Annotated in this window: 51 protein-coding genes, 5 tRNA genes and 1 pseudogene (1 of these 57 running past the window's edge); 36 read left to right on the top strand and 21 right to left on the bottom strand. The window is 61.0% G+C overall.

Annotation, left to right across the window (positions count from 1 at the left end; genetic code table 11):
• The 3 genes from AWB69_RS30685 to AWB69_RS30675 all read right to left on the bottom strand — a co-directional run.
• Positions 1–169: the 5' end (the start) of an undecaprenyl-diphosphate phosphatase gene (locus AWB69_RS30685; protein WP_062090573.1), read on the bottom strand. It extends 665 nt beyond the left edge of the window; only the first 169 of its 834 coding nucleotides appear in the window; its start codon is at positions 167–169; the stop codon falls past the left edge of the window.
• A gap of 79 nt (positions 170–248) precedes the next feature.
• Positions 249–836: a DUF1439 domain-containing protein gene (locus AWB69_RS30680; protein ID WP_062090572.1), complete on the bottom strand. Its 588-nt coding sequence runs from the start codon at positions 834–836 to the stop codon at positions 249–251.
• Between the two features lie 59 nt (positions 837–895).
• Entirely contained in the window at positions 896–1,189 is a 294-nt protein-coding gene (locus AWB69_RS30675) for a YkgJ family cysteine cluster protein (protein WP_062090588.1), read from the bottom strand.
• A 136-nt stretch (positions 1,190–1,325) separates the two neighbouring features.
• On the opposite strand from AWB69_RS30675, the gene hemN reads away from it, so the two are divergent.
• The 3 genes from hemN to AWB69_RS30660 all read left to right on the top strand — a co-directional run bounded on the left by hemN (position 1,326) and on the right by AWB69_RS30660 (position 7,278).
• A complete protein-coding gene (gene hemN / locus AWB69_RS30670) occupies positions 1,326–2,723 on the top strand; it encodes an oxygen-independent coproporphyrinogen III oxidase (RefSeq protein WP_062090571.1) in 1,398 nt (465 codons plus the stop codon).
• Positions 2,724–2,791: 68 nt separating this feature from the next.
• The gene (locus tag AWB69_RS30665) at positions 2,792–4,048 is read left to right on the top strand and encodes an efflux RND transporter periplasmic adaptor subunit (protein ID WP_062090570.1); all 1,257 of its coding nucleotides are present in this window, start codon (positions 2,792–2,794) and stop codon (positions 4,046–4,048) included.
• Positions 4,049–4,062: 14 nt separating this feature from the next.
• The gene (locus AWB69_RS30660) at positions 4,063–7,278 is read left to right on the top strand and encodes an efflux RND transporter permease subunit (protein ID WP_062090569.1); all 3,216 of its coding nucleotides are present in this window, start codon (positions 4,063–4,065) and stop codon (positions 7,276–7,278) included.
• Positions 7,279–7,324: 46 nt separating this feature from the next.
• Here the strand turns inward: AWB69_RS30660 and AWB69_RS30655 are convergent, their stop codons facing one another.
• Both AWB69_RS30655 and AWB69_RS30650 read right to left on the bottom strand, forming a co-directional pair.
• Positions 7,325–7,792, bottom strand: coding sequence for a DUF2442 domain-containing protein (locus AWB69_RS30655; RefSeq protein ID WP_063977946.1), 468 nt, complete (start codon positions 7,790–7,792; stop codon positions 7,325–7,327).
• Entirely contained in the window at positions 7,776–8,027 is a 252-nt protein-coding gene (locus AWB69_RS30650) for a DUF4160 domain-containing protein (protein WP_062090568.1), read from the bottom strand. The genes AWB69_RS30655 and AWB69_RS30650 overlap by 17 nt, the downstream gene beginning before the upstream one ends.
• A gap of 383 nt (positions 8,028–8,410) precedes the next feature.
• Here AWB69_RS30650 and AWB69_RS30645 point away from each other — a divergent pair, with 383 nt between their 5' ends.
• From AWB69_RS30645 to AWB69_RS30605, 9 genes are all read left to right on the top strand, one after another.
• Complete coding sequence (locus tag AWB69_RS30645) at positions 8,411–9,787, top strand: amidase (RefSeq protein WP_062090567.1); 1,377 nt, start codon at positions 8,411–8,413, stop codon at positions 9,785–9,787.
• Between the two features lie 132 nt (positions 9,788–9,919).
• Positions 9,920–10,432, top strand: a complete 513-nt coding sequence (locus AWB69_RS30640; protein ID WP_062090586.1) for a disulfide bond formation protein B — start codon at positions 9,920–9,922, stop codon at positions 10,430–10,432.
• A gap of 428 nt (positions 10,433–10,860) precedes the next feature.
• Complete coding sequence (gene xdhA / locus AWB69_RS30635) at positions 10,861–12,363, top strand: xanthine dehydrogenase small subunit (RefSeq protein WP_062090566.1); 1,503 nt, start codon at positions 10,861–10,863, stop codon at positions 12,361–12,363.
• Between the two features lie 61 nt (positions 12,364–12,424).
• On the top strand, positions 12,425–14,857 hold the full coding sequence (xdhB, locus tag AWB69_RS30630; protein ID WP_062090565.1) for a xanthine dehydrogenase molybdopterin binding subunit: 2,433 nt from the start codon (positions 12,425–12,427) through the stop codon (positions 14,855–14,857).
• Positions 14,858–14,876: 19 nt separating this feature from the next.
• Positions 14,877–15,902 (top strand): xanthine dehydrogenase accessory protein XdhC, encoded by a 1,026-nt coding sequence (xdhC, locus tag AWB69_RS30625; protein WP_062090564.1) that lies wholly within the window; start codon positions 14,877–14,879, stop codon positions 15,900–15,902.
• A gap of 28 nt (positions 15,903–15,930) precedes the next feature.
• A complete protein-coding gene (locus AWB69_RS30620) occupies positions 15,931–16,956 on the top strand; it encodes an adenosine deaminase (RefSeq protein WP_062090563.1) in 1,026 nt (341 codons plus the stop codon).
• Between the two features lie 11 nt (positions 16,957–16,967).
• A complete protein-coding gene (locus tag AWB69_RS30615; RefSeq protein ID WP_062090562.1) occupies positions 16,968–18,329 on the top strand; it encodes an NCS2 family permease in 1,362 nt (453 codons plus the stop codon).
• Between the two features lie 35 nt (positions 18,330–18,364).
• Positions 18,365–19,696, top strand: a complete 1,332-nt coding sequence (gene guaD / locus AWB69_RS30610) for a guanine deaminase (protein WP_062090561.1) — start codon at positions 18,365–18,367, stop codon at positions 19,694–19,696.
• Positions 19,697–20,152: 456 nt separating this feature from the next.
• A complete protein-coding gene (locus AWB69_RS30605; protein ID WP_062090560.1) occupies positions 20,153–20,593 on the top strand; it encodes a hypothetical protein in 441 nt (146 codons plus the stop codon).
• A 104-nt stretch (positions 20,594–20,697) separates the two neighbouring features.
• On the opposite strand, the gene aepY is transcribed toward AWB69_RS30605, so the two are convergent.
• The 7 genes from aepY to AWB69_RS30570 all read right to left on the bottom strand — a co-directional run bounded on the left by aepY (position 20,698) and on the right by AWB69_RS30570 (position 27,814).
• Entirely contained in the window at positions 20,698–21,873 is a 1,176-nt protein-coding gene (gene aepY, locus AWB69_RS30600) for a phosphonopyruvate decarboxylase (RefSeq protein WP_062090559.1), read from the bottom strand.
• A complete protein-coding gene (aepX, locus tag AWB69_RS30595) occupies positions 21,870–23,570 on the bottom strand; it encodes a phosphoenolpyruvate mutase (protein WP_062090558.1) in 1,701 nt (566 codons plus the stop codon). The genes aepY and aepX overlap by 4 nt, the downstream gene beginning before the upstream one ends.
• Positions 23,567–24,334 carry a phosphocholine cytidylyltransferase family protein gene (locus AWB69_RS30590; RefSeq protein WP_062090557.1) on the bottom strand — a complete coding sequence of 256 codons (768 nt, stop codon included), beginning with the start codon at positions 24,332–24,334 and terminating at the stop codon, positions 23,567–23,569. Before AWB69_RS30590 ends, aepX begins: the two co-directional genes overlap by 4 nt.
• Before the next feature lie 21 nt (positions 24,335–24,355).
• A complete protein-coding gene (locus tag AWB69_RS30585) occupies positions 24,356–25,363 on the bottom strand; it encodes a flippase-like domain-containing protein (RefSeq protein WP_062090556.1) in 1,008 nt (335 codons plus the stop codon).
• The gene (locus AWB69_RS30580) at positions 25,360–26,178 is read right to left on the bottom strand and encodes a HalD/BesD family halogenase (RefSeq protein WP_062890664.1); all 819 of its coding nucleotides are present in this window, start codon (positions 26,176–26,178) and stop codon (positions 25,360–25,362) included. The genes AWB69_RS30585 and AWB69_RS30580 overlap by 4 nt, the downstream gene beginning before the upstream one ends.
• Positions 26,175–26,873, bottom strand: a complete 699-nt coding sequence (locus AWB69_RS30575; protein ID WP_062090555.1) for a CDP-alcohol phosphatidyltransferase family protein — start codon at positions 26,871–26,873, stop codon at positions 26,175–26,177. The genes AWB69_RS30580 and AWB69_RS30575 overlap by 4 nt, the downstream gene beginning before the upstream one ends.
• A 194-nt stretch (positions 26,874–27,067) precedes the next feature.
• Positions 27,068–27,814 (bottom strand): DUF4136 domain-containing protein, encoded by a 747-nt coding sequence (locus tag AWB69_RS30570; RefSeq protein WP_082913653.1) that lies wholly within the window; start codon positions 27,812–27,814, stop codon positions 27,068–27,070.
• Between the two features lie 254 nt (positions 27,815–28,068).
• Here AWB69_RS30570 and pepN point away from each other — a divergent pair, with 254 nt between their 5' ends.
• From pepN to AWB69_RS30520, 12 genes and pseudogenes are all read left to right on the top strand, one after another.
• The gene (gene pepN, locus AWB69_RS30565) at positions 28,069–30,777 is read left to right on the top strand and encodes an aminopeptidase N (RefSeq protein ID WP_062090554.1); all 2,709 of its coding nucleotides are present in this window, start codon (positions 28,069–28,071) and stop codon (positions 30,775–30,777) included.
• 197 nt (positions 30,778–30,974) lie between these two features.
• Positions 30,975–32,000, top strand: a complete 1,026-nt coding sequence (locus AWB69_RS30560; RefSeq protein ID WP_062090553.1) for a class 1 fructose-bisphosphatase — start codon at positions 30,975–30,977, stop codon at positions 31,998–32,000.
• A 53-nt stretch (positions 32,001–32,053) separates the two neighbouring features.
• A tRNA-Thr gene (locus tag AWB69_RS30555) sits at positions 32,054–32,129 on the top strand.
• 321 nt (positions 32,130–32,450) lie between these two features.
• Positions 32,451–32,597 (top strand): hypothetical protein, encoded by a 147-nt coding sequence (locus tag AWB69_RS48080; RefSeq protein WP_156529013.1) that lies wholly within the window; start codon positions 32,451–32,453, stop codon positions 32,595–32,597.
• 150 nt (positions 32,598–32,747) lie between these two features.
• Positions 32,748–33,053: a hypothetical protein gene (locus AWB69_RS30550; RefSeq protein WP_156529012.1), complete on the top strand. Its 306-nt coding sequence runs from the start codon at positions 32,748–32,750 to the stop codon at positions 33,051–33,053.
• Positions 33,054–33,250: 197 nt separating this feature from the next.
• Entirely contained in the window at positions 33,251–33,508 is a 258-nt protein-coding gene (locus tag AWB69_RS30545) for a hypothetical protein (RefSeq protein ID WP_062090551.1), read from the top strand.
• 365 nt (positions 33,509–33,873) lie between these two features.
• A complete protein-coding gene (locus AWB69_RS30540; RefSeq protein WP_156529011.1) occupies positions 33,874–34,200 on the top strand; it encodes a hypothetical protein in 327 nt (108 codons plus the stop codon).
• Positions 34,197–35,240, top strand: a complete 1,044-nt coding sequence (gene mdtN, locus AWB69_RS30535) for a multidrug transporter subunit MdtN (RefSeq protein ID WP_062090582.1) — start codon at positions 34,197–34,199, stop codon at positions 35,238–35,240. The genes AWB69_RS30540 and mdtN overlap by 4 nt, the downstream gene beginning before the upstream one ends.
• Positions 35,221–37,233: an FUSC family protein gene (locus AWB69_RS30530; RefSeq protein ID WP_062090550.1), complete on the top strand. Its 2,013-nt coding sequence runs from the start codon at positions 35,221–35,223 to the stop codon at positions 37,231–37,233. The genes mdtN and AWB69_RS30530 overlap by 20 nt, the downstream gene beginning before the upstream one ends.
• Positions 37,220–38,784, top strand: a pseudogene (locus tag AWB69_RS30525) (TolC family protein). Before AWB69_RS30530 ends, AWB69_RS30525 begins: the two are co-directional and overlap by 14 nt.
• A gap of 638 nt (positions 38,785–39,422) precedes the next feature.
• Positions 39,423–39,569 (top strand): hypothetical protein, encoded by a 147-nt coding sequence (locus AWB69_RS48840; protein WP_165936517.1) that lies wholly within the window; start codon positions 39,423–39,425, stop codon positions 39,567–39,569.
• A 260-nt stretch (positions 39,570–39,829) separates the two neighbouring features.
• Positions 39,830–40,438 carry a chorismate mutase gene (locus tag AWB69_RS30520; protein ID WP_082913651.1) on the top strand — a complete coding sequence of 203 codons (609 nt, stop codon included), beginning with the start codon at positions 39,830–39,832 and terminating at the stop codon, positions 40,436–40,438.
• On the opposite strand, the gene AWB69_RS30515 is transcribed toward AWB69_RS30520, so the two are convergent.
• Positions 40,435–41,580 carry an exonuclease domain-containing protein gene (locus AWB69_RS30515; RefSeq protein WP_062090549.1) on the bottom strand — a complete coding sequence of 382 codons (1,146 nt, stop codon included), beginning with the start codon at positions 41,578–41,580 and terminating at the stop codon, positions 40,435–40,437. The genes AWB69_RS30520 and AWB69_RS30515 overlap by 4 nt on opposite strands.
• A gap of 398 nt (positions 41,581–41,978) precedes the next feature.
• On the opposite strand from AWB69_RS30515, the gene AWB69_RS30510 reads away from it, so the two are divergent.
• Both AWB69_RS30510 and AWB69_RS30505 read left to right on the top strand, forming a co-directional pair.
• Positions 41,979–42,236, top strand: coding sequence for a hypothetical protein (locus AWB69_RS30510; RefSeq protein WP_063977947.1), 258 nt, complete (start codon positions 41,979–41,981; stop codon positions 42,234–42,236).
• Between the two features lie 548 nt (positions 42,237–42,784).
• Positions 42,785–43,939 (top strand): porin, encoded by a 1,155-nt coding sequence (locus tag AWB69_RS30505; protein WP_062090548.1) that lies wholly within the window; start codon positions 42,785–42,787, stop codon positions 43,937–43,939.
• A gap of 97 nt (positions 43,940–44,036) precedes the next feature.
• On the opposite strand, the gene greB is transcribed toward AWB69_RS30505, so the two are convergent.
• Positions 44,037–44,597: a transcription elongation factor GreB gene (gene greB, locus AWB69_RS30500; protein ID WP_062090547.1), complete on the bottom strand. Its 561-nt coding sequence runs from the start codon at positions 44,595–44,597 to the stop codon at positions 44,037–44,039.
• A 139-nt stretch (positions 44,598–44,736) separates the two neighbouring features.
• Between greB and AWB69_RS30495 the strand changes: the two genes are divergently transcribed.
• The 3 genes from AWB69_RS30495 to AWB69_RS30485 all read left to right on the top strand — a co-directional run bounded on the left by AWB69_RS30495 (position 44,737) and on the right by AWB69_RS30485 (position 45,121).
• Positions 44,737–44,813, top strand: a tRNA-Arg gene (locus AWB69_RS30495).
• A 77-nt stretch (positions 44,814–44,890) separates the two neighbouring features.
• Positions 44,891–44,967, top strand: a tRNA-Arg gene (locus AWB69_RS30490).
• 77 nt (positions 44,968–45,044) lie between these two features.
• Positions 45,045–45,121, top strand: a tRNA-Arg gene (locus AWB69_RS30485).
• Between the two features lie 111 nt (positions 45,122–45,232).
• On the opposite strand, the gene AWB69_RS30480 is transcribed toward AWB69_RS30485, so the two are convergent.
• The 5 genes from AWB69_RS30480 to AWB69_RS30460 all read right to left on the bottom strand — a co-directional run bounded on the left by AWB69_RS30480 (position 45,233) and on the right by AWB69_RS30460 (position 50,208).
• Entirely contained in the window at positions 45,233–45,724 is a 492-nt protein-coding gene (locus AWB69_RS30480; RefSeq protein WP_062090546.1) for a phage protein NinX family protein, read from the bottom strand.
• A gap of 122 nt (positions 45,725–45,846) precedes the next feature.
• Positions 45,847–48,279 (bottom strand): RelA/SpoT family protein, encoded by a 2,433-nt coding sequence (locus AWB69_RS30475; protein WP_231937288.1) that lies wholly within the window; start codon positions 48,277–48,279, stop codon positions 45,847–45,849.
• 62 nt (positions 48,280–48,341) lie between these two features.
• On the bottom strand, positions 48,342–48,545 hold the full coding sequence (gene rpoZ / locus AWB69_RS30470; protein WP_031359151.1) for a DNA-directed RNA polymerase subunit omega: 204 nt from the start codon (positions 48,543–48,545) through the stop codon (positions 48,342–48,344).
• A gap of 57 nt (positions 48,546–48,602) precedes the next feature.
• Positions 48,603–49,268, bottom strand: a complete 666-nt coding sequence (gene gmk, locus AWB69_RS30465) for a guanylate kinase (protein ID WP_062090545.1) — start codon at positions 49,266–49,268, stop codon at positions 48,603–48,605.
• Between the two features lie 7 nt (positions 49,269–49,275).
• The gene (locus AWB69_RS30460) at positions 49,276–50,208 is read right to left on the bottom strand and encodes a YicC/YloC family endoribonuclease (RefSeq protein ID WP_062090578.1); all 933 of its coding nucleotides are present in this window, start codon (positions 50,206–50,208) and stop codon (positions 49,276–49,278) included.
• 367 nt (positions 50,209–50,575) lie between these two features.
• On the opposite strand from AWB69_RS30460, the gene rph reads away from it, so the two are divergent.
• The 7 genes from rph to AWB69_RS30425 all read left to right on the top strand — a co-directional run bounded on the left by rph (position 50,576) and on the right by AWB69_RS30425 (position 55,697).
• A complete protein-coding gene (rph, locus tag AWB69_RS30455; protein WP_269447505.1) occupies positions 50,576–51,322 on the top strand; it encodes a ribonuclease PH in 747 nt (248 codons plus the stop codon).
• Positions 51,315–51,944: an RdgB/HAM1 family non-canonical purine NTP pyrophosphatase gene (gene rdgB / locus AWB69_RS30450; RefSeq protein WP_062090544.1), complete on the top strand. Its 630-nt coding sequence runs from the start codon at positions 51,315–51,317 to the stop codon at positions 51,942–51,944. Before rph ends, rdgB begins: the two co-directional genes overlap by 8 nt.
• Entirely contained in the window at positions 51,941–53,188 is a 1,248-nt protein-coding gene (hemW, locus tag AWB69_RS30445; RefSeq protein WP_062090543.1) for a radical SAM family heme chaperone HemW, read from the top strand. Before rdgB ends, hemW begins: the two co-directional genes overlap by 4 nt.
• Positions 53,189–53,228: 40 nt before the next feature.
• Entirely contained in the window at positions 53,229–54,419 is a 1,191-nt protein-coding gene (locus tag AWB69_RS30440) for an MFS transporter (RefSeq protein WP_062090542.1), read from the top strand.
• Between the two features lie 111 nt (positions 54,420–54,530).
• Positions 54,531–54,620 (top strand) — tRNA-Ser (locus AWB69_RS30435).
• An 88-nt stretch (positions 54,621–54,708) separates the two neighbouring features.
• Positions 54,709–55,140: a hypothetical protein gene (locus AWB69_RS30430; RefSeq protein WP_062090541.1), complete on the top strand. Its 432-nt coding sequence runs from the start codon at positions 54,709–54,711 to the stop codon at positions 55,138–55,140.
• A gap of 113 nt (positions 55,141–55,253) precedes the next feature.
• The gene (locus AWB69_RS30425; protein WP_062090540.1) at positions 55,254–55,697 is read left to right on the top strand and encodes a hypothetical protein; all 444 of its coding nucleotides are present in this window, start codon (positions 55,254–55,256) and stop codon (positions 55,695–55,697) included.
• 100 nt (positions 55,698–55,797) lie between these two features.
• Here AWB69_RS30425 and AWB69_RS48075 read toward each other — a convergent pair whose 3' ends face one another.
• Both AWB69_RS48075 and AWB69_RS30415 read right to left on the bottom strand, forming a co-directional pair.
• Positions 55,798–56,310, bottom strand: coding sequence for a HEPN domain-containing protein (locus AWB69_RS48075; RefSeq protein WP_156529010.1), 513 nt, complete (start codon positions 56,308–56,310; stop codon positions 55,798–55,800).
• 92 nt (positions 56,311–56,402) lie between these two features.
• Positions 56,403–57,434 (bottom strand): hypothetical protein, encoded by a 1,032-nt coding sequence (locus tag AWB69_RS30415; RefSeq protein ID WP_062090538.1) that lies wholly within the window; start codon positions 57,432–57,434, stop codon positions 56,403–56,405.
• Positions 57,435–57,671 lie beyond the last annotated feature (237 nt).

Here is a 57,671-nt window from a genome sequence, read left to right as displayed (position 1 = left end):
GAATCGCGCCAAATTGAATCACGACGTCAAAGGTCTTTGCCTGGGCATTCGTGAAATTCAGCAGACTGCCTGCAACAATCAGGTGTCCCGTGCTCGATACCGGCAAAAACTCAGTCAAACCCTCTACCACACCCAGAATCAGCGCTTTGCAAAACAGAATCCAGTCCATCGCTCCGTCCTTTTGGCACAGTCTGGCCGTCGCCAGCCAGTCGTTCAGGCACGCGCGTACTGGACTTAATCGAGAAAAATTACTTCTCGACGATCTGCACGCGTATGCCGTTTGTAAGGACGGTGATTGTACCGGGTTCGTAGTTGACGCCGGCAAACTGTAATTGTTCTGGCTTGAATGTGTAGATGGGGTAACGGTCCAGGAACTGCGTCGCCATGACCGCGCCGACCGCGTTGATCTGCTCGTTGTATTGCGCAGCCTGGCCGGAGACCTGGGCATCGTCGACAGTCGGCGACATCAGAACGACCGAGTGGCTGGGCGCATCGTAAGTAAGTTGACTGGAAAGCGTAAATATTCCGGTGACCGGATTCGGCATGAATGGCGTGGCAAGCCGCGCGTCCAGCCGCACGGTGATCCGGTTGCGGTCGGGCGCGAGGCCAACCAGCGGATTGCTCAGCGTGACATCGAAAATCTGTGAGGCCCGACGCTCCAGCGGAAACTTACGCTGCACGGCGTCCTGGACTTGCGCCTGGCTGAACGTGTAGTGATCGGGGATGAACGGAAATATCGAAGCGGCGCATCCCTGGGTTCCCAGGGCCACCGCGCCCGCGCCGCCAACGGCAGCGAGCAGGAACCGGCGCCGCTTCGGCGCAACGGCTTGAGTCATGCGAAATTCTCCAGTGACTTGAACCTGAATTTGAAACTGAGCGGTGAGCATTCGACCGGCTAGACGCGCTCAGGTTGCGTATCGATTTCGAGTTGCGCGAGCCAGGCCAGCGCGTAAGTCCGCGTGTCGCCGCACATGGACTCCGATGGCTGCAGGCCCGAACAGCAGGCCGGCCTGCGCGGATCGCCGAAAATCGCACAGCGCAGATCCGCCCCTAGCTGAACACAACGCACGCCGGCCGGCTTGCCATCGGGCATGCCGGGAATCGCGCTCGAAATGGACGGCGCGATACAGCATGCGCCGCAGCTTTCGCGGCACGCGTGGACAGAGTTCGGATCGTGGGCAGTGGACATCGGTTCGGGCTGTTCGGGCACATTTGACGCGAGAGGCAACCCGCCATTGTGCCACTGCGCGGCTGCGGCGTTATCACGCAAGAACCGGGGAAACGTGTCGGCTAGACTCGGAGCACCCTCTTCAAGTCTGTCCACCATGTCCCTCTTCCGCCCCGATCTGCTCGCTAAATACGACGCGGCAGGTCCGCGCTACACGTCGTACCCAACCGCCGTTCAATTCACGGACACCTTCGATCCGGCCCATTACCATCGGGCGGCGGCGGACCCGGGTGCGGCATCGGCGGATCTTTCGCTCTACTTCCATATCCCATTCTGCGACACCGTCTGTTTCTATTGCGGCTGTAGCAAGATCGCTACGAAAAACCGTGCGCACGCACGTCCGTATCTTGATCGGCTGAAACGGGAGATCATCCTGCAAGCGGCTTGTTTCGATACCGCCCGGCCCGTCTCGCAATTGCATTGGGGCGGCGGTACACCCACGTTTTTGTCGCACGATGAAATGGCCGAGTTGATGGCCGCGACCGCCGAATCGTTTCGTTTGCTGCCTGACGCGCAGGCCGAATATTCGATCGAAGTCGATCCGCGTGAGGCATCGGTGGAAACCATCGGCGTATTGCGCGAGCTGGGTTTCAACCGGCTGAGCTTCGGCGTGCAGGACTTTGATCTGCGCGTGCAGCAAGCGGTCAATCGCGTGCAACCGCTCGAGATGACCCAAACGGTAATGTCCGCGGCACGCACCGAAGGATTCAAATCGGTCAGCGTCGACCTGATCTATGGCTTGCCGCATCAGAGCGTGGAGAGTTTCAGCCGAACGCTCGACACAATGATCACTCTCGCGCCCGACCGGCTTTCGGTGTTCGGCTATGCGCATATGCCGAGCGTTTTCAAGATGCAGCGGCAGATCGACGAAACCGCGTTGCCCTCGCCTGGCGCGCGTCTGGCGATCCTCGAACGGGTTATCGAGAAACTGACCGAGGCGGGTTACGTGTACATCGGGATGGATCATTTCGCTCTGCCTCACGATGAACTCGCGGTTGCGCAGCGGGCCGGGACGCTTCATCGCAACTTTCAGGGGTACAGCACGCAGGCGGATTGCAATCTGATCGGGTTGGGGGTTTCTGCGATCGGCAAAGTCGGCGATGTCTACGCGCAGAACGCCAAGGACATGGCCGGTTATGCCGCTGCGGTCGATCGTGGCGAGCTGGCTATTGCGCGTGGGGTCCGCCTGAGCGCCGACGATCGGCTGCGGCGCGACATCATCACCGCAATCATGTGTCAGTTTTCACTGCGCTTCGACGCTATGGAAGCGGCTTATGGGATTCGTTTCGACGAGGCTTTCGCGGATGAGCTGGAGCGGTTGAAACCGCTTGAATCTGATGGGCTGGTTAACGTGACACACGATGAGTTCGAGGTGCTTCCCGCCGGGCGCCTGCTCGTGCGCAACGTGGCGATGATCTTCGATCAGTATCTGGCCGGCAACCTTGCCGGTAACCTCGCCGGTAACACCCCGCAGCGGTTCTCACGGACGATTTAATCGCAGGCGTCAAGCTTGGGGCGGGCCTCTATACGACCTCCCGCAACTTTGACGCCCGCCAGCCGTAAATGCGCTATCGTGCGGCGTGCTTCCAGATCCAGATCCGCTCACTCGCAATGCATTCATCAAGAAAACGAAACATCGTCATCGCGGTAATCATTGTGGTCATCGTGCTGGCGCTCGGCATCGCGCACACGCTCAGGAAACGGGCAAGCGCCACCGTTCCGGCGTCAGCGTCAGCATCGGCTCCGTCCTCAACGGACGAGTCCGTCATTGAATTCACGCCCGGCGACCTTTCCATACTCACGCGCCACACACTGTCTGAAACGCTGCCGCTCACTGGGTCACTTCGCGCCGTCACACAGGCCGCTGTCAAAGCGAAAGTAGCCGGCTCGGCGCTCGACGTGCGGGCGCGTGAAGGCGATACCGTCAAAGCCGGACAAATACTCGCGACCATCGACGCCCGCGACTACACCGCGCGCGCCGAGCAATCACGCGGACAAATGGCCGCGATGGCTGGCCAGTTGAATATCGCGAAACAGACGCTCGAGAACAACCGGGTACTGGTCGAAAAAGGCTTCATCTCGAAAAATGCCTTCGATACCGCCCAAAGCCAGTACGCCATCGCCGCCGCGAATCTCGCCGCGGCGCGAGCGGCGCTGGCGTCGTCGAATCTGTCGGTGGCGGACACCGTCGTGCGTGCACCGTTCGGCGGACAGATCGCATCGCGCAGCATTGAACCTGGCGAACGGGTGGCCGTCGACAGCAAATTGTTCGACGTCGTCGACCTGACCCAGCTCGAACTCGAAGCGCCGGTGCCGGTCGGGGAAACCGGCCGCGTACGGATCGGCCAGACCGTTTCCATTCGCTTCGACGGCATCGATGCGCCCATCACGGCCGCGGTCACGCGCATCAATCCGGCAGCGCAACCAGGCTCGCGCTCGATCATGATTTATATCCGGGTGCCTAATCCAGCCGTGACACTGCGGGTCGGCATGTTTGGCACAGGCAGCCTGACGGTAGGCAGTACGCCGAATGCGCTGGTGGTGCCGGCATCGTCAGTGCGCACGGACGGCCCAAGCCACAGCGTCTACGCAATCTCCGGCGGCAAGCTCGTCGAGGTACCTGTCACCACGGCCGCAACGGGCGAAGCGGATGGCGCGAGATGGACCCAGCTCGTCGATCCACCGCTCAAGGAAGGCCAGCAGGTCGTAAAAAATAACCTCGGTGCGTTGCGTGTAGGCAGCGCCGTGCGCATGGCGGGACAAGCCGCCGCGGTGCCGGCGGCCGGGTCTGCGGCGACGGCCGCGGCCACTGCTCAATAGCGGAGCCGCAAGCCATGTGGTTCACGCGCGTCAGCATCAATAACCCCGTCTTCGCCGCCATGATGATGGCGGCGTTTCTCGTGATCGGACTGTTCTCGTACGAGCGCCTGAAGGTCGATCAATTTCCGGATATCGCCTTTCCCGTGGTCGTTGTCCAGACGGCGTATCCGGGGGCATCGCCGGAATCGGTCGAATCCGACGTCACCCGCAAGATCGAGGAAGCCGTCAACACGATCAGCGGTATCGACGAAATTTCATCGCACTCCTACGACGCGTTGTCGGTCGTGATCGTCCAGTTCGATCTCTCGACGAACGTCATGCAGGCCGCGCAGGACGTCCGCGACAAGGTGGCGCTGATCCGGCCCGATCTGCGCGACGGCGTGAAGGAACCGCGCGTGCTGCGTTATGACCCGGCCGACATGCCGATCGTCACGGTTGCCGTGTCCAACGCGCGGGGCTCCGCCCTGAGCACGCGCGACCTCACGACTGCCGCCGACCAGATCGTGCGCAAGCGCCTGGAAACGGTACGCGGCGTGGGCTCGGTGAGCATTGTGGGCGGCGTGAAACGGCAGGTTCGGATCGATGTCAGCCCGGACAAGCTGCAGGCGCTTTCGGTTGGCGTGGATCAGGTGATCCGTGCCGTGCAGAACGAAAATCAGGAGATTCCGGCGGGGCCGTTGACGTCCGCGGGCATTGAACAGACTGTGCAGGTCAAGGGCCGTTTCCAGACACCCGATGACTTCAAACGCATCATTGTCGCGCGCCGCGGCACGTCGAATGCAGCGCATCCCGTCACGCTGGATCAAGTGGCGCAAGTGGTCGACGGGCAGGAAGAGCCCGACAGCATGGCACTACTGAACGGCAATCGTGCGCTGTTTTTATCGGTGGTCAAGGCACAGGGCGAAAACACGGTCGACGTGGCGCATGGCATCCGGGCGGAGGTCGAGGCGCTGCGAAAAGCGCTGCCGCCAGGCGTCAAGCTCGACATCACCGACGACTCGTCGCTCGATATCGAAAACAGCGTGAACGAAGTCAAGGGCACGCTGCTCGAGGGCGCGCTGCTGACCATCGCGATCGTGTTCCTGTTCCTCGGCTCGTGGCGCAGCACCGTGATCACCGGGCTCACGCTGCCGATCGCGTTGATCGGCACGTTTGCGTTCATGTACGCGGCCGGGTTCACGATCAACGTCATCACGCTGATGGCGTTGTCGCTGTGCGTGGGTTTGCTGATCGACGACGCGATCGTGGTGCGCGAAAACATCGTCCGGCATGTTCAGCTTGGTTCGGATCACCGCACTGCCGCGCTCGATGGCACGAAGGAAATCGCTCTGGCCGTGCTCGCCACGACGTTTTCGATCGTCGCCGTATTCCTACCGGTGGGGTTCATGAGCGGCATCATTGGCCGGTTCTTTCACCAGTTCGGCGTGACGGTCGCGGCCGCGGTGCTGATCTCGATGTTCGTGTCGTTCACGCTCGACCCCATGCTCTCGTCGATCTGGCCCGATCCCGCGCTGCACGTTCGCGGTACACGCCATCTCACGCGTTTGCTGGCCTTCTTCGAACGCGGCGTAGAGCGGCTCGCGCGGTTCTACCAGCGGCTGCTCGGCTGGTCGCTCAGGCATCGCGTCACTACCCTTTCGGTCGCCGTTGCAACCTTTGTCGGCAGCCTGTTCCTCGTGCCGCTGATCGGCACTGAATTCATACCGAATGCCGACTTCTCCACCACGCAAATTGGCTTGAACACGCCGGTTGGAACCTCGCTGGAAGCGACCGCCGACAAAGTCCGGCAGGTTGAAGCGGTCCTCGCACAATTTCCTGAAGTCCGCTACAGCTACGCAACGATCAACTCCGGCAACGCGCAAGGGAAAAACAAGGCGCAGATCACCGTGCGCCTGAAAGAACGCCGTGAACGCACGCGCGGCGTGCAGGAGCTGAATCAGGTATTCCGCGCGCGCCTGCAGAGCATTGCCGGGATCGTGGTGACCGAAATCGGCATGTCAGACGGGGCCGGGTCCAGCAAGGCCGTGCAGTTCAGCCTGCAAGGCGACAACCTGGGCGAACTCAGGCGTCTCTCCGAAGAGGCGCAGCAGCGCTTGCGGAAGATCCCCGGCCTGGTCGACCTGGACGCGAGCCTGAAGGACGACAAGCCCATTGTCGCCATCGACGTCCGGCGCGAACTCGCGTCAGACCTCGGTGTGGGCGTAGCCGAAGTCGGCCAGGCACTGCGCCCGCTGCTGTCAGGCGACGCCATCAGCACATGGCGTGCGCCCGACGATCAGGATTACGACGTGAGCGTGCGTTTGCCCTCGGAGCAGCGTCGCAACGTGGACGACCTGTCAAAGCTGATGATCACCACCAGCCGCACCGACGCGAACGGCGCGCCGCTGCTCGTGCCGCTGCGCCAGGTTGCCGCCATTACCGAAACCACCGGACCGGACGTGATCGGGCGACGGGATTTGTCGCGGGAAGTCGAGATTTCGGCGAACGTCACGGGCCGCTCGCCAGGCGAAGTGGCCGCCGACGTGAAGAAAACGCTCGACGAGATGCGCCTTCCCGCTGGCTACCGCTACAGTTTCGGCGGCTCGACCAAGAGCATGAACGAGTCGTTCATCTACGCGGTCGAGGCGCTCGCGCTCGCCGTGATCTTCATCTACATGATCCTCGCGTCGCAATTCGGCAGCTTCCTGCAGCCGCTCGCGATCATGACGGCCTTGCCGCTGACGCTGGTGGGCGTACTGCTCGCGTTGCTGCTGTTCGGCAGCACGGTCAATATGTTCTCGATCATCGGCTTCATCATGCTGATGGGCCTTGTCACGAAGAACGCGATCCTGCTGGTCGACTTCGCGAATCAAGCGCGGCGCGGCACCCTGCTCGACGCGTCGGGCAAAGGCCACCCGATGACGCGCACCGACGCGTTGCCGGAAGCAGCACGCGTCAGGCTGCGGCCGATCCTGATGACCACGCTCGCGATGATCTTCGGCATGCTGCCGCTTGCGCTGGGCCTGGGCGAAGGCGGCGAACAACGCGGCCCGCTGGGCCAGACGGTGATTGGCGGCGTGATCACCTCGTCTTTATTGACGCTGGTGGTCGTTCCGGTGGCGTACACGGTCCTGGATGATTTCGGCGCGTGGGTGACCAGGAAATGGCGGCGCGGTGCAAAGGAAAAGATGCCCATTGCGCCCCCCGAACGTTCTCGCAGCATTCGCGCCGAGGTGGACCGCGTGCCTTGATGCGATGACGGCGCCGGCCGCGCAAGCGCGCCTGACCGAACGCCCGCTATTTCTTCGCGAGCATGGCACCTTCGTCACGCTCCACGCTTTCCACGGCGACCTTGCGCGGCCGGCCGCCACGTGCGCCGTTCGCGCGCGCCGCGGCAGCTTTGGATTCGCTGCGGCTGGAGCCCCCCTCCTTGCCCAGTCGCCTGGCCATGAACGATCGCGACCCCAGCACGCCGGCGAGCAACGGCGCCACGAGAATGTCGACGTCGACGGCAGGAAAATACAGACCCATGCCCGACGCGGTGATTTCGATGGTTCCCAAGTCGGTGTCCGAAGCGTTTTCCAAACCCTGGATAATCCGCGCGGGAATCGCGAACAACGCGCCATTCGATAATTCGATAGCCACCCGGGCATCAGCCGGATTGAACAAAGCCGACACGGCGACCGGATTGCCGGCAAGGTGCTTGCTCATCCGCTCTTCGGCTTCGCGCATCTGGTGCTCGGTGATCTCAACAAAAGCAGTCATGAAGTGTTTTCCATTCAGTGCACAGCGAGCCGACTACGTTTTGCATGCGGCGGGCAAAGGTGTTTGCATCAACGTGTGAAAAGCCGTGATTCCTTTGCAGGGTCGGCGGTCCCGCCGGACAGTGCAGGTCGAATATGGCATGTTGCTTGCCATCAAGAACATGCACGTGGGCAAAATGATGGTCGTTCAAATAAATCACGACGCGGGCAGCGCCGATGCGGAAAATCGTTGGCATGTAGTCACTCTATCTGTTGGTAGCGCACAAGTAAACCTAAACGCTTGGGTTTTTATAAGGCTGTTGTTTTCCGCTGTAAAAGACGCCTGCAGGACCTGACCAAGCTTAGGGAGGAAGCCGCTGCCGCGCTATCAGCCGAATGGCCGAGGAGCCCGGTTTATCAAGCGCCGCGCGCGTCGCGTCGAGTATTTCCTACTCGACTGGCTTAGAATGACAGCCACTTTTGAGCAAGTTATCCCAAGCGTTTCATGGTGGGCGTCAGCGCAGCAAAGCCGCGGCGCCATGGCGCGAACGGATCACTTCCCGCGCGTCCCAGCCCGTTTTGCAACGTCGTTTTGTAGCTCTGTTTGTAGCCCGTCAAGCCACCTGTTTCTCTCGACATCATGCCCACCACTTCGCCTCAGTTCGCGCCTCTCGCACAACTCGCCGCCTCGCTACGCGACGGCAAAACCACCAGCCGCGAGCTGGTGGAGCAGGCGCTCGAGCGCATTGCAGACCCTTCGGGACAAGGAGCGGTCTCCTTCCTGCACGTCGATGCAGAGCGTGCCCGCGCTGCCGCCGACGCCCACGACGCACTGCGCCGTGCCGGCACGGTGCTTTCGCCGCTGGCAGGCATTCCCGTGTCGATCAAGGACCTCTTCGACATCGAAGGCCAGGTGACACGCGCCGGCTCGCGTGTACTGGCTGACGCGTTGCCGGCCAAAACCGACGCCATCGCCGTGGCGCGGCTGCGGCGTGCGGGCGGCGTGATCGTCGGGCGTACCAACATGAGCGAATTCGCGTTCTCCGGACTCGGGCTGAACCCGCATTACGGAACGCCGCGCTCGCCGTATCGAAGGGATGTGCCGGGTGACGAGCGGATTGCCGGCGGCTCGTCGTCCGGGGCTGCGGCGTCCGTGGCGGACGGTATGGCCGCCATCGCACTCGGGACCGACACCGGCGGTTCCATCCGCATCCCTGCCGCGCTTTGCGGACTCACCGGTTTCAAACCGACCGCTGCCCGCGTGCCCACGCAAGGCGGCATCCCGCTCTCCACCACGCTCGACTCGTTCGGACCGATCGGCTTGTCGGTCGCGTGCTGCGCACTCGTGGACCGTATCCTGGCCGGGCGCGACTCCGGTGTGCCCGCTACGCGGCCACTGGATGGCGTGCGTCTTGGCGTGCTAACCAACTACGTCATGGACGGCATCGACGAAACGGTCGCCAGCGCATACTCCGCTGCGATCGGACATCTTTCGGCAGCTGGCGCCCTGGTGGAAGACGTGCGTTTCGCACCGCTCGAGCGGCTCGCCGGGATCAACCGCTTCAGCTTCGCGTCGGTCGAGGCTTATGCATGGCACCGGCCGCTGCTGCAGGCGCATGCCGATCAATATGATCCGCGCGTGCACGTACGGATCATGAAAGGCCAGCCCGCCAGTGCGGCTGACTACATAGACTTGTTGCAAGCGCGCGCGGCGATGATCGAGCAGGCGCGCGCGCTGTGGCAGCGGTTCGACGCCATCGTGTGTCCGACCGTGCCGGTCGTGCCGCCGCGCGTGGCCGGTCTCGAACACGACGACGAAGCGTTTGCCACGACCAACGCGCTGATCCTGCGCAACCCTTCCGTGTTCAATTTCCTCGATAGTTGCGCGTTGTCGGTGCCGTGCCATCCTCGGGGCGAAGCGCCGGTCGGCCTCATGCTGGCCGGGGCGCCGTTCGGTGACGACGCCCTGCTCTCCATCGGCCGTGCCGTGGAAGCCGTACTCGAAACCACGCGTTGAGCGACGCTTGCCGCGGCTGAAACTGTCCGGCGACACCGATCGCGATAGAATTCCGTCGCCGGATGCGCTCTTTCAGGTGCTTTTTTCTCGAACAGTTCGGAAAATATGAATAGATCCTTGAATCATTTCACGATGCACCACGACGAGCGCGGGATTCGCCGTGAACGACGATTGCTGGTTTTACTCGCAGTGATTTGTCTGGGGCTCGTTGCAGGCGCACTGTATCTTCAGTTCGTCAAAGGCGAAGATCCCTGTCCGCTGTGCATTATTCAACGATACTTTTTCGTGCTGATCGCAGTCTTTGCCCTGCTCGGCGCTTCCTTCAAGGGATGGCGCGGGATCGCATTGCTCGAGACGCTGGTCGCGCTTTCCGCCCTCGGGGGCGTGGTCGCAGCCGGACGGCATGTCTACGTGCAGGCGCATCCTGGGTTCAGCTGCGGGTTCGACGCACTTCAACCCGTCGTGGACGCTCTTCCCCCGGCGCAATGGCTGCCTCAGGTATTCAAGGTCGCGGGACTTTGCGAAACGCCCTATCCGCCCATTCTCGGGCTCTCGCTTCCGCAATGGGGCCTTATCGCATTTGCGGTGATCTTCCTGGCTGTCGCCGGCAGTTTGTGGGGCAAGCGCAGATTGCGGGCGGGCTGAACACGATTCCCGGGCGGTTCGGATCCTCACCGAACCGTTCTTCCTGCTTGACGCAAAGCCTCGGGTCACCGTGCGCGGCAGGCTCTTGGCTCCCCGAGGCACCCCGTACCTTTCTTGCGCCGCCGCCCTCGCCGTCCGGGTGCGGCCGGTTTGAACACCGGCGGCCAAGCCCTCGCCCATTCGGCTCGCCGCAGTCCCTTTCGTCCCCTCAATATCCCTCTGTATAGGGTTTTGGCGCTTTTTTCGCCTACCCTCATTCGGCTGTTCGCATAGTCTTGATACGCTCACCGGAATCTATTTGAGATATTGCGGTGATATCGTTATTTCTGGATGGCGATCCACGTGCGCTCTTTCGGCCAGGTTTCTTTTGAATCCCGGCGCCGATTTCGCGTAACGCGCGCCTGATCCGCAATGTCTCGGACTTCTATATGACAACGCAAACCATCCGGTTCTTTCAGCACAACGCCATCCGCGAAGTGCGCGACGTACCCGCCTCCCGTACGGTGCTCCAGCATTTGCGCGAGCATGACCAATGCACCGGCACCAAAGAGGGCTGCGCCGAAGGCGACTGCGGCGCCTGTACAGTCGTTATTGGTGAACTCGATGCGGACGGCCAACCCGTCCTCAAAGCGGTGAACGCCTGCATCCAGTTCATGCCGACACTTGATGGCCGGGCACTCTTTACTGTGGAAGACCTGCGCGCCAAGGACGGCACGCTGCATCCGGTCCAGCAAGCCATGGTCGATTGCCACGGCTCGCAATGCGGCTTCTGTACGCCGGGTTTCGTGATGTCGATGTGGGCGCTGTATCAGAATCAGCCCGCCGACGCGGGCCTCCCCACCCGCGACGAAATCAACGCCGCCCTCTCCGGCAATCTCTGCCGCTGCACGGGCTATCGGCCGATCGTCGATGCGTCACAGAAGATGTTCGAGTACCCTCGCGCGCCCCTCGATCGCGACCATCTCAAACGCCAGCTCGAAAGCATCCAGCGCAAGGAAACGTTCGAATACGCCGCGCCCGACGCACGCGGCGCCGCATTCGGCCACCCGACGTTCTTCGCGCCCGTCTCGCTTGCCGAGTTCGCCCGCTTGCGCGCCGACCATCCGGATGCGCGCATCCTGGCCGGCAGCACCGACGTCGGCCTGTGGGTCACCAAGCAATTCCGCAATCTCGGCGACATCCTGTATATCGGCAATGTGACCGAGCTCAAGTCGATCACCCGCGACGGCCAGTGGCTGACCATAGGCGCTGCGGCCTCGCTGGAAGATTCGTATGGCGCACTCTCGTCGGTTTATCCGGAACTCGCGGAATTGTGGACGCGCTTCGCATCGAGGCCTATCCGCAACGCCGGCACGCTCGGCGGTAATGTGGCAAACGGTTCCCCCATCGGTGACTCCATGCCCGCGCTGATCGCGCTCGATGCGGAAATCGTGCTGCAGAAAGCCGCCAAAGTCCGCACCATGCCGCTCGACGCCTTTTATCTCGGCTATCAAAAATCCGCGCTGGAACCCGGCGAATTTGTTGCGGGGGTTCGGGTGCCGCTGCCATCGGCGAAATTGCGCTTCCGGACCTACAAGATATCCAAGCGCTACGACCAGGACATCTCGGCTGTGTGCGCCGCGTTCGCCGTGACGCTCGACGGCACCCGCGTAAGCGCCGCGCGTTTCGCGTTTGGCGGCATGGCCGCCACGCCCAAACGGGCATCGAATGCGGAAGCCGTGCTGGTGAACGAAGAGTGGAACGAGGCCAATGTGGAAGCGGCCATGCACGCGCTGGACGTCGACTTCCAGCCGCTCACCGACATGCGGGCGTCGAGCGCGTACCGCAGCAAGGTGGCGCGCAACGTGCTGTGGCGTTTTTTCCTCGAGACCCGTGAAGATTCGCCGCTCGCACTCCACGATGTCAACGCGTTCGCATTCGACGTGCAATGATCGGCCTGACGTCACATCAGTCACGCCGCGCCACGCCACACCAAGCTTTAAGGACCACGCGATGAACAAGCGTACCGATCCACACCACATCGACCGTGCTGCCGACAAAGCACTCGCACTGCAAGCCGGCGCGGCAAAACCGCAGCGCGCAGCGATCGGCGTCGGCTTGCCGCACGAATCGGCGAACCTGCATGTCAGCGGCGAAGCGACTTACGTTGATGACATCGGCGAAGTGCGCGGCACGCTGCACGCGGCGCTCGGCCTGTCGCGGCATGCGCATGCGCGCATTGTCTCGATCAATCTCGACCTCGTGCTGGCCGCGCCCGGCGTGATCGCCGTGTTCACCGCCGACGACATCCCCGGCGAGAACAATTGCGGCCCCGTGCTCCACGACGACCCGATCCTCGCGAAAGACGAAGTGCTGTACCTCGGACAGCCGGTGTTCGTGGTGATCGCGGAAACGCACGATCTCGCGCGCCGTGCGGCAGCGCTGGCGAAGAGCGAAGAAGTGGTCCGGTACGAACCGCTCGAAGCCATCCTGACGCCGCGTGACGCGAAAGCGAAACAGCAGTTCGTGCTGCCGCCGCTGCATCTCAAACGCGGGGATCCGGACGGAAAAATCGCGTCGGCGGCGCATCGGCTGCAAGGTGAATTCGAAGTCGGCGGGCAGGAGCAGTTCTATCTCGAAGGGCAGATTGCCTATGCCATTCCGAAGGAACTCGACGGCTTGCTCGTCTACAGTTCCACGCAGCATCCGAGCGAGATGCAGCATCTGGTCGCGCACATGCTCGACTGGCCGACGCATAACGTCATCTGCGAATGCCGCCGGATGGGCGGCGGTTTTGGCGGCAAGGAATCGCAGTCGGGGATCTTTGCGTGCATCGCTTCGCTGGCGGCGCATTTGCTGCATCGGCCCGTGAAATTGCGCGCGGATCGTGACGACGACTTCATGATCACCGGCAAACGCCACGACGCCACCTACACCTACGAAGCCGGTTTCGACGACGACGGCCGCCTGCAAGGCGCGCGCGTGGAAATCGCGTTGCGCGCGGGTTATTCGGCGGATTTGTCGGGCGCGGTGGCCACCCGCGCCGTCTGCCACTTCGACAACGCGTATTACCTGCAGGACGTCGATATCACCGCGCTCTGCTGCCGCACCAACACGCAGTCGAACACGGCGTTCCGTGGTTTCGGCGGTCCGCAAGGCGCGCTGGTGATGGAAATCATGATGGATGAAATCGCCCACCGGCTGAAGCGCGATCCCGTCGATGTCCGCCGCGTGAACTACTACGGCATCACCGAACGCAACATAACGCCGTACGGCCAGACCGTGGAAGACAACGTGATCGCGCCGCTGACCGACGAACTGGTGGCATCGAGTGCGTATCTGCAGCGGCGCAAGGCAATTGCCACGTTCAATAAAACGAGTCCCGTGCTCAAGCGCGGCATCGCTTTCACGCCGGTCAAGTTCGGCATCTCGTTTAACGTACCGTTCCTGAACCAGGCCGGTGCGCTCGTACATGTCTATAAAGACGGTTCCGCGCTCGTGAATCACGGCGGCACCGAGATGGGCCAGGGCCTGAACACGAAGGTCGCACAGGTCGTGGCGAACGCGCTGGGCGTGCCGTTGTCGCGCGTGCGCGTGACCGCCACCGATACCTCGAAGATCGCGAATACATCGGCCACCGCTGCGTCCACCGGCAGCGACCTGAACGGCAAGGCGGCCGAAGCCGCCGCGCTCACCATTCGCGGACGGCTCGCGGAACTCGCGGCGAAGCAGCTCGGCGGACGCGCGGAAGACGTGCGTTTTCACGACGGCGTGGTCGAGTCGAACGGCGGCCAGATGCCGTTCGACCAACTGGTCGGGGCGGCCTATCTGGCACGCGTGCAGTTGTGGTCGGATGGTTTTTATGCCACCCCCAAGGTCAACTGGGATTCGAAAACGCTGACCGGCCAGCCCTTCTACTACTTCGCGTATGGCGCGGCGATCTCGGAAGTGGTCGTGGATACGCTCACCGGCGAGTGGCGCCTGTTGCGCGCGGACATCCTCCACGACGCAGGGCAGTCGATCAATCCATCGCTCGATATCGGCCAGGTCGAAGGGGGTTTTGTCCAGGGCATGGGCTGGCTCACAACAGAAGAACTCTGGTGGAATCGCGACGGCCGCCTGATGACGCATGCGCCGTCCACCTACAAGATTCCGTCGGTGAGCGATATCCCGGCCGCAATGAACGTCGCGCTCTACGAGAACCAGAACGTCGAGCCGACCGTGTTCCGCTCGAAAGCCGTGGGCGAACCGCCGTTGCTGCTGGGCTTCTCGGTGTTGCTGGCCATCCGCGCCGCGGTGGCGTCGGTCGCGCCGGACTCGGTCGACGCACCCGCCCTGCGCGCGCCCGCCACGCCCGAGTCGATCCTGAATGCGCTTGACGCGCAGGCATCGAAAGCGCTCGCCGCGACGGCTCCGGACGTCGCCCAGCCCGCGCCGGTCAACTAACGAAACCGGAGCCTGTTCGATGCAAGCCTGGCTGCACGATCTGCAACACCTCCTTGCACACGGCGACGCCGTCGTGCTGGTGACGGTCGCGCGCGTGGAAGGCTCGGCGCCGCGCGAAGCGGGCACGAAGATGATCGTCACACGCGACGACGCGCGCCACACCATTGGCGGTGGTCATCTGGAGTGGAAGGCTATCGAAACGGCGCGGCAGGTCCTGAAAGACGGCGCGCGCAGTCTGCACATGCGCCGGCTCGAGCGTTTCGCGCTTGGCCCGAGCCTCGGCCAGTGCTGCGGCGGCGCGGTCGTGCTGGCGTTCGAACGGCTGGATATCAGCGATCTTGGCTGGGTCACATCGCTGAACAAACGCATGGCGCAAAGACTATCCACCGTCCGCAGCGTCGGCTTTGGCCCGACTCAGGACGGAGTGATGATCTCTGATCCGGAACCGGGCGTGAGCGGTCCGGACTGCTTGCTCTGGGACGGTGCCGGTTTCGACGAAAGCGGCGCATTGCTGACCGAAATCATTACGTTGCGCGAGTTTCCGGTCGTGCTGTTCGGTGCCGGCCACGTGGGCGCGGCGCTGGTCAGGGTGCTCGCGAATTTGCCGTGCCACGTAGTGTGGGTGGACGAGCGCGATGAAACCTTCCCGCCCATGGACCGGCTCCCCCAAAACGTCACGATGGACGCCAGCGGAATCCCGGAAGCCGCCGTGGACGAGGCGCCGGCCAATAGTTACTTTTTGGTGATGACGCACAACCACGCGCTCGATCTCGCGCTCGCCGAACGGATCCTCCGGCGCGGCGATTTCGCCTATTTCGGCATGATCGGTTCGCATACGAAGAAGGTGCAGTTCGAAAGGCGGCTGGCGGCGCGGGGCATCGATAACATGCGAATCGGGCGCATGACGTGTCCCATCGGCGTGCCCGGCATAGCCGACAAAGCGCCGGAGATGATTGCCGTATCAGTCGCAGCGCAGTTGCTGCAGAAGGTCGAGGAACGCGCCGCGCACAGCTACAATTCCGCGCAGCATCCGCAAATCGCGTGATCCAGACCTTTTAAAGCACAAAACAAGCATGAATCCCACTCTCGCTGACAAGATCGCCCGCGCGCCCAAGGCCGAACTCCATATTCACATTGAAGGTTCGCTCGAACCCGAACTGATCTTCGAACTCGCAAAACGCAATGGCGTGACGCTTGCGTACGACTCTATCGACGCATTGCGCGCGGCCTACGCGTTCACCGACCTGCAGTCGTTCCTCGATATCTACTACGCAGGCGCGAGCGTGCTGCTGCACGAGCGGGATTTCCATGACATGACGATGGCGTACGTCGAACGTGCGCTCGCCGATCATGTCACGCACACCGAAATTTTCTTCGACCCGCAGACGCACACCGAACGCGGTGTATCAATCGCTACGGCGGTCGCGGGTATCGAAAGCGCGCTGGCCGAAGGTGAGCGGCGCGGTTTGACGAGCAAACTGATCCTCTGTTTCCTGCGCCATTTGCCGGAAGAAGATGCGCTCAATACGTTCGATGAAGCGTTGCCCCTGTTCGACCAATACAGGCATCGGCTGATTGGTGTAGGGCTGGACTCCTCCGAACGCGGTCATCCGCCTTCGAAGTTCGAGCGCGTGTTTGCGAAGGCACGTGAGAAAGGCCTGAAACTCGTGGCCCACGCGGGCGAAGAAGGGCCGCCTGCGTATGTGTACGAAGCGCTCGATCTGTTGAAAGTAGATCGCGTGGATCACGGCGTGCGCAGCATGGAAGACCCGGCGCTGGTCAGCCGTCTGGCCAGTGCGCGCATTGCATTGACCGTCTGCCCGCTGTCCAACCTGAAACTGCGCGTGTTCGACGACATGACGAAACACACGCTCAAGGCGCTGCTGGACCAGGGCGTGGCCGTGATGATCAATTCCGACGACCCCGCGTATTTCGGCGGCTACGTGAACGCCAACTACTTCGCGATCGCTGAAGCATTGAAACTCACCGATGCCGAAGTTTACACGCTGCTGAAAAACAGCCTGGAAGCGTCGTTCGTGACGGATGCCGAACGCCTCGCAATGGTCGCGAAACTCGATGCCTACTGGTACGCGGCGTGAGCGAGAACGCCATGGCCACGATTACCAACGACACAACCACGCTCGAACGCTTCTTCGGCATCCGCGCGGCGGGTTCGCGCACGAAGACCGAGATTGTTGCGGGCATCACGACCTTTCTCACGGCGATGTACATCATCGTCGTCAACCCCGGGATCCTGTCTCAGGCCGGCGTGCCCTTTCCGGCAGCGCTCACAGCCACCGTGATCGTCAGTTTCCTCGGCAGTTGCGCGATGGGCCTCTACGCGCGCAACCCGGTGCTCGTCGCGCCCGGCATGGGCATGAACGCGCTGTTCGCGTTCGTGATGGTTCACGCCGGCAAGATGCCCTGGCAGACGGCGCTCGGCTGCGTGTTCTGGTCCGGGGTGATCTTCGCGGTGCTTGCGGCGTTCAACGCACGCAAGCTGGTTGTCGATGCGATTCCGGCGAATCTGCGTCATGCGGTGTCCTGTGGCATCGGATTGTTTATCAGCCTGATCGGGCTGGTTAACGCGAAGTTTGTTGTCAGCGATCCGGTGACGATCGTGCATTCGGCGTCGCTGAATCCGGTGGTGATCACGTTCCTCATCGGTCTCGCGGTGACTACCATCCTGGTCGCGCGGCGCGTGACCGGCGCACTGATGCTCGGCATCATTTTCACGACCGTGATAGCCATTCCCATCGGCCGCTTCTGGGGCGACGGCACCGCTTACTGGCCAGCCGCCATTGCCACCAAAACGCTGGTGAACTGGAACGGTTTGTTCTCGGCGCCGGACTTTTCGGCGGTCGGCCAACTCGACCTGCTCGGCTCGCTGAAGCTGATCTACTGGCCGTTTATTTTCGTGATGCTGTTCACGTCTTTCTTCGACGCCCTCTCCACCTTCATGGCGATCTCGGAAGCCGGCAAGCTCTACGATAAAGACGGCAACCCGCGCAACATCCGCCAGTCGATGATGGTCGATTCGTTCGCCGCGCTGGTCTCCGCACCGCTCGGCACGAGCCCGGCGAATGCGTACATAGAATCGGCGGCGGGCATTTCCGCGGGCGGCCGCACAGGGCTGGTCGCGGTGGTCGCCGGCTTGTGTTTCCTGCCCTTCCTGTTCCTCTCGCCGCTGCTCTCGCTGGTGCCGGCCATTGCGACCGCGCCCGCGCTGGTGCTCGTCGGCGTGTTCATGATGGAGTCGATCACGCAGATCGAATGGAGCCGTTTCGACGAGGCCATTCCCGCCTTCCTCGCAATGATCCTGATCCCGCTGACGTATTCGATCACCGACGGCATTGCGTACGGTTTCCTCGCATTTGTCGTGATCAAGTCGTGCACTGGCCGCAGAAAAGAAATCAAGCCGGCGATGTGGATTGTCGCCGCGCTGTCGTTGCTGTTGTTGACACAGCTATAAGGGCGTTGACCCGCTTTACTGGAGACGTTTCACCCATGACTCAGACCGCTTACCGCGCACAGCTACTCACTTTCCGCGACGACCCCGCTTTTTCCGACGACAACGCGGTGTACGAAACCGACGGCCTGTTGCTGGTGGAAGATGACCGCGTGGTGGCGGCCGGCGCGTATGCGGCGTTGCGTGCCGCCATTGCGCCCGATGCAATCCTGAAGGACCTGCGGGACAAACTGATCGTGCCGGGTTTCATCGACTCGCACATTCACTATCCGCAGACCGACATGATCGCCTCTCCTGCGCCGGGTCTGTTGCCATGGCTGAACACGTACACGTTTCCGACCGAGCGCAAGTTCGAAGACCCGGCGTACGCACGTGAGACGGCGGGCTTTTTCATCGATGAACTGCTGGCTTGCGGCACAACCACAGCGCTTGTGTACTGCACGGTCCACAAGCAATCCGCCGATGCCTTCTTCAGCGAAAGCGAGTCGCGCAACCTGCGCATGATCGCGGGCAAGGTGCTGATGGATCGCAATTGCCCGGAGTATCTGCGTGACACAGCCCAATCGGGCTATGACGACAGCGCCGAACTTATCGCACGCTGGCATGGCCGTGGACGGCAGGAGTACGCGCTGACGCCGCGCTTTGCGCCAACCTCAACCGAAGCACAACTCGAAGCGTGCGCCGTGCTCGCACGCCAGCATCAGGATGTGTATATCCAGAGCCACGTTGCAGAAAACACCGATGAAATCAAATGGGTCGAAAGCCTGTTTCCGGGGCATCGCAGCTATCTGGATATCTACGATCACTACGACTTGCTGCGTGAGCGCGCGGTGTACGGCCATTGCATCTATCTCGACGATGCTGACCGTCAGCGCATGGCTGAAACCGGCGCGGTGGCGTCGCATTGCCCGACGTCGAACCTGTTCCTCGGCAGCGGTTTGTTCGACATAGAAAAGGCCGGCGCCGCGAAGATGCCGGTGGCGCTTGCAACCGACGTAGGCGGCGGCACGACGTTTTCGATGCTGCAAACCATGGGCGAAGCACACAAGATCGCGCGTCTGACGGGCCATCATCTGACCGCGGCGCGGATGTTCTGGCTCGCGACTACGGGCGCGGCTCAAGTGCTCGACATGTCGGACCGCGTCGGAACGTTGAAGCCCGGCAGCGAGGCTGATTTCGTCGTGCTGGACCCCGCCGGCACACCCCTGCTTGCGCGCCGGACGACGCGGGCGGAATCGCTGGAAGAACTGCTGTTCGCGTTCGCGATGCTCGGCGACGACCGCGCGGTGTTCGAGACGTATGCGGCGGGAAAATGTGTGCATCGGAGAGAGACGCGGCGCGGGACGGTGCCCGAGTTGGCCGCGGCTTGAGGGATTGCGGTTCGCTTGTCCTTCGCTATCCGGGTTGGTCGGAGCACGTTGGCTCCAGCCTGAGCGGACCGTGGCGCTACGGGCGTTCCATACGAACAATTCGAGCGCGCCGGGTAAATTCGGCGTGCTCGTTGCCTTCACCGCTGACGCCCGCTTGCGTGCCTTGATTTCGCTCGATTATCCTTGTTGACGGGGCGGGTTCAACTGCCTCTCACACTCGCTCCCACAGTTGATCTCAATTCCGCTGAAGATTATTCACCCGCTAATTTCACTGTGAACGGAGCGGAACGCACTTCCCGCAGCGCCCCGCCAGACGGGCTCTAAGCTCTTGTTTAAGCACACTTTCCAGCTTCCGGCTAAAGTTTAGGCTTTTGGCGACGCCGTGTGCGTGCTCACGTCGCGTCCTCCACGGACGCATGGATTGAAATAAATAAACAAACAAAGAAACAAAGAAACATGAAGTCACTCGTACAAGCCGTCCGCATCGGCTTATTCATATTTATTGGAGCATTGTCCACGCAGGCTTCGGCCTATGCACTGGACTCCCAGCTCGATTGCAAATCGACCGCGCATGCGTTCATCGCGCCGCTTCAGGAAAACCACACGATAGAAACCACGCCCATGCGCGTGGAATCGAATTCGATCAACGCTTTTAAACCAACCAACGGCAGTCATCTCACCGCGTTCGATTTCGGCGTGTTCGCGGTAGTTGGGTATCAGAAGAATGACGCGATTTTCAAGCAGGGCAGCGGCGAACCGATCGCAGATTCGGCTTATGGCGCCGTCGTGATAGGCGGGGAAGACTCGGTCAAGGAAAAAGTCCGCGCGGCCGGCAGCGACGCTGTTATTCGCCACGTCGCGCCCTTTATCACCGCGATTTTCTGCAACAACGACTGATCTGCGTCAGTTAGTTTGCGTCGCAAGGTCAAAGGCCGCGCCAATATCGGTTGGCGCGGCCTTTGGGTGATTCAGCAAACGCTTGAAGCAGGATCAGCGCGCGTCTAGCGTCCGATATGGGTTTGCAACCGGCGACGCACGTCTTCCGGCGTGATCGACGGGCGCGGCAGATCGTCCGGCGTGCCGGTATTGATCGACAGCCGCGCGAAACGTACCCCGTCGATGTCCTTCGCGTCGAACAGCTGGTCGATGATCGTAAGGTCATCGCCATCCAGCGCCAGCGCGTACCCGCACGCCGAAGCGATCCGCGCGAACTCGACACCTTGCGACACCGTCGCCTGACCGCCAGTCGACTCGTGCGCGCCGTTATCCAGCAGCAAGTGCGTGAGGTTGGCCGGGCCATAAGCGCCGAGCGTGGCGAACACGCCCATGCGCATCAGCGCGGCGCCGTCGCCGTCGAGCGCCACCACGTTCAGGTCAGGGCGCGACAACGCCAGGCCGAGCGCCATGGGCGTCACGCATCCCATTGATCCAACCAGGTACAGCTGGTTCTCGCGGTCATCGATAGCGTAAAGCTCCCGACCGCAAAATCCCGTCGATGCCAGCACGACCGTCGACTCTTTCGGTGTGTGCGCAATCACGCGCCGCAGCGCGTCGTGACGGGACACCCGTTCGCCCGTGCCTGCGAACGGCTGAACCTCGGCGCGCTCGTTCAATGCGCGTTGACGCACACCGCTCAAGCCCTTCTTGTTCAACTTGTACGGCGCGACACTGCCCTTCTGCATCACCAGCGCATACGGGCGCCCGGTGCTGTCCATATGCGCGGTTGCGCGATCGAGCGCGGGGCCGATTGCATCGGCTTCGGTCGGGAACAGCTCCCAGGCAATCTCCATGGTGTCGAGCATGGCCGGCGTGACCGGTCCCATCAGCGCGTGCTGAGGTTCATCGGCGACGCCCGGCTGACCGCGCCACGTGACGATCAGCAATTGCGGCAGCCTGAACGTCCACGTGAGCGAGGTCAGCGGGCTCACCGCGTTGCCGAGCCCGGAGTTCTGCATCATCGCAATACCGCGACGCGCCTTGAACGCACCCGATGCGCCAAGCGCCACGCCCGCGATCAACGCAACGGCGTCGCCCTCATTCGCCGCCGACACGTAATTCAGCGACTCGTCCTGCAGCACGTAGTTGATGAACGGCGTCAGGTACGAGCACGGCACGCCCGCGTACCAGTCGAAACCCCGCTCGCGCGCGGCTTCGACAAATTGTGCAGCTTCAATCACGCGCCAGCCTCCAAGGAGCCCGAGCCGTTCGATCCGTACGGCGCTTGTCCGTGGGCGAAATCGCCGGCCTGACGCAACTCGTCGAGGTCGTTCACGCCACGCCAGTGACCGTGCACGTACTGCACTTCGATCTTCTCGTCCGCGGCCACCAGCGCGTTGAGCAGCGCGGCCATGTCGAGCTTGTCGAAGTCATCGCGTTCCTGCAGTTTTTCGAGCATGGCGACAAGCCGTTCACGGCCCTCGCCGCGTACGTTGAGCAGGCCCATCCAGCGGCCCTGCGGTGTCTTCGAATTTGCCGGACCGGCCGAACTGGTTACGCTTTCCAGCCAGACCTTCTGTCCGAACAACGCGCGATCGTCAGCGGTCGAGCAGTACGCGAAGTCCGTCGACGCCCCGCCGGCTGCCGGCGTCTGCGACGAATCCACGACCACGCAGAAGTCGCTGTCCGACTCCACCAGATCGCGAAGAATGTAGCTGCGGAACAAGAGGTCGCCATAGGAGATCACGGTGTCGGCGGTAAACGACTTCGCCGCGCATGCCAGCGACGCCAGTTCGCCCGTTTGCTCGTGCTTCTCGTTCACCACCAGCCGGATCCCCGATGTATCGATGGCGTCAGCCCGATAACCGCCCACCACCGTAATGTCGTTGATACCTTCTTTCTTGAACGCTTCGACCAGACGGCGCAAGAGCGGCTTGCCCGCGATCGGCAGCATGACCTTGGGTTTATCGGCGGTAACGGCTTCCAGCCCGGCACCCCGGCTGGCCGCGAGCACGACGGCATTGCGCGATGCGCTCGCCGACGACAGATACACGCTCTCAGCGGCCGAATATTCCTCGGCGTCCTGGAGACGGAAGATTTCGTTCACCGTCGCCACGCGATCTTCCACGTTCACGAGCGTCTCGCTGCTGTGGATTTCCTTCGCGATCGCCTGCATGGTCGACGCCGCGCCGCGCAGTAAATGGTTCGCCCAGATCACCGTGCTGATGCCCGCCTTGCGGAACACATCGGTTGGCGTGCTGTAGTACTTGGTCGGCACGATCACGAGCGGGCCGCGGCCGGCCCATTCGCGCGCGAACGTGAGGATTTCGTCCGGCTTCGAGAGCTTGCTGTGAATCAGGATGGCGTCCGCACCGGCCTGGCGATAAGCCTCCGCGCGCTTCAACGCTTCTTCCATGCCCCAGCCCGCGATCAACGCTTCCACGCGCGCCACGATGGAGAAATTCGGATCGCTCTGCGAGTCCTTGCCCGCCTTGATCTTGCCGCAGAATTCGTCCATCTCGGCGAGCGGCTGACGCTCGCCGTTGAGAAAACTATTGGTCTTCGGAAACTGCTTGTCTTCAATGCAGACGCCGGCAATGCCGCGTTGCTCCAGCTTTTTCACCAGCCGGCGCACGTTGTTGAAGTTGCCGTAGCCGGTGTCGCCATCCAGCAGGATAGGCAGGTCGCTCGCGTCCGCCATGAACTCGAGCGTGTCGACCACCTGGGTCCAGCTCGCTTCGTTGTTATCACGTACGCCGAACTGCGCGGAGATCGTGAGACCCGATCCCCAAATTGCCTTGAAACCGGCTTCCTTCACAATGCGCGCGGACAAGCCGTTATGCGCTTCCATCAGGAATTCGAGCTGATTGCTCTGCAGCATCTCGCGCAGGCGAAGGCTGCGGGCATAGGCAGCGGGTAGTTGATACGGTGCGTTCATCGTAGAGCTCCTGCAAGCTGACGCAGTTGCGGCAAGACTTCGTCGGCCGCGCGTTTAACGTCGTTCTGAAAATCGATTTCTATCCACGGCGCGCCGGTTACGTCGGCCACCTCGAATACCTGGCTGCGTTCCAGCAGCAAATCACGCACGGCCTCCTCGTGCGGCAAGTTGGCACGGCCCGTCGCGACATAACCCGCGACGAGTTCGGCCAGACGCCGCGCCGCGGTTTCGTCGAAGCGGAAAAAGCCGACTGATTCGCCGATCACATCGAATTGCAGGTCCGCCAGCACTTGCTTGCGCAACTCCACCGGCACGCCGTTCGCGACACAAAGCTTCACCGGTTCATCGCCGGCTTCGAAGTCACGGTCGATCAACAACCGGTTCACCGGTCCCGCGCCCGCCACCAGCGGGTCGAGAATGCGTTCGTCGTAGAGCACGTCGGCGTCCATCAGCAGCACGTCGCCGCCGCGGGTCAGCGCTTCGGCCGCCGTATGCACGGACAGCACGCTGCCGAGCGAAAACTCGCGGTTCACGACCACTTCCGTATGCGGTTTCCAGTCGATCGCGGCGAGTTCCGCTTCCACCTGTTCATGCTTGAAGCCGAGCACAAAGACGATTTCATCAACGCCGGCCGTCTTCAGCAGTTGGAGATGGCGTTCGAGCAGCGACGACTCGCCGAAACGCAGCAGGCACTTCGGCTGTTGCTGCCCTTCCGGCTGAACGAGACGCAAACCCATCCCGGCGGCAAGAATAATTGCGCGCATGTTGATCCTGTCGGTGATGCTTTATTCGATTTCCGGCACGCGCGCGAGACGACGGCGCTGCCAGCCCTTTTCAGCGAAATGCAGATAAACGATACCCGGCAGGCCGAGCAGCAACTCCCGCGCGCGCTTGGCTAACGAAAGCGCGAGCGCGGCCTCCGGCGGCAAGCCGATCAGGCGCGCGAGCAGCAAATAGCCGCCCTCCTGGACGCCGAGCGAACCGGGAATGGCGAATGCCGCGCCCCGAATAGCCTGGCCGAGACTTTCCAGCATCAGCGCTTCGCCCCAGCCAACCGGCGAGCCCAGCAAATGCAGCGCAAGCCACACCTCGCCGGTACCCACGATCCAGCCCAGCAAACTCAATGCGAAACTGACCGCGACCGGTCCTGGCTTTTTGTAGAGATCGACCACGGCGGTATCCACCGCTTCGGCGCGCGACACCAGCGACGACCAGTCGCGCTTCTTTGAAAACCGGGCGGCAAATTGCGAAGCGAAACGCGTCGCGCGGGCGAACAAACCCTTGCGCTGCGCGAAAAAAAACCCGACCACCATCAGGGAGCACACCACGATCACGATCAGCACCGGCAGCAGCATGCCCACACCCGACGCGTAGCTGCTAAGCAACGCGAGGCCGATCATGGCGAAGATCATTTGCCCGACAGATTGCATCGTCGTGCTGACGGTGATGACCGCAGCAGCGTCGCGCGCCCGCATGCCGCGCTGTGACAGATAGCGCACCATCAGCATGGGCCCGCCGATCTGCCCCGCCGGCATCAGGCTGTTCACCGACTCACCGGTCCAGCGCGCGAGCAGCGCGTCGCGGAAGCTCACATCGCGTTCATGGCGGGGAAAGAGCGTTTCGATAGCCAGCGCGTCGATCACGACGGGCAGCAGGTGGAACGCCGCCACCGCGAGCAGGCCCCAGCCTGCAGCCGCGAGCGCGGTCGCGACGGAACCGAAGCCCTGCCAGCTCAGCAGCGCGATGAACAACACCACGCCGAGCGACAGGAGGACCGTTCCGGCGCGGCTCATGCGGCGCCGTTCTTCCCGCCTTTGCGGCGGAAAACCTGCCCGAAGCCGAAGTACGCGATCGAGTCCTTCATGTTCGAGATGAAACGCTGCCACGGCCGCATGTTCGGATTCGTGACGTACTCGAATGTCAGCGACACGCGGAATTCATTCGCGCGAGCCGGCGTGATGCGATGACGCAGCTTGTCGCCATCGAAGAAAACGAGGCCGCCCGGGGGGATTTGCACCGAACCCGGCTGGTCGGGAATCTCCGGCGTACGGGTATGCAGCTCGTACTCGAGACGGCACGACGAGTCGTCCATTACGCCCAGCAGCAGCGTGTAGCGGCGCCCTTCGTAGTACGACGTATCGTAGTGCCAGCCAATATGGTCACCCGCCTTTGTATAGAAATACAGCGCGTACGCGTGCGGATCGTCGGCGGGCGACTCCTGCAGCGTGTCGCCGCTGATTTTCTCCAGCCAGCTGAGCAGCGCCGGCGACCGGTACAACTCGGCAATGAACGGCGCGAGTTCGTCGATCGCGTGCCTGCTCACGCTGCCGCCCTGCTTGTGTCCCGGCAGGTAATTGCGGTTGATGGCGGGCGTGACGGCGTGGACGGCCGCGACCAGCTTCTCGGTGAATTCGCGCGGCAGAAAGTCGTCCAGGTACAGGAAGGCACCTTGGGTTTCGAACGTTTCGTGCAGCTTCGCGGTCTGGCGCTCAGGAGACAGGTGCTGGAGATGCGCGGCGAGGGTTTCGTCGGGAGCGTGAAGGCTCTTGCGCTCAGCGGACTTGCCGCCAACCGCACGGGGGGATAAGGAATCGACCGATGAATTCATTGAACAGCCTGCAAATCTTGACCGTCGGCGTCTTTGGCACGCGCCGTGGCCTGGGCGAAACACCGGAGCGCGCGCTGATAGTCCACGACAACCCACACGGCAAACAGCGGAGCGCCAATGGAGGCGGCCACCAGGAACGGTGTCATGCCGTTGAGCAGCGTCACCACCGGCAGCAGATACAAGACGTCTTCGGTCTCGAAACCCGCCATGGCGGCCTGCTTCGTGCCGCTCTTGCCCGCCATTGACTCAATCCGCATCCGCAGGAAGAAGATCAGCGCGACGGCGACGCCCGCAATCCCGCCAAGCCACTCAGCCGGCACGATCATGGACGGATGATGCACGCTCACATAGAACCCGAGACCGACGAACAGCAGCACAGTCACCACCGAATCGCACGCGAGGTCGTAAAAATGACCGATTTTGCTCGATTGCCCGCTGATTCGCGCGAGCTCGCCGTCGGTGTGGTCGACGAAATTGGAGAGCGCGATCAGCAAAGCACCCAAACTGCACAACCAGAAGCTGCCGCCCGACAGGTAATAAGCGCCGGCAATGCCAATCAGCAAGCGCAGCGTGGTCAGGTGATTCGGTGTAATCGGGGTGCTGACGAGCGGTGTAACGAGCCGCCGGGCGAGCCGCGCATCCCAGGTTGCGGGCTCGGGAAGCGTATGGGATTGGGCGTTGCGGGGTTTGTTCATCTTCGAAATATATCTCGTTTCGAATTTAATTGCATATCAGGGCACTGTGCCACACGCCTGTAAGAATGCTGTTTTTTGTCCGGAATCCGAGTGTTTTCGCAAACCGAAACGGAGGCAGCGACCGGATCAGTCTGCCGGCCTTCGTAACGGTAAATATTTCTTGACTTGGTGCGGAGGCCGAGTCAGCTCGCCGGCTACTGCACAGGTACCGGTGCCGGAACAGGCGCCGGGGCGGCGGCCTTCTCGTTCGTCCCTACTGCAACCGGGGCTTCATTCCCGGCACCGCCCGTCTTGTCGAGCGGAATCTTCACTGTGCGCACCGTGCCGTTGCCCAGCGGAAAGTCCGCGAGCGCGCTGCGGATCAGATAAGGCATGGCCCGGACCAGCGACGATTCGCCGCCTGAATTGCTCGCCGTCACTTTGTACACTTCGCGCCCGCTCTCACGTTCGGTCATGCGGATCCGCAGCGAGTGGACGAAGATCAGATAGCTTTGGTCGACATACCCCGTCGGCCCCATGTCCCACCCTCCCCACGGCCCCCACCCTTCATATCCGCCCCAGCCGTAAGGCCGGCCGTACCAGCCGCCGTACATGGGCCACGGATCGTAGTAGACGGGCTGCCGCACCGTGACCATGTCGCCGCGGATCGAATAGGACAATTCCACGCGATAGTTCGCGCTGGCGTCGGGAACCTGCTTGAACGAATGGGTGGCAAGCTCGTTCGCGGCGAGCACTTCGTACGTCTTCTGTTCAATGCTGTTTTGCTGCTGCGCCGAGCGCACGAACGCGTAGGTCCGCGTGGCGTCGGTCCCGGACCAGTCAGAGAACGCCGCGACCTGCGTCTGAACGTAGGTGGTACACCCTCCGAGCAACGCGAAACCCGCTATCAGCGTCACGCGCACCGCACCCTTCCACTCCCCGCGCAACCGTCCCAACGTCATGGCCGACCTCATTTGTCTTGTTGATTTTCTTTGCGATGTTGTTTGTGAAACAGCAACCATGAAGTGTTGCATGCACTGCACGAAAACTGCCTGATTCCACTTGTTTAGAGACCGTCGCAGTCCATTGAAGTTCGGGAAACAGGCCATTCGGCCGACCCCGAATCGAGCACACGATCCCGCGAGCCTTTGTACAATGATCCGACACCAGGCCGCCTGGAAAGCAAAGGCACCCGCTCAACTCAATCAGAACCGCCATGTCCAACTCGACTGCACCTGCCGTAATCCGCCGCGCCGACTACACGCCGCCCGCATTCCTGATTGACACCGTCGCGCTCGAATTCGACCTCGTCCCCGAACGCACGGTGGTTCGCAACACCATGCGGCTGCGCCGCAATCCGGACGCCGCGCCTGCGGCCACCATGGAATTGATGGGCGAGCATATGGAGTTCATCGGCGCAACGCTGGACGGGCGCCCGCATGCGGATGTCCGCGTAACTGAGAACGGTTTGTCGGTGAGCAATATTCCCGACGCGTTTGAACTGACTCTGGAAAGCGCGTGCAATCCGGGTGAGAACACCAGCTTGTCGGGCCTGTATGTATCCGGAGGCAATTTCTTTACGCAATGCGAGGCCGAAGGCTTCCGGCGCATCACGTATTTCCTTGACCGCCCCGATGTCATGGCCACGTACACGGTCACGCTGCGGGCGGACAGGGCAGAGTACCCGGTGCTGTTGTCGAACGGCAACCTGATCGAAGAAGGTGATCTGGAAGACGGCCGGCACTTCGCACGCTGGGAAGACCCGTTCAAGAAACCAAGCTACCTGTTCGCGCTGGTGGCCGGCAAGCTGGTCAAGCTCGAGCAGCGCATGAAGACCGGCTCGGGCAAGGAAAAGCTGCTGCAGGTCTGGGTGGAACCCCACGATCTCGACAAGACCCAGCACGCCATGGATTCGCTGGTTCATTCCATCGAATGGGACGAACGCCGCTTTGGGCTTGAGCTCGACCTGGACCGCTTCATGATTGTCGCCGTGAGCGACTTCAACATGGGTGCGATGGAAAACAAGGGCTTGAACATCTTCAACACGAAGTACGTGCTCGCGAATCCTGAAACAGCTACGGACGTGGATTTCAGCAACATTGAAGCCGTGGTCGGCCATGAGTACTTCCACAACTGGACGGGCAACCGCGTGACCTGCCGCGACTGGTTCCAGTTGAGTCTGAAGGAAGGCCTGACCGTGTTCCGCGACCAGGAATTTTCCGCCGACATGGCCGCCGGGCTGGAACCCGGCGCGGCCAGCGACGCGGCGCGCGCAACCAAACGCATTGACGACGTCCGGGTGCTGCGCCAGATGCAGTTCGCCGAGGACGCAGGTCCGATGGCGCACCCGGTGCGTCCGGAAAGCTACGTGGAGATCAACAATTTCTACACGATGACCGTCTATGAAAAAGGCTCGGAAGTCGTGCGCATGTATCAGACGCTGCTCGGCCGCGACGGCTTCCGGCGCGGCATGGACCTGTATTTCCAGCGCCACGATGGCCAGGCCGTCACTTGCGACGACTTCCGCCACGCAATGGCTGACGCGAACGGCCGCGACCTGGCGCAATTCGAGCGCTGGTACAGCCAGGCCGGCACGCCCCGGATCACGGTAAGCACGCGCTACGACGCCGCCACGAAGCGTTATGCGCTGACGCTCACGCAAGGCTATGGCGAGGCATCGGAGGCGGCGCGCGCGACCCAGAAGGGGCCGCTGCTGATTCCCTTCTCGGTCGGCCTGATCGGCAAGAGCGGCGCCGACTCGCCGCTGAAACTTGAAGGCGAGAAAGAGGCACAAGGCACCACGCGCGTTCTGGAATTCACGGAACAGGAACAAACCTTTACGTTCACCGACGTCGCTGAAGAGCCGTTGCCTTCGTTGTTGCGCAATTTCTCGGCGCCGGTCGTGGTGGACTACGACTACACCAACGAAGAACTGGCCTTCCTGCTTGCTCACGACAGCGATCCGTTCAACCGGTGGGAAGCCGGGCAGCGCCTTGCCACGCGCGAACTGCTCGCGCTGGCGGATCGGGCATCGAAGGGTGAGGAGCTGACGCTCGACGACCAGGTGGTGTCCGCGTTTGCCCAGGTACTAGACGACAGCACGCTTACCCCGGCATTCCAGGAACTGGCGCTGATGTTGCCGTCCGAGGGATATCTCGCAGAACAGATGGCGGTGTCGGACCCCGCCGCCGTCCACGCGGCTCGCGTGTTCGTCAGCCGCCGCCTCGCCACGGGCCTGCGCGACCGGTGGCTCGCCGTGTACGAAGCGAATCGCACACCGGGCGAATATCGCGCGACGCCGGACGACGCCGGCAAGCGCGGCCTGAAGAATCTCGCCCTCGCCTACCTGAGCCAACTCGACGACCCCACCCGCGCCATCGAACTGGCGAGCGCCCAGTACGAAGCCGCGAACAACATGACCGACCGGTCGGCTGCGTTGTCCGCGCTGCTGACGGCGGGCGCGTCAGGTTCGGTCGATACCACCCTCGCCAACGCGGCGCTCAGCGACTTCTACCAACGCTTCGAGAAAGAACCGCTTGTCATCGACAAATGGTTCGCGCTGCAGGCCACGCAACGCGGCGGACCGAAGCGCAATGTGCTCGACATCGTGCGCAGGCTGATGGAACACCCGGCGTTCACGTTGAAAAATCCGAATCGCGCCCGCTCGCTGATCTTCAGCTTCTGCGGCGCGAACCCGGCGCAATTCCACGCCGCCGACGGTTCCGGGTACGCGTTCTGGGCCGAACAGGTTGTTGCGCTCGACGCAATGAATCCCCAGGTGGCTGCACGCCTCGCGCGCACGCTCGAGCAATGGCGCCGGTACACGCCGGCCTTGAGCGAGAAGGCGCACGCGGCGCTGGAACAGGTGGCGTCGAAAGTTAAATCGCGCGATGTGCGCGAGATCGTGGAAAAAGCGCTGGGCTGAGGGTTCAATCGTTGGTCCCGGTTGACGGAAACCGGCGCTGCGGCGCCGGTTTTTTTATGCGAAGACGCCTCGAAAACCAGCAGGTACCCGCTTCGCAGAAATCCGTTGAACGTGCGCCACATTCCTGTGACATCGGGAGACACATTCCGAGCGGGTAGAATCTGAGGCATTCGTCTAACGCTCCTGGAGCCAACGCAATGTCGACCCCCTCATCCATTTCCCGCCGCACCACGCTGACCAAGTATCTGATCGAGCAGCAGCGGGAACATCAAAACCTTCCCGCCGACCTGCGGCTGTTGATCGAAGTGATCGCACGCGCATGCAAACAGATCGGCTATCAAGTGAGCAAGGGCGCGTTGGGTGAAGCGCTGGGCACCGCCGGCAGCGAGAACGTTCAAGGCGAAGTGCAGAAGAAACTGGACATCCTGTCGAACGAAATCCTGCTTGAAGCCAACGAATGGGGCGGCAACCTGGCCGCGATGGCGTCGGAGGAAATGGAAAAGATCTTCCCGATTCCGAACCGCTATCCGAAGGGCAATTATTTGCTCACGTTCGATCCGCTCGACGGCTCGTCGAACATCGACGTGAATGTGTCTATCGGCACGATCTTTTCAGTGCTCCGATGCCCGGATGGCATGGAGCCGAGCGAGCAGGCGTTCATGCAGCCGGGCTCGGCGCAGGTTGCGGCCGGTTATGCGGTCTATGGTCCGCAAACTGTGTTCGTGCTGACCACCGGCTACGGCGTGAACTGTTTCACGCTCGACCGCGAACTCGGTTCGTGGGTGCTCACGCATAGCAACATGCAGATCCCCGCCGACACCCGCGAATACGCAATCAACGCATCGAACAGCCGCCATTGGTATGAGCCGGTGCAAAAGTATGTGAACGAGCTCAACGAAGGCAAGGACGGTCCGCGCAAGGAAGACTTCAACATGCGCTGGATTGCGTCGATGGTGGCGGATGTGCACCGTATCCTGAACCGCGGCGGCGTGTTCATGTACCCCGCCGACAAACGCACGCCGGATCGTCCTGGCAAACTGCGCCTGCTGTATGAAGCGAACCCGATGGCGTTCATTGTTGAGCAGGCGGGCGGCGCTGCGACGGATGGCGAGCAGCGCATCCTCGACATCGTTCCGACCAACCTGCATCAGCGCGTGCCGGTGTTCCTCGGATCGAAAAACGAAGTGGAGCGCGTGACGCTTTATCACGCAGAAAAGAATTGATCCAAGGTCTTGCCAAAATCGCCGGAAGGTACTTATAATCTCGTTTCTCTGATGCCGGAATAGCTCAGACGGTAGAGCAGCGCATTCGTAATGCGAAGGTCGGGGGTTCGATTCCTCTTTCCGGCACCAAATAGAATCAAGCAATTTAGCCCAGTCCCCGGACTGGGCTTTTTGTTTTTCGATTCTGAAGTTTTTCGATGCTCAAGTAACCGCCAAGCAACCGGATTGACACAATACCCCGGCGCTCCACGCGCAGGCATCCCTCACTGCGGCGGCCATGCGGCTTGTCCATGCTGTCTATACTGATCAGCTTCACCAGGGACCTACCCTTTGTAGCTCCTGAAGAAAACCGTTGCTCGTCCGCAACCGAATCGCAGTCGCGGGTTCAGGCTGGGTTAAAAGAATGTCATGCTGGAATCCTCATGTAAATCAACGCCGGGAGCCACGAAAATGGCTAAGTCCAGCGACACACACGAGCTCACGCCGGAGCAGACGACGCGATGCAAGCGCCAGATCGGTTTGGCGACTGCAGCGGCCGTCATAGTTGCCGCATTCCTATGGGTCGTCGCTGTTCGACTCGGCCTCACCAGCTTGTGATCAGCAGCTGCATGGCAGACAGAAATTGCTCGTGCTAGCATTTTCGCTGTCCGATCTGCCCCGTTTGACATGTTCAAATCCGCTTGTTTGATCGTGTTGTGCGCCGTCGCGCGAACTGCGTTGGCCGGCGATTTCACTGTGCCAGTCACAATGACCAGCGAGACGCAGCTGGGCGAGGCCGCTGAACTTCAATTTGATCCCGGGACCGGCAAGGTCGGGAAACTGTTGATCCTCGGAGACAACATGGCCGGTGCGCAGACTGAACGGAAGTTCACCTATGACGTCTCTGGTGCCGACCGGAAGACCGCGCGCGGAGCAACCGTCGTCGTCAGCTTTGACGACAAGCAGTCCCTCGAAATCTCTTGTGATCCGATGGCCGATAACTGCATCTCGTCGGGATTTGTCACGGAAAACGGTTCAACATTTTCGATTTCGTGGACGATTACGAATCACTAATCTCGCGATCTCGCCGTTCATGCTCGTGGCCAGAACGCACGCTCCTGTTAAATGAAGCAGGAATTAAGGGTTTACACCTAAAAACCGCAAAAGCCAATTGCGCGTCCAGATCTTAATTTTAAGGGATCTCTTACCTACACTTGGATCACCGGCTTCGAACAACGGTTCGCAGCCAAACCCAAGACTGGAGGTTCATCATGAAATCGCTTATTCAAGCAGTAGTGGTTGCCGCAGTGCTCGCCGTACCCGCCGTTTCGTTCGCTCAATCGAATGCGCCGCAGCAGGACGCTACTGCGTCCAGCTACGGTGGTGTTGCCGACGGTACATCGGCGTCGGGTGCACATCGTGCGCTTCGTTCGTTCGATCGAGTGGTCCATCGCGTGGATAACAAGATCCGTTCGTCGATTCGCCCGGATGCCAATGACGGCATGCAACCGGTATATTTCGGTTCCTGAATTCGACAAGAGTGTCAAAGTCGCCACGGCATACTGTGGCGACTGACTCGGGCACACGGGCACGTGGTGAATCCCGAGAAAGGTGCGAGAAGCTGACGTGTCTGTCGCGTTAGCTGATCCGACAGATCCATTCAAGTCCCCAAAACCCTCCGCTATACAGCGCGTTAATGTGGCCGGCCAGTATTCGGGCACACGGCCACAATCATTAACAATTTCGAATTTGTGCACGCTTCAGCTTAAAAGGTAATAAAAGTTGTCAGGCAGCGGAAAGCGTCGAAATGAATGGGCCGCGCTGGTAAAGTCCCCGTGATTTTTCTGGCTTTACTACGGTCTTCATTGACCTCGCCCCACCTCACCGCGCCGCAATGCCGTTCAAGCCAAATCAAAGAAGCGCCCGCGACTGGATTGCGTACCGCACACGGTATCTTCCGGCCGTTGCGTCGCTGAGTCTGTCCTTGCAGGGATGCACGCTGCATGGCGCACCATCTTATGAAATCTTCGGCGCGTATTTTCCGCTCTGGCTGCTAAGTGCCGTGCTCGGACTCGTCGGTGCGCTCATCGCCCATCGACTATTGGTTTCCACGGGATGGGCGCAGATCGTCCCGTTTCAGCTCTTTGTCTGTATGGCCATCGGCTTGACCGTCGCCGTGATTTTTGGGCTTTCGGTAAACGGACAGCTCCTACGAAAATAACCGGCTTGCGCAAAGGCGCTCTCAAAGGCCGCATAGTCGCGTGCGCGATCGTCGCGCTTGGTATTGCCGCGCTGTATTACGCCTCTGACCGGTCAACCCGATATCCGTCAACGGACGACGCAACGATCGATGCCGACGTCGTGCATATTGCATCGCCGGTGAGTGGCCGGATCATCCGGCTCGCTGTGACAGACAACCAGCGGGTCGCGAAAGGCGACGTGCTGTTCGAGGTTGACCCGGTTCCGTATCAGCTCCTCGTGGCGCAGACCCAGGCTGACCTCGACCTGGCCCGCGCCGCGTTGGACACGCGCCGCAGGACCCTGGTCGGCGAGCGCGCGAATTCGGTCATCGCAGGTGACCAGACCGGCAAGGCGGCGCACAACTATGAACTGAGCTCGCGCAGCGTTCAGCGGCTCACGCCACTCGCGGCAAAAGGATATGTCCCGACCCAGCAACTGGACCAGGCGCAAGTCGCGCAACACGATGCCGAGCTATCGCTTAAGCAGGCACGAGAGCAAAAGCGGGCGGCCGCGCAGACAATAGGTGATGAGTCAGGCGCCATCGCCGTGGTGCGCGCACGCGAAGCAGCGCTCGCACTCGCGCAGCACAGCCTTGACTCAACGGTTGTACGCGCGCCGCACAACGGTTTTGTCACAGGCCTCTCGGTGCTGGCGGGCGAGACAGTCGCACCGAATCAGTCGATCTTCACACTCATCCACGCGGACGAATGGTTCGCCGTCGCGAACTTCCGGGAAACAGCGCTTGGCGCAATCCAGCCGGGTGATTGTGCGACCGTCTATTCGATGATCGACCGAAGCCGGGCGATCCACGGCAAAGTGGTCGGCATTGGCGCGGGCGTTGCCGATTCTGACCGGATCAATTTGCCGCGCGCGTTGCCCATCGTGCAACAGTCCGTGAACTGGGTGCGGGTTGCGCAGCGCTTTCCCGTGCGTGTGCGCCTGGATGAGCCGGCTGCCCGGCTGGTCCGGATCGGTGCAAGCGCGATAGTCGAGGTCCGGCATGGCGCGGCCTGCCGGTGATCTCGCCCGCCCAGGCGCGGCCGATTTCCTGAAACTGCTTGCGCCCTATCCGGGGCGAGCGGAAATGGCCTGCCGCGTCGCATTGATCTGCGCGCTGACGGTATGGGTGACGAGCGCCTACGGCACGCCGGAAGCAGCAATCTCGGCCTACGTCGTGTTCTTCCTGAACCAGCCAGACCGGGTATTGAGCGTGGTGCAGGGCCTGGCAATGCTGGTGCTGGTCACGCTGGTCGTTGTGCTGATAACGGTCGTGGCCCTATTCGCACTCGACGATCCCGTCTGGCGGGTCGCGTGCATCGCTGGGCTGTCGCTCGCCCTGCTGTTCGTCACGTCGGCGAGCAAGCTGCGGCCGGTAGGCGCGATCGTTGCGATGATCGTCGGATTCACGCTCGACGAACTCGGCAGCGTGCCGTTCGGCGAAGCGGCGACGCGCGCCTTGCTTTACTCTTGGGTAATGGTCGCGATTCCAATCGGGGTATCGATCTGCGTCAACCTGACGCTTGCGCCGTCGCCACGGCGGCTCGCCGGCCGCGAGTTGGCGAAGCGCCTGCGGCTCGCGGCCCGCAGCCTCGCTGAACCCGAGGCAACGCGCGACGCGCTCGGTGCCTGCCTGCGCCAAGGGGACGCGCAGATAAGCTCGTGGCTGGCGCTTTCGGCGGTCGACGGATCGTCGGCACGTGCCGATGTTGCGCCGCTGCGGCAAGCCGTGTCGTCGACGCTTGCGATCCTCGTCGCAGCGGATCTGGCGGCCCGCGAACCGTCGAGCCGGCTGCCAACATCGTTCGTCATGCCGATCATCGACACGCTGGAGAATATGGCCCGCATGCTCGAGGCGGGCGGCTATCCGGTGGATATCGAACTCAGTCTGCCCGGCGCGACCGAACTGACGCCGCTCGCGCGCATCGTGGCTGAAGAACTGCAGCACGCAATCACCCGCTTCGCCGTGGCCGAACCCGATGTAAAAACCGGTGCCGAAAGCTCCCCGCCTGCCGACAAGCGTGGCGGGTTCTTCCTGCCCGACGCGTTCACGAATCCCGAGCACATCCGCTACGCGTTGAAGACCACCGCAGCGGCAATGTTTTGCTATCTGCTTTATTCGCAGCTCAACTGGCCGGGTATCCACACCTGCTTCATCACGGTCTACATGGTGTCGCTCGGCACCACCGCCGAAACCGTCGAGAAAATGACGCTGCGCATCGCGGGGTGCCTCGCGGGCGCGCCCCTCGGTACCGCGGCGGTCGTGTTCGTGATACCCGCGATGACCTCCGTCGTGGGGTTGATGGGTATCGTGTTCCTCGGTGCATTGCTGTCGGCGTGGATTGCTTTCGGTTCGCCGCGCATCTCTTATGCAGGATTTCAGATCGCATTGGTTTTTTTCATGTGCGTGATCCAGGGCGCCGCGCCCGGCTTCGATCTGACGGTCGCGCGAGATCGCACGATCGGGATACTGATCGGCAACGTGGTCGTGTATCTGATCTTCACTCGCGTGTGGCCCGTCAGTGTGGCCGAGCGCGTCGATACCACGCTCACCTCGCTGCATCATCAGTGGGAACGGCTCTCGGCGCTGGCGAATTCCGCCGCGCGCCGCGCGCAGGCCTCGAGCGCAATGGCTCAGCGCGGGGCGCTGGAACAGGACCTGGCGCTGATGCATTACGAGCCGTCGTGGGTTCATCCGGGACCGCAGTGGATCGCCGAACGTCGCGGCGTGCTGGCAAAGCTCAGTGCGCTCGAAGGGCCGATATTCCTGTTTGCCGAACAAAGACCGGGCGATGCCGCGATCGGCGTCTGGCTCAGACGGATCATGGGCAATCCGCCGCAACAGCCGGCTGAAACCAGCGCGATAACCGCGTTGCAGCCATTGGCGGACGCGCATGCGCCAATCGGTGACACACGTGCAGCATTGCTACACCTGGGCGATGCACGCCTCGCTCAACTCGAACACGCCGCGCCGAGTGACGCGGCGAAGGACCTCACGACCCATGCTCCGGCTTGATCCTTCATTCGCACTGGCGATCCTGGCCGTAGCGAGTTTGGCCGGTTGCGCCACGTCGTCCGTAGACATGGCTCCCGACAGCCCCGACCGTCCCTGGCAACCTCTGAAGGACGCGGACGGCGCCATCGTGCCCGGCCCGGCGGCACCGATCGGATCGACCGGATCGACCGCAACGGGACGTAGCTACACGTTACCCGCGAATCCCGCGCTCGCCACCGTACCCCCTCCGCCGACGCTGACCCGGTGCATGCGTACGAGCTGCCCGAGCTGATCGACCTCGCGGAATCGGCGAACCCGCTGACTCGTATCGCATGGAACGATGCTCGCAACATGGCGCTCGCGGCCGGCATCGCGAAGAGCGCGTATCTTCCCCAACTGTCGGTTGCCGCGATGGGGCAGTACGCAGGCGCTCAGAATTCGCGCTCGTCCATACCCGGTGCTTCGTCAACCGGCGGAACGGGACATGGCACGACCTCGGCGCTGTCGCTGCAATGGCTGCTCTTCGATTTCGGCGGACGCGCTGCGCGTGTCGAGGCTGCGTCGCAGGCATCGGTGGTAGCGAACATCGGCTTCACCGCGGTCCATCAGCAGGTGATCTTCGATGTCAGCGTCGCGTTCTACGGGTACCAGGCCGCGCGCGCCCGCGTCGCCACGACCGGCCAAGGTGTCGGCAACGCCGCAGCAATCCTGGCGGCAGCGCAATCGCGCTACAAGCATGGAATCGGCACGGTTATTGAAGTGGCGCAGGCCAACCAGAATCGCGCGCAGGCGAAGCTCGCGCTGATCCAGGCGCAGGGAGCCGAAAGCAACAGCTATCTGGCGCTGATCTCCGCAATGGGTATCTCGCCGCTCTCGAAACCCATGATCGCGGAGATGCCGGCACACACGCTGCCGGCGCCGACGAGCGACTCGATCGAGCAGATCGTGTCTTCCGCCATCGCCCGGCGCCCGGATGTGTTGAGCGCATATGCCGCCGAGCGCATCAATCTGGCGAAGGTGAAGGCAGCCGAATCGGAATTCTTGCCGAAGGTATTTCTCTCGGCTAACGGTGCGTACAACACCGGTAGCTCATCGATTTCGGCCATTCCATCCATCGGCCAGCAATTACCGACGGTGAACCTGAGCGGCGGCCGGTATGGCGGCAGCGTGATCGTCGGCGTGACAATTCCGCTGTATGACGGCGGCTTGCGCCAGGCCGTACTCGCGCAGGCACGCAACGATGCAGACAGCGCATCGACCCGCCTCGCCCGAAGCCGCGAAGAAGCAGTCCGGCAGATCGTCGTCGCCCAGAATACGCTGCAGACCAGCCTGAGCGCGCACACTGCGGCCAAAGAGCTGCTGGCCGCCGCGCAGACAACCTACGACGCCGCATTCGATGCGTACGGCCAAGGGATCGGCTCGGTCACCGATTCGCTGCTTGCACAAAATCAGTTGTTGGCGGCGAGGAACGCCGCGGCCGATAGCTACAGCAGCGCGCTGTCGGCTGCGGCCGCGCTCGCGCTGGCCACCGGCTCAGTCGCTTCGATACCAACACAGCCCGACTGGCGCTGAACGTTTCGAGTATCGAGTTCAGCCATATCCGTTCGCTGCATTGCTCCGGGCGGTTAACTTAAGGTAACGCCTTAGGTTAACAACGGTTAAGCGACTGCTCACTCAGCGCAAATCGAACATTTCACGTCGCCTCGCCGATGCTTAGGATTTATCCAATTTGCGAACATGAGCTTGTGTGCATATGTGCGCTTGCGGACACATTGAAGAGAGGAAATTCCCTAAAAGATAATAAACCGGTCAACCGCGCGCATTTACTGCCGTTATCCATATTAGGGGGGCACGTTATACGGCGTAACTACGCGGCGTAACTACGGCGGCTTGCGCCACCTCAGGCAACGCCGGAATCGCATCGAGTTGAGTTTGAAACGTCTTGCGAAATAGTTACCGCAAAGCAGCACATGGCATCGGTAATAGAGCTAACCACGAATAGCCGCTTTGCACTGTGAAGGAAGGAACGGCAGTGAATTGGGTCATCGGGGGAAACGCAAACGGCGCCATTAACTGTGACGTGCCTGAGTCACGCGATTGGTGTTCCGTTAAAGCAACAGAGCAGCCGGTAAAAGTTCCGACAGCGCATTCGGCGCTAGCAGGAAGCCAGAGTCGAGATTGATAATCGACCCATACAAGGAGAGAAAGTGATGGACGCCAAGCCGACCAAAATCCCGACACCCGACAAGGTGCAATGTCCGGATCAAGAACCGGTCGCAGTTGAATTTCTCGCGGAATTGCCCGAACACGTCCGGGCTTTCTTCGACGAACAGCGCAACCTGTGCGATTCGAAGTAATTGCTGGAACTTGCCGGCGTGCGCTCAACGCATGTGACCGTCATGCGGTGTTTTTGCGGACCTCGGGCAGGCTGCGGGTTTCGTACGCTTGAACAACGCGGCATCTCTCATTGGCGATGCCGCGAAGGCGCGCAAGCGTCGGGTTGAGCCAGCGCCAACTGAATTAACACGAACCAGGATTGCCAATCTTGCGTCGCGCAGGATGATCGCCGCGAACACGATGAGTTAAGCTGCAGATCTTTGCACGCCATCGGTCACTCATGTTTTCCACTCGCTTCTCACGCACCCTGCGGGCCATTGCCTCATTGCTCGCTGTCTCGTCACTTATCGCACTATGCCAGTCGGCCGCTCGCGCTGATGGCGACGACACGCCTTTCACCAACCTCATCGCATTGTCGTCACAACGGCTGGCGCTCGCAGAGCCGGTCGCGCGCTGGAAATGGGCGCACCACGAACCGATCACCGATCAACCCCGCGAAGCCGCGCTGCTGGCCGGTATCAATAATCGCGCGAAGTCCGCCGGTATCGACCCGGCATTTGCGCAGCTGTTCTTTCGCGATCAGATAGAGGCAAGCAAGGACGTTCAGAACGCCCTCTTCAATAACTGGCGGAAGTCACGTGCGCCCGAAGGGACGCCACCGGATCTTGCCCTCGATACCCGGCCGAAGCTCGATAGCGTGACCAACGCGTTGCTCTCCGCGCTAGCTGGCGTCGAGCCGATGCGCCATGCCGACGACTGCCCGCTGCGGCTGGCCGACAGCATCGCGCGCTGGAAACATCTCACCCGCTACGATTCCGCCCAGAACGCGCCGCTGGCGCGCGCGTTGTCGCACGTGTGTGCATCGGGCGGCGTGGGCGCGGTCGGCTAGACCGGCTCGCCCGACAGGCACGGCGTGGCCGTGAGCGGCACGATTGTCAGTCCGTGCGACAGCCGTTCGCTGAGGACTCGATATGTCGATAACTCGAAGCCTGCCGCAGGCGCCGCGGCTCGCAGTTGCGCGGCTTCGGCGAGTGACCCGGCCATGCCGAAATACTCCCAGGCGTCGACCACGTGCCACACGCGCGCGCAGGTGGTCGCATCCGTTTCCTCTATCGCTATGGCGCCGGGATACGTCCAGGGTGCGTGGCTCGGGTCATCGCCGCGCGCTTTGGACAGCCGGTTATGTGCCGGACGCAGCCGCGCGATCGAGCGCCCTTCCGCCAGCATCGCCCCGATCTCACCGCCGGTCGCGGTCCATTCCACTCGCCGGACGAGTTCCGCGAGCCGCAGATCCTTCGCCGAACGTTTCGGACCCGACAGATGCGCACGCACCCGCTGGCGCAAGCGCACGCTTCGCCCGACGTACAGCGGCACATCGTCCTCGCCATAGAACACATAAATGCCGCAGCCGGCCGGAATCTGTTCGATGGTGTCCTCGTCGATATCGCCGGCAAGCCGGAAACGTCGCGCAACCTGTTCTATATAGCCATGCAGGACATCGGTGGACAATGCGCGATGCAGGTGCTGCCAGAATTGCCAGAGCAGGTCGGCGTCGGCCAGCGCGCGGTGACGGGCGGCAGGAACAAGCGCGTGCCGCTCGATCAGCGCATCGAGCCCATGCCGGCGCTCCGCCGGATAGATGGCGCGCGACAACTGCACCGTGCACAGCACGTCGGGCTGGAACTTGATGCCGGCACGCTTGAATTCGCTGCGCAGGAAGCCATGATCGAACCGGGCGTTGTGTGCAATAAACAGCCGCCCGTCGAGGCGGGCCAGCAAATCATGCGCGATGGACTCGAACGTTGGTGCATTGCGCACCATCGAATCGCTGATACCGGTGAGTTGCTGGATAAAGAACGGAATCGGCTGCTCCGGATTGACGAGCGAGCTCCACTGCGTCACACCGGCCGGCCCGACCTCGACCACCCCGATTTCAGTGATGCGATTCACGCCGAAGGTACCGCCCGTCGTTTCGAGATCGACGAAAACCAGCGGTTCTGAACTGACTATATTGGCAACGATTGGGAGCACAGCGCTGACCGCTAAAAGAGGAATGGACGCGATCCGCGCAGGAAGAAGGCGTATCGATCGAACATTTTAGCTCACGTCCATTCGAGCGCGGCCGGTTGGACGCTCCTGCCTGCAGCAACACCGGCTACTCCGCGCTCCGACGCACCGACGGCGCGAACCACGAGCGGCCCCGTATGGATCTCCATTTACTCGGGTTTAAAAGAAAAAACCGATCGTAATAATTCGGGATTTAAACCGTCCAGATCCGTCAAAAGGAAATATTTACTCGGTTTGTAACTGTTCTTATCCAACCGTAAGCGTTTACGAGCCTTGTTACCGAAACGAGCCGTCGGCATCATAAAAGGGTACCGCAAGCACTTTTAAAGGAGGTCATTGCTGTGACGACCGAACTCAAAAGCATGTTTTCGTGGATCAGGACATTGGTAGCGCCCCAGGCAGTATTGGAACCGCATTCAGCTCTGGATTTCGATCCGGCATGGCATGGTGACCACTGGCAGAACCTGTTGTCCTCGCCAATGGATGCGCGCCGTTATGTAATGGAAGACTGGACAATATCGAGTCCGCCGGCATTCGATAACAACGAAGCAGCGGAATCACCCGCAGTTGAGAATGAAGCCGAAGCTATCCGGGAAGAAGAACTGGAAGCGGCTAACTAAGTAAACGACGCCTGAGGCGGGTTCGGCATCCGAGTCCGTTCAGGCAAAAAAAAGCGCGACTGGGAAGTCGCGCCGACAAGGTTTGGAGATCTTTTCCGTCAACGAAAAAGTCTGCTTTGGAAAGCAGCACATGAAGTATAACGGCGCACCATCTCGCAATCATCAACAGATCTGGCAATCATCTATTGCGGTTCCGTCAACAATCCCCTTTTAGGATTATTGGCGTTGTATTTTAACGATAGCGCATGTAGCAATTGCGCAACGACGGCCTGTTGACACTCCGCACTAACCCCCGCCATTCCCCCGCGAAGCCTTATCCATAAAGGCTTAGAGCGCGTTTCTTAATCATTGCCGATCGCAGAATACTTTATTGCGTAAATCGGAATGCCATCACTGTAACGCCGTCTTTACACTTCGTCTGGTCCGGAAACGACTGTGTCTTCTGTTGGCACATGAAATCACCTGACAGCGCCTCTCGCAGCGCGTCGGAGTGAAGGTTTCCTTCAAGCCTGGGTTGTCAGACCCAAATTGCTCTCGGAGTTACAAAGATGAAAAAGACTCTCATGGTCGCCGCCCTGTCGGGCGTATTTGCTACCGCTGCTCACGCTCAAAGCAGCGTGACGCTGTACGGTTTGATCGACGCTGGCCTGACCTACACGAACAACCAAGGCGGCTCACATAACTTCAAGATGACGAGCGGCTCGGTAAACGGCAGCCGTTGGGGCCTGCGCGGTTCTGAAGACCTCGGTGGTGGCCTGAAGGCAATCTTCACGTTGGAAAACGGCTTCAGCATTGCTAACGGCACGCTGGGTCAAGGTGGTCGTGAGTTCGGCCGTCAGGCATTCGTCGGTCTGTCGAGCAGCCAATACGGTGCTGTGACTCTCGGTCGTCAATATGACTCCGTGGTCGACTATCTCGGCCCGTTGGCTCTGACCGGCACGCAATACGGTGGCACGCAGTTCGCACACCCGTTCGACAACGACAACCTCGACAACTCGTTCCGTATCAACAACTCGGTCAAGTACCAGAGCGCGAACTACGCTGGCTTCAAGTTCGGCGCACAGTACGGCTTCTCGAACCAGGCTGCTGGCTTCTCGAACAACCGCGCTTACAGCGTCGGCGCATCGTATAACTACGGTCCGTTGAACGTTGCTGCAGCTTACTTGCAGTTGAACAACTCGGTGACGGGCGCGGGAGCCGCTGCGGCGCTTTCGAACAGCGGCGGCGCTGTCGCTGGCGACAACACGTTCGTAGCAGGCCTGCAGCGCACGTTCGGTGCTGGCGTGAACTACGCGTTCGGTCCGGCAACGGTTGGCTTCGTGTTCACGCAAACGAAGCTTGAAGACGCATCAGGTATCTCCGGCGGCGCAATCGGCACGACGAACGGCGTTGGAATTGGTAACTACGCTCGCTTCAACAACTATGAGGTGAATGGCCGTTACGCACTGACCCCGGCCCTGAGCCTGGCTGGTGTGTTCACGTACACGGACGCTCGCCTTGATGGCGTGAAGCCCAAGTTCGAACAGGTCGGCCTGCAAACGGCGTACTCGCTGTCGAAGCGTACGGACGTGTACCTGCAAGGTGAATACGTTCACGCGTCCGACCTGGGCGGCACCGGCCTGGGCGCACCGATCACGGGCGTAGGCATGTCGTCGACCCCGAACCAAGTCTCGGCAACGGTTGGCATTCGTCACCGCTTCTAAGTCTTGTTCAAGGTTGTACCGATGTGAAAAAGGCGCCGCTTGCGGCGCCTTTTTTTCGTCCGGAGTTTCCTGACGTGATTGCCTCGGGTGAAGCGTCTCAGGTTTTGGGCGGATAACGCACATCGAGGATATCGATCTGCTGGACACCGGCAGGCGTATGCAGCGTGACCGTATCGCCAACTTTCGCCTTGAGCAAAGCGCGGGCGATAGGCGAGATCCAGCTTACGTGCCCAACGTCCAGATTCACTTCGTCCACGCCGACGACGGTCACCGTGTGCACTTCCCCGTCGTCGCCCGCATATTCCACCGTGGCGCCGAAAAACACCTGGTCGACGTTTTCCTGCCGGCTGCTGTCCACCACTTCAGCCAGATCAAGCCGCTTCGTCAAAAAGCGAATCCGCCGGTCGATTTCCCGCAACCGCCGCTTGCCGTAGATGTAGTCGCCGTTCTCCGAGCGATCGCCGTTGGACGCCGCCCAGGAAAGCAATTTCACGACATCCGGCCGCTCCACATCCAGCAGATGCAGCAGTTCGTCGCGCAGGCGCTGGTGCCCTGCGGGCGTGATGTAGTTCTTGGTGCCGGGAGGCACGCCCGGCGGCTGTTCGAGATCGAGATCGTCGTCGCTCTCGTCCGATTCCTTTACAAATGCTTTATTCATGGTGCAAACCGCTCAAAATAACGTGATGAGGAGCGAGATAGCTCCTCTGCACGGTAACACGAAGGAGATCGGCATTACAGAAATCGAGGCGTAACCCTTCCTTTTTTGGGAGAGCTTGGCTATACTCTTGGTCTCGCGTGCGGCTGTAGCTCAGATGGATAGAGTACTTGGCTACGAACCAAGGGGTCGTGGGTTCGAATCCTGCCAGCCGCACCACTTCTTCAAAGCGTTTAGTTGTTTTGTTTCAAGCAAGCGTTTCCTGTCTCAGCTTTTTGTATTACCCTGCTTTATGCGCGGCTGTAGCTCAGATGGATAGAGTACTTGGCTACGAACCAAGGGGTCGTGGGTTCGAATCCTGCCAGCCGCACCACTTCTTCAAAGCGTTTAGTTGTTTTGTTTCAAGCAAGCGTTTCCTGTCTCAGCTTTTTGTATTACCCTGCTTTATGCGCGGCTGTAGCTCAGATGGATAGAGTACTTGGCTACGAACCAAGGGGTCGTGGGTTCGAATCCTGCCAGCCGCACCAGTTTTAGAAGGGCCTTCCTCACGGAAGGCCCTTTTTGTTTGTGGGGCCGGAAAGCCGCGCGCAGGTCGAGCGGGTTTGCGGCGAGCCTTCACGAGCGTGGACAAGGCAAGCTTACTGTCGCGCAGTCGATCCAATATCGCCGATACGACCGTCCGGCAACGGCGCATCTTCAACCGTCGCCGCCGCGCTCTGCTCCCCCAGCAATTCTGCCCGTTCCCCGAGCAGCATTTGCGAACGATGCGGAAACTCGTCGTCCACTGTATCTCCGAACGCATGCCGCAGAAACGCTCGCAGCAACGCGATGCGCAACGACGCCCCGCGCCCTTCCACTTGCGCACCGGCCTTCCCGAATATCGCCGTGCACACGACTTCGCCGCGTCCGTGGTCGTTCATCTCCAGCCGGCACGCGCGCTCCAGCACGACAGACGCCGCTTCCCACGACGTCGATGGCAGGAAGCGCCCGTCCCATGCCCGGCCACGGTCGTTGCCGCGGATGGCGAGCGTCTGGCCGCCATCGGTGAAATGGATTTCGCGGATGAAGTCATGCAGCCCGCGCGCGACCCAATAGTCGAGCTCGGTGCCTTCCAGTTCTGATGTTTTCATAAGTGCCCCTGTGTACGCAGAATGGGTACAGGCACGCAGGTCGCGTTCCAACGGCGGCGTATCGAGCTCAGACCCAGACTCAGGCCGCGCCGGCCGCCGCGCCAGGGGGCGAACCCCAGGCGTTAATAATCGCCGCGTTCGCGATCGATCCGCATGCCGCCTTCGGTGTTGCGATGATGCGGCTCGTCACTCGGCCGCTCACGCGCGATGCGCATTACGTCCGGATTCGTGCGCACGCGCCGCATGACGTTCGCCAGATGCACGCGATCGCTGACCTGGATCACGAAACGCAGCACGGTGGATTCCTGCGTCACGTCCTCGTCCATGGCGATATGGACAATGTTGGCATCGGCGGACGTGATATCAGCCGCAACGCGGGCAAACACGCCCTTCGACGTGCTGACGAGCACCTTGATGGAGACGTCGAACAAGCGGCCCGGCTGCGGCGCCCAGGCTACGTCAATCCACCGACCCGGATCGCGCTTGTGAATCCGCTGGGCCACACGGCATTCAGTGGTGTGGATCGCCATACCCAGCCCAATGCCGATGTAGCCCATGATGTCGTCGCCGGGAATCGGGCGGCAACAGGCGGACAACTGCACCGACATGCCTTCGGTGCCGGTGATCACGACCGGCGGCGCGGTATTCGTGCTGAAGCTCTCGCGCGGGGAATCGTCGTCGTCGCGGCCGGTCATCAGCACTTCGATACGCTTCGCCATCACGGCGGCCACGCGCCGGCCAAGGCCGATATCCGCGAAAATTTCCTGACGGCTCTTGTTGCCCGTCCACTGCGCGAGCCTCTCCCAGACTTCCGGCGTCACTTCGGACAACGCCAGGCCATAACCCTTGAGACTTTGATCGACGAGCCGTTCACCCAGTTGCACCGACTCGTTCAAGCGCATGGTCTTGAGATAGTGGCGAATGGCCGAACGCGCCTTGCCCGTACGCACGAAGCCGAGCCATGCGGGATTCGGCTTCGAATAAGGCGCCGTGATCACTTCCACAATGTCACCGCTCTTCAACTCGGTGCGCAGCGGCAGCAACTCGTTATTGATCTTCACCGCGACGCATTGATTGCCGAGGTCGCTGTGAATGGAATAGGCGAAATCCAACGCCGTCGCGCCGCGCGGCAGCGGCATGATCTTCGACTTGGGCGTGAATACGTAGACCGCATCGGGGAACAGGTCGATCTTGACGTGTTCGAGGAATTCGCTGGAATCCCCGGCTTCACTCTGGATGTCGAGCAGCGACTTGAGCCACTGGTGCGCGCGCTTTTGCACGTCGTTCAGATCTGCGCCGCCATTCTTGTAAAGCCAATGCGCGGCCACGCCCGCTTCCGCGATTTCGTGCATCTTGCGCGTGCGGATCTGGAACTCGATCGGCGCACCAAACGGGCCCACCAGCGTGGTGTGCAACGACTGATAGCCGTTCACCTTCGGAATGGCGATGTAATCCTTGAACTTGCCCGGCACCGGTTTGTACAACGCGTGCAGCGCGCCAATGCACGTATAACATTCGAGCGCGGTATCCACCACCACGCGAAAGCCGTAGACGTCGAGCACTTGCGAGAACGACAACTGCTTGTCACGCATCTTCTTGTAGATGCTGAAGATGGTTTTCTCGCGGCCGGTCACGTCGGCCTTGATTTTCGCGTCCGCAATGGTGCGCTGGACCGCTTCCAGGATCTTGCCCACGACTTCACGCCGGTTGCCGCGCGCGGCCTTCACGGCGCGCTCGAGCGTGGCATACCGATGCGGATTGAAGTTCGCGAAGCTCAGGTCCTGCAGCTCGCGATACGTGTTGTTCAGCCCAAGCCGATGCGCGATAGGCGCATAAATGTCGATGGTTTCGCGCGCCACGCGACGCCGCTTTTCCGGCGGCACCGCACCCAGCGTGCGCATGTTGTGCAAGCGGTCTGCCAGCTTGACGAGAATCACGCGGACGTCGCGCGCCATGGCGAGCAGCATCTTGCGGAAGTTTTCCGCCTGCGCTTCCTCCCGATTGCGGAACTCCATCTTGTCCAGTTTCGACAAGCCATCGACAAGTTCTGCAACCTTCGGCCCGAAACGTTCCGCAATCTCGGTCTTCGTCACGCCCTGATCTTCGATCACGTCATGCAGCAACGCGGCCATGATCGATTGATCGTCAAGTTTCCAGCTGGCGCAGATTTCCGCGACCGCGACCGGATGCGTGATATACGGCTCACCGCTCTGGCGATATTGCCCGAGATGGGCTTCATCGCTGAAATGGAAAGCCAGCTTGACCTGCTTGATTTCTTCCGGCGAAAGGTACGCGGCCAGCTCGGTGGTCAGTTTCGCAATGGAAACTACGTCGTGGCGGCGCGGCTTTTCCGGTGTGGCAGTTGGCCCGAACAGATGGCGAAACGATTGTTCGAGGACTGCGTCGATGTACTTGCGCGCCGCCGAGGGCGAATCGGCATCATGAGCAGTGTCATGATCGTGCGCGTGGTCTTCGGAATGTGACCCGGAATGAGACTCTGTACTGAAGACGTCGTTATGCGGATCCACAGAGACGGACGATGGAACAGGATTCATGGTCGCCTCCGTGGTTAGCTGACGCGGTTAGTGACAATGCGCGTAGACGTCCGGACCGGCTATCAGACCGGCACCTTCTTCAACATCTCGACACCGACCTGGCCGGCTGCGATTTCGCGCAGCGCAACAACAGTCGGTTTGTCGCGGCTTTCGATCTTCGGCGTATGGCCTTGAGCGAGCTGGCGCGCGCGATACGTTGCTGCGAGCGCGAGCTCGAAGCGATTGGGGATCATTTTCAGACAGTCTTCGACGGTGATGCGGGCCATGGTTGATTCCTTCTCGATATGTTCTTCATTCTACCTTATGTGACCGGAAAGCCCCGTTCACTCGGCGTGCGGCGAGTGTATGCCTAACTCGACAAACAACTGCGTATGACGGGCGTACTGTGAACCGAAACGTAGCCGTGTGGCTGCAACGAGACACTGCAACTCGCCGAGAGCGCGCTCGAAGTTCTCGTTGATCAGCACGTATTCGGCTTCCGGCGCATGCGCCATCTCGCTGCCGGCCGCCAGCAAACGGCGCACGATGACGTTCGGAGCGTCCTGGCCGCGCTTCTTCAAGCGCTCTTCGAGCGCATCCAGCGACGGCGGCAGGATAAAGATTTCCACTGCGTTGCGAAAGCGTTTCTTGACCTGTTGCGCGCCTTGCCAGTCGATTTCAAGCAGCACGTCGTGGCCGCTTTTCATCTGCTCCTCAATCCATACGCGCGACGTGGCGTAGTAGTTACCATGCACTTCCGCGCTTTCGAGGAACTCGCCGGCGGCGTGGCGCGCCATGAAGTCATCGACGGAAGCGAAATGGTATTGAACGCCATCCTGCTCGCCCGGACGCGGTTGGCGCGTCGTGTACGACACAGACAGGCGGATCGCCTGGTCCTGCGCGAGCAGCGCGTTGACCAGCGTCGACTTGCCGGCGCCCGAGGGCGCCACAACCATGAACAGGTTGCCCGGATAAACCCCGGCGTAGGTGTTGCGTTGTGCGTCGTTCATAGCGGCGTTACTCCAGGTTTTGCACTTGCTCGCGCATCTGTTCGATGAGCAATTTGAGCGTCATCGACGAATCCGCCAACTCTTTCGCAGCCGCCTTCGACCCGAGCGTGTTCGCTTCGCGATTCAACTCCTGCATCATGAAGTCGAGCCGCTTACCCACTTTCCCGCCCTTTTGCAGCACGTGGCGTGTTTCCGTGAGATGCGCGGAAAGACGCTGCAATTCCTCGGTGATGTCGATACGGATGCCGTACATGGTCACTTCCTGGCGAATCCGTTCCGCAATCTCCTCGCGCGGAATGCTGGTTTGCGTGCCTTCCGGCGATGCAATCCCCAGCGCGTCCTGCAAACGCTCGACAATTTTCTGCTGATGCTTCGTGATCAGTTCCGGCACGAGCGGCGTGACCCGGGCAACGATCGCCTCCATTTCCGTCACGTTCGCGATCAGCACGGCGGCGAGCGCGGCGCCTTCGCGGGCACGGACATCGATGAGTTCGGTAATCGCCTGCTTGCCGCACGCGAGCACCGCGTCGCGCAGCGTTTCCGCCGATACCCCGCTCTCCGACAAAATGCCCGGCCAGCGCAGGATCTCGCCGGTGCGCATGCGTTCGGCGTCGGGGAAGATATCCAGCACCGAGCGCTCGAGCGCGGCCAGTTGCGACAGCGCATCGCGATTGAGCACGCCCGCAATGGTGGTCTGCTCCGCGCGATTCAGGTTGATGCGGATATCGACCTTGCCGCGCGACAGCTTGTTCATCAGCATTTCGCGCAATTGCGGCTCGCAGGCGCGCACGTCTTCGGGCATGCGGAAATTCATGTCGAGGAAGCGCGAATTCACCGTGCGCAGTTCCACCGATACCCCCACGCCCGAGCCATTGGCGCCCGCACCGTCCGACGCTACTTCGCGCGTTGCGCTGGCGTAGCCTGTCATGCTGTAGATCATTGTCGCGTCCGTGATTGAAGGCCGTGGCGGCATCGCTGCTTGCTTGCGTGTTACTTGTTGCTTGCTTGGCTGCTTGCGCGGCACGGCCAGTTCGCTTCGAAACGCCCGGCGTGAAGCTGCGCTGAATGGCAGGCAATGTTGGCCGGGCGAGGAAGCTGGCATTATCCCATTTTTGCCGATCCCGCCCTGGGAAACGCAATGCCGCAATGCGGCGGGCGAAGATCAATACGGGACGCTGGCCCGGACGCTCGCTCCGATTGCGGATAAAATTCGAACCTTGGCGCGATTTTTACGCTTTTTTTACCGTGCGCCCAAGCTCCTTTCACTGCATTTCTTTCACTTTGCCTCCTCCATGACCGACTCCACGCTGAACCCGTCCGCCCCGTTCAATCGCCCGAGCGGCCGTCGCGCAGACCAATTGCGCGACGTGCGCATCACGCGGCATTACACGAAGCATGCGGAAGGGTCGGTTCTCGTCGAGTTCGGCGACACCAAAGTGATCTGCACCGCGAGCATTTCCGAGCGCGTGCCCGAATTCCTGCGCGGACGGGATCAGGGCTGGCTGACGGCCGAATACGGCATGCTGCCGCGTGCCACCAACACCCGTAACGACCGTGAAGCCGCGCGCGGCAAGCAAACCGGCCGCACGCAGGAAATCCAGCGCCTGATCGGGCGCGCGCTGCGTTCCGTGTTCGATCTGAACAAACTGGGCGCGCGCACGCTGCATATCGACTGCGATGTGATCCAGGCCGACGGCGGCACGCGCACGGCAAGCATCACGGGCGCGTTTGTCGCGGCTCACGATGCTGTTGCCAAGCTGCTGGCCGCCGGCAAGATCGCGGAATCGCCGATCAATCAATTTGTCGCGGCAATCTCGGTGGGCGTGTACAACGGCCAGCCGGTGCTCGATCTCGACTACGACGAAGACTCGCAGTGCGACACGGACATGAACGTTGTGATGACCGGCGCGGGCGGTTTTGTGGAAGTACAGGGGACGGCCGAAGGCGTTCCGTTCACGCGCGCCGAAATGAACGCGCTGATGGATCTGGCGCAAAGCGGTATTGAAACGTTGATCGCGAAGCAAAAGGTCGCGCTGGAGCTGCTCAGTGTCTGATTCCGATTCCGTTAGCGCCTTTGGACGCGTCGTACTCGCGTCCAATAACCCGGGCAAATTGCGCGAATTTGCAGCGTTGCTGAGCACGGCCGGCATCGATCTCGTGACGCAGGGCGAACTGGGCGTGTCCGAGGCCGAGGAACCGCATGTGACCTTCGTCGAGAATGCGCTCGCGAAGGCGCGGCATGCATCGGCGGCAACCGGATTGCCTGCGCTCGCCGACGATTCCGGCCTGTGCGTGCACGTGTTGCGCGGGGCTCCCGGCGTGTATTCGGCGCGCTATGCGCAGTTGCTCAACGGCGGCGAGAAAAGCGACGCCGCCAACAACGCGCGGCTCGTGAAGGACCTCGCTGGTGAAACCGATCGTCGAGCGTATTTCTTCTCCGTACTCGTGCTGGTGCGTCATGCCGACGATCCGGAACCGCTGATTGCTGAAGGCCGCTGGCACGGCGAGGTCATCGATACCCCGCGCGGCGCAAACGGCTTCGGTTATGACGCACATTTCCTGGTGCCGTCGCTCGGACAGACCGCCGCCGAACTCGATCCCGCGGTGAAAAACGCCAGCAGCCATCGGGCAATTGCGCTTAGCCATCTGCTGGCCCGGTTGAAGGAAGTATCGTGACAGCCAGCTCGAGTGGTCCTCAGGCAATCAACGTGGTCAAGGCGTTCACGTCGCCGGGCAGTATCCGGCTGACGTCGCTGCCGCCGTTGTCGTTGTACGTGCATTTCCCGTGGTGCGTGCGCAAATGCCCGTATTGCGATTTCAACTCGCACGAGTGGAAAGGTGAGACCTTTCCCGAGGATCGTTATCTCGATGCATTGCGCGCCGATCTCGAGCGCGCATTGCCGATGGTCTGGGGCCGCCAGGTGCACACTATTTTCATTGGCGGCGGCACGCCCAGTTTGCTGTCGGCGAAAGGATTGGACCGCCTGCTTTCCGATGCCCGCGCGCTGCTGCCGCTCGACGCCGACGCCGAAATCACGCTTGAGGCTAACCCCGGTACGTTCGAAGCCGCGAAGTTCGCGCAGTTCCGGGCGAGCGGCGTGAACCGTTTATCGATAGGTATTCAAAGTTTCAACGAGCAGCATCTGAAGGCGCTCGGCCGGATTCACGATGCAACGCAAGCGCGTCAGGCGGTGGAAATCGCGGCAAGGAACTTCGATAACTTCAACCTCGACCTGATGTTCGCGCTGCCCAAGCAGACCCTCGACGAATGCCGGGCGGACATTGAAACGGCGATCAGCTTCTCGCCGCCGCATTTGTCGCTGTATCACCTGACGCTCGAACCGAACACGATGTTCGCCAAGTACCCGCCGCCCGTTCCCGACGACGACGCGTCCGCCGACATGCAGGACTGGATCCACGAGCGCACGGCTTCAGCAGGTTATGAGCGTTATGAGGTGTCGGCCTATGCGAAGCCGCACAGGAAGAGCCGGCACAACCTGAACTACTGGCGCTTTGGCGACTATCTCGGCATTGGGGCGGGCGCGCATACCAAGCTGTCGTTTCCGCAGAAGATCGTGCGCCAGGTGCGTTACAAGCATCCGGGAACGTACATGGACGAAGCGCTTGCCGGCGCAGCGGTGCAGGAAGAGCACGAGGTCGGACCGCGCGACCTGCCATTCGAATTCATGCTGAACACGTTGCGGCTCGTGGAAGGGTTTCCGGTGCACTCGTTCAACGAACGAACCGGGCTTGCGATGTCCGCGATCGAGCCGGGACTGGTCGAAGCGGAACGTCGCGGCTTGATCACGCGCGATATTGAACGCATTGCGCCAACGCAGCGCGGGCAGGATTTTCTCAACGACTTGCAGGCGCTCTTTCTCAGGGACACACCCTCCATAACGATCAGGGAAGATCGTTAAATTGGACGCGCCCGCCCCTGCTCTATCCGCCAGTTCCGTCATGCGCCACCGGCCCTTCGCGCTCTTCTGCAGCGCGCGGGTGATGTCATCGGTTGCGTTCCAGATGATGTCGGTCGCAATTGGTTGGCAGATCTACTCAATTACACATAGCGCGTTCGCACTCGGGCTCGTCGGCCTCTCGCAATTCCTGCCGATGTTCGTGCTCACACTGGTGGTCGGCCATGTGGCGGACCGCTACGACCGCCGCACGATCGCGTTCGTTTGCCAGGCGATCCAGGGCATGGCTGCCTTGACGCTTTGCATGGCGACGTGGCGCGGGATGACCAGTCAGGGGCTGATCTATTTGATCGCGGCAGTCGCCGGGTCGGCACGCGCGTTCGAGTCGCCGTCGATGTCCGCGCTTTTGCCCAACCTGATTCCACGCGCCCAGTTGCAGTACGCGACCGCGTGGTCGACGTCGGCGAACCAGACCGCACAGATCCTCGGACCGGCAATGGGCGGTTTGCTCTACGGCCTCGGGGCGCTTACCGTGTACGGAGCGGTGGCGGTGGCGTTCATCGGCGCGGCGGTCGTGTTGTCATCGATAAAAATTGAACAGGTGGTGAGAACTCGCACGCCGCTGACGCTCGAGTCGCTCTTTTCCGGCATCGCTTTCATTCGACGCAAGCCGGTGATCCTGGGAGCGTTATCGCTGGATCTGTTCGCGGTGTTGCTTGGCGGCGCGACCGCGTTGCTGCCCGTTTTCGCCCGCGATATCCTGCACGCCGGTCCGTGGGCGCTCGGCGTATTGCGCGCGGCGCCCGCGGTCGGCGCGCTGGCCGGATCGGTTTATCTCGCGCACTTTCCGCTGCGGCAACGGGCCGGCACAGCGCTGTTCGGCGGCGTGATCGCGTTTGGCATCGCAACGATCGTGTTCGGGTTATCGCGGAATTTGTACGTTTCGCTGATCGCGCTGGCCGCGCTCGGCGCCTCCGATGTGATCAGCGTCGTCGTGCGCATGTCGCTCGTTCAACTGCAAACGCCCGACGATATGCGAGGACGCGTGGGGGCTATCAATTCGCTGTTTATCGGGACATCGAATCAGCTGGGCGAGTTCGAGTCGGGGATGACGGCCGGGCTGTTCGGCGCGGTGCCGGCGGTATTGATCGGCGGCGTGGGAACGATCGCCGTTGCGTTGCTATGGATGCGATTGTTTCCGGGTTTGCGGGCGACCAGGTCGCTGGAAGGGTGAGACGGTTTTGCTTGCTGGACGCCGGGGAAAGTTGCGCTACAATACGCGCCTTGCCGGAAAGGTGTGGCGCGGTTGATCGCACTTTTCCCGGTATTGCTGTGTGTGAAACGTGGAAGCGTGGCCGAGCGGTTTAAGGCACTAGTCTTGAAAACTAGCGACGGGGTGACTCGTCCGTGAGTTCGAATCTCACCGCTTCCGCCACAGAGCCTTACACATCAAGCCTTACAGCCAATCTCCAAGCCGTACCCGCCAAACGCCCCACCAAAACGAAAAGTGTTGTTTTCACGACATGGCCGACTCTGAAAACATCGATCGCTTCAACAAAGTGGCGTCTGAAGCATTCTCGATCCTCTACTCGTTCTTCCCTCAGCCCTGCAACTTCGATCCGTCCGACTTCGACATACCGAAGGATGAGAATGGATGCGTGCAGCAGACCGATGCCGCATTCGTTGCCGCCACGGTTTGGTGGCTCGAAGATGAGGGCTACGTGCGCATTGGGGGCAAGGGCATGGACGGGACGGTTCATGCAGCCGTGCTGACGGGCAAAGGCTTGGCCGTGCTTCGACTGATACCGGATTCCCTCAAGAACGATGCGCCTCTCGGTGAACAGATCCAGACCGCAGTCAAGAGCGGTGCTGGTAAGGTCGCGATGAAGTTAGTCGACAAGGTGCTCGACGCCGGCATTCGATACACGATGGCGCACGCGGGCGTGCCGATCTGACGCGAGTTCAGTCCTGCTTTGGACAAGTCGCTTGCTCGCGCTCGGTTATGCAGTCCAGCGTATCGGCACAGCAAGCCACCGCTAGAATTGGACTTTAGACGCGAGGTCTGGACATGCCGATCAAAAAAACTGCACTGCCTCCCCGCACGCCTCCAATTCGCCGTGATTTTGAGGACGAAATCCGGCGCCTCAAAAACGACCTATTTGTTACACGGCAAGCCCTGGTCGATCTCCTGGATACGCAGGATCTGCTGAGCGGCTATTTTGGCTGCAAAGACTTCGACCAGATCGACAAATGGCGCCTCGAACGAGCATCGGCCGTGATCGAAGCAGCTTGGGTTCGACCCGGTGCTGAAATGGGGGATCCGCGCTGGCCGCGCGCGATATGCCCGCTGTGTCGGCAAGGCGCTCAGGGAACGCGTGATGTCCAGGGCTATGCAGTACCAGAGGGATTACGACGGCATCTACTCGGCGAGCTCAACTCTCGCCAGTGCGCCGTATTTGCCGCGGCCGAGCAGATCGCTCGAGATGGAGCCGTCAGGCATCGCGGCTGGTAGCCGTAGGACACCAATGCTTTGACCAAAGCTCCGCAGCGCGGCGAGCAGCGAACCGGGGTTTAGGGTTGCGCCATGTCATTTTTGTTCTTTCGGTAATTCATCAAGATCGATTGAAACGATGAGCGATCGAATTACCGGAATCATCACGGCCCCAGACTTGACGGACGTTTTCGCGCTTTCTTGACGCTGGAGTTTCAGTTCTAACGTTACTGCATTGGCCAACTTTTCCACATCGCGCCGTGTCCAGTTTGGCCCCGAATGGTTGAACGACTTTTTCGGAATAGCGAAACTGATAATCTTCGTGGCCGGATTCCAGGAGCGCGATCAAACCATCCATGTTGTGGGGCGCTCGCAGCTCGATACCTTCACGTTTTGCTGCGTGCCAAAGTCGCCGTAGATCGTGTCTAAACGGCTTTTCGGCATGATGATTCTTCAGGCGAAGATACTCCTTCAAAAACAGTTCTACTGCGTGCGAGTACAGGAACATTGGAAATATCTTGTGACCAGCGAGCGAATTGCAATCAGATAGTTGGTCAACCAAAAGATCAGCTGATGCTCGGTACGACACCGCAAGTTCATACGTGGAGACCGCAGGATTGTCTTTTTTCGTCAATTGAGTGGCCCCCAAGTCGGTTTATCTCATGGCAAGGTGTAACCGGGCCGTTGACCTGGCGTCGATGCCGCGAGTGAGTAGGCGCTCTACAGTCACGATAGCTTCAATGCGTTCCGCGTCTCTGAGCGGATGAAGTCGTATGCCCATGCTTCTCCTGAATAGAAATCAAACAGCCACAACAAGTCTTTGATGGCCAAAAGTATAGGTTCGAGTGTCTCAATTTTCGGAGGCGTTCCGCCGACATGAGCAACGGTGTTTCGAATCGACACTCCGTTTTTCACTGCGGTACAGATATCTTCAGGCGGTGGAATTATTATTTGACCGCTCGCCATACGGCCCTTCAGCGTTGGTAGGAAATCAGTAAGTAAGCGCAACAACGGAGGAGACGGAACGTTCACTGCCAGCCACGCTGCGTCGGGAGCAAGGTTAGCGATTAAGTTTTTCACTGCAACTTCCAAGCTGACAATTCCGACGATAATTGAACTGCGAGGATTTGTATTTCTTTGCGCCCACGCTTCTCTAAATAATTCGTGCCCTAGCGGCTCTGCAGTGCGGTCATCGACCAATCGTTCAATATCTTCCCGTTCTCTCTGACTAATGCCTCTCGGAGAAAATGATTCCATGCGAACGTTCAGACTTGGTGCAGTGGGATGCCAGAAGGATCTGTCCGAGGACCAAAGAAATCCAAACCCGCGGGAGGCCAGCGCACGTGGAGGTCCTTCAATCGCGCTGCGCCATCTGTACGCGTTCGTCACTGCGGCGATTGCTGTCGACAGTTCGCGATCCACTCTCTTGAGGAAATCTGAAAAGTGGCTCGGGATGTCTCTCGGAAGTCTGACCTTCAGACCGTCTTTGTTTGTGTATTCGATGGCAAAATTGTGCTCCGTTGCTTGAACGTTTCCAGACTCGATTAAATCAAAATATGATTGATTTTTGGCGCTGGGAGTGATCTGGGCTTCAGCGATGCAGAGTACTATTCGACGACCCTTGTAGAGCGCCCTGTCTTCTTCCGTTAATGCTTTCAGTACTACTTCAACAGTATTTTCACGTTCGACCACGAACTCGCAAGAGTCGTTATCGGGAAGCCAAGCATCGTTCAGAAGATGTTCAAGCTTGAAAAACATTGTGTCTCACCTTGGTGTAGTAACTTCGAGTATGGTGGATAGTGACAGAACGACGAGACGCCGTGAACCGCGCCGACGATTTTTTATCAGTACCGGCTAACGATTTGAGGATTGATTTGAGTACCGATTCGTTGATCATCGGAACAGTCCAAGCCAATAGCTAGTCAGTTGAACCATTGAAATTGCACTGATCTAACGGTGCATGGACAAGATGAATCTGAGCGAAGCCGAGCGCGA

It is taken from the genome of Caballeronia udeis (assembly GCF_001544555.2).
GTDB classification, from domain to species: domain Bacteria; phylum Pseudomonadota; class Gammaproteobacteria; order Burkholderiales; family Burkholderiaceae; genus Caballeronia; species Caballeronia udeis.
Note: the sequence above shows the minus strand (reverse complement) of the source record. Positions and strands in the feature narration are given on the sequence as shown.

Excerpts from the sequence above, each read along its gene's own strand:
- AWB69_RS30510 (WP_063977947.1), top strand. The coding sequence starts at position 41,979 with ATGTTTTCGTGGATCAGGACATTGGTAGCGCCCCAGGCAGTATTGGAA.
- greB (WP_062090547.1), bottom strand. The coding sequence starts at position 44,597 with ATGAATAAAGCATTTGTAAAGGAATCGGACGAGAGCGACGACGATCTC.
- AWB69_RS30415 (WP_062090538.1), bottom strand. The coding sequence starts at position 57,434 with ATGTTTTTCAAGCTTGAACATCTTCTGAACGATGCTTGGCTTCCCGAT.
- AWB69_RS30570 (WP_082913653.1), bottom strand. The coding sequence starts at position 27,814 with ATGACGTTGGGACGGTTGCGCGGGGAGTGGAAGGGTGCGGTGCGCGTG.
- gmk (WP_062090545.1), bottom strand. The coding sequence starts at position 49,268 with ATGAACGACGCACAACGCAACACCTACGCCGGGGTTTATCCGGGCAAC.
- AWB69_RS48840 (WP_165936517.1), top strand. The coding sequence starts at position 39,423 with ATGGACGCCAAGCCGACCAAAATCCCGACACCCGACAAGGTGCAATGT.
- rpoZ (WP_031359151.1), bottom strand. The coding sequence starts at position 48,545 with ATGGCCCGCATCACCGTCGAAGACTGTCTGAAAATGATCCCCAATCGC.
- AWB69_RS30675 (WP_062090588.1), bottom strand. The coding sequence starts at position 1,189 with ATGTCCACTGCCCACGATCCGAACTCTGTCCACGCGTGCCGCGAAAGC.
- AWB69_RS30650 (WP_062090568.1), bottom strand. The coding sequence starts at position 8,027 with ATGCCAACGATTTTCCGCATCGGCGCTGCCCGCGTCGTGATTTATTTG.
- AWB69_RS30620 (WP_062090563.1), top strand. The coding sequence starts at position 15,931 with ATGAATCCCACTCTCGCTGACAAGATCGCCCGCGCGCCCAAGGCCGAA.
- AWB69_RS30545 (WP_062090551.1), top strand. The coding sequence starts at position 33,251 with ATGAAATCGCTTATTCAAGCAGTAGTGGTTGCCGCAGTGCTCGCCGTA.
- AWB69_RS30575 (WP_062090555.1), bottom strand. The coding sequence starts at position 26,873 with ATGAACAAACCCCGCAACGCCCAATCCCATACGCTTCCCGAGCCCGCA.
- AWB69_RS48080 (WP_156529013.1), top strand. The coding sequence starts at position 32,451 with ATGGCTAAGTCCAGCGACACACACGAGCTCACGCCGGAGCAGACGACG.
- guaD (WP_062090561.1), top strand. The coding sequence starts at position 18,365 with ATGACTCAGACCGCTTACCGCGCACAGCTACTCACTTTCCGCGACGAC.
- AWB69_RS30560 (WP_062090553.1), top strand. The coding sequence starts at position 30,975 with ATGTCGACCCCCTCATCCATTTCCCGCCGCACCACGCTGACCAAGTAT.
- AWB69_RS30520 (WP_082913651.1), top strand. The coding sequence starts at position 39,830 with ATGTTTTCCACTCGCTTCTCACGCACCCTGCGGGCCATTGCCTCATTG.
- AWB69_RS30605 (WP_062090560.1), top strand. The coding sequence starts at position 20,153 with ATGAAGTCACTCGTACAAGCCGTCCGCATCGGCTTATTCATATTTATT.
- AWB69_RS30615 (WP_062090562.1), top strand. The coding sequence starts at position 16,968 with ATGGCCACGATTACCAACGACACAACCACGCTCGAACGCTTCTTCGGC.
- AWB69_RS30590 (WP_062090557.1), bottom strand. The coding sequence starts at position 24,334 with ATGCGCGCAATTATTCTTGCCGCCGGGATGGGTTTGCGTCTCGTTCAG.
- AWB69_RS30550 (WP_156529012.1), top strand. The coding sequence starts at position 32,748 with ATGACCAGCGAGACGCAGCTGGGCGAGGCCGCTGAACTTCAATTTGAT.
- AWB69_RS30680 (WP_062090572.1), bottom strand. The coding sequence starts at position 836 with ATGACTCAAGCCGTTGCGCCGAAGCGGCGCCGGTTCCTGCTCGCTGCC.
- AWB69_RS30665 (WP_062090570.1), top strand. The coding sequence starts at position 2,792 with ATGCGCTATCGTGCGGCGTGCTTCCAGATCCAGATCCGCTCACTCGCA.
- AWB69_RS30640 (WP_062090586.1), top strand. The coding sequence starts at position 9,920 with ATGCACCACGACGAGCGCGGGATTCGCCGTGAACGACGATTGCTGGTT.
- pepN (WP_062090554.1), top strand. The coding sequence starts at position 28,069 with ATGTCCAACTCGACTGCACCTGCCGTAATCCGCCGCGCCGACTACACG.
- AWB69_RS30645 (WP_062090567.1), top strand. The coding sequence starts at position 8,411 with ATGCCCACCACTTCGCCTCAGTTCGCGCCTCTCGCACAACTCGCCGCC.
- hemN (WP_062090571.1), top strand. The coding sequence starts at position 1,326 with ATGTCCCTCTTCCGCCCCGATCTGCTCGCTAAATACGACGCGGCAGGT.
- AWB69_RS30505 (WP_062090548.1), top strand. The coding sequence starts at position 42,785 with ATGAAAAAGACTCTCATGGTCGCCGCCCTGTCGGGCGTATTTGCTACC.
- AWB69_RS30440 (WP_062090542.1), top strand. The coding sequence starts at position 53,229 with ATGCGCCACCGGCCCTTCGCGCTCTTCTGCAGCGCGCGGGTGATGTCA.
- AWB69_RS30480 (WP_062090546.1), bottom strand. The coding sequence starts at position 45,724 with ATGAAAACATCAGAACTGGAAGGCACCGAGCTCGACTATTGGGTCGCG.
- AWB69_RS30425 (WP_062090540.1), top strand. The coding sequence starts at position 55,254 with ATGCCGATCAAAAAAACTGCACTGCCTCCCCGCACGCCTCCAATTCGC.
- AWB69_RS30530 (WP_062090550.1), top strand. The coding sequence starts at position 35,221 with ATGGCGCGGCCTGCCGGTGATCTCGCCCGCCCAGGCGCGGCCGATTTC.
- AWB69_RS30475 (WP_231937288.1), bottom strand. The coding sequence starts at position 48,279 with ATGAATCCTGTTCCATCGTCCGTCTCTGTGGATCCGCATAACGACGTC.
- xdhB (WP_062090565.1), top strand. The coding sequence starts at position 12,425 with ATGAACAAGCGTACCGATCCACACCACATCGACCGTGCTGCCGACAAA.
- AWB69_RS30660 (WP_062090569.1), top strand. The coding sequence starts at position 4,063 with ATGTGGTTCACGCGCGTCAGCATCAATAACCCCGTCTTCGCCGCCATG.
- AWB69_RS30430 (WP_062090541.1), top strand. The coding sequence starts at position 54,709 with ATGGCCGACTCTGAAAACATCGATCGCTTCAACAAAGTGGCGTCTGAA.
- AWB69_RS30585 (WP_062090556.1), bottom strand. The coding sequence starts at position 25,363 with ATGAGCCGCGCCGGAACGGTCCTCCTGTCGCTCGGCGTGGTGTTGTTC.
- xdhC (WP_062090564.1), top strand. The coding sequence starts at position 14,877 with ATGCAAGCCTGGCTGCACGATCTGCAACACCTCCTTGCACACGGCGAC.
- AWB69_RS30460 (WP_062090578.1), bottom strand. The coding sequence starts at position 50,208 with ATGATCTACAGCATGACAGGCTACGCCAGCGCAACGCGCGAAGTAGCG.
- AWB69_RS30655 (WP_063977946.1), bottom strand. The coding sequence starts at position 7,792 with ATGACTGCTTTTGTTGAGATCACCGAGCACCAGATGCGCGAAGCCGAA.
- AWB69_RS30540 (WP_156529011.1), top strand. The coding sequence starts at position 33,874 with ATGCCGTTCAAGCCAAATCAAAGAAGCGCCCGCGACTGGATTGCGTAC.
- AWB69_RS30580 (WP_062890664.1), bottom strand. The coding sequence starts at position 26,178 with ATGAATTCATCGGTCGATTCCTTATCCCCCCGTGCGGTTGGCGGCAAG.
- xdhA (WP_062090566.1), top strand. The coding sequence starts at position 10,861 with ATGACAACGCAAACCATCCGGTTCTTTCAGCACAACGCCATCCGCGAA.
- aepX (WP_062090558.1), bottom strand. The coding sequence starts at position 23,570 with ATGAACGCACCGTATCAACTACCCGCTGCCTATGCCCGCAGCCTTCGC.